59 protein-coding genes (2 of these 59 only partly in view) are annotated in these 54707 nt (G+C 69.6%); 23 read left to right on the top strand and 36 right to left on the bottom strand.

The genetic code is table 11. The features are described 5' to 3' along the window. The 3 genes from O4N75_RS03900 to O4N75_RS03910 all read left to right on the top strand — a co-directional run. Positions 1-974: the 3' portion of a CehA/McbA family metallohydrolase gene (locus tag O4N75_RS03900; RefSeq protein ID WP_269628057.1), read on the top strand. The gene continues 535 nt to the left of window position 1, outside the view; only the last 974 of its 1509 coding nucleotides appear in the window; its start codon lies off the left edge, out of view; the stop codon is at positions 972-974. 87 nt (positions 975-1061) lie between these two features. Continuing rightward, entirely contained in the window at positions 1062-1664 is a 603-nt protein-coding gene (locus O4N75_RS03905; RefSeq protein WP_269628059.1) for a response regulator, read from the top strand. Next, positions 1661-2134 carry a hypothetical protein gene (locus tag O4N75_RS03910; protein ID WP_269628061.1) on the top strand — a complete coding sequence of 158 codons (474 nt, stop codon included), beginning with the start codon at positions 1661-1663 and terminating at the stop codon, positions 2132-2134. The genes O4N75_RS03905 and O4N75_RS03910 overlap by 4 nt, the downstream gene beginning before the upstream one ends. A gap of 107 nt (positions 2135-2241) precedes the next feature. Here the strand turns inward: O4N75_RS03910 and O4N75_RS03915 are convergent, their stop codons facing one another. From O4N75_RS03915 to O4N75_RS03970, 12 genes are read right to left on the bottom strand one after another with little or no spacing between them, the layout of a single operon-like run. Next, on the bottom strand, positions 2242-2691 hold the full coding sequence (locus tag O4N75_RS03915) for a hypothetical protein (protein ID WP_269628062.1): 450 nt from the start codon (positions 2689-2691) through the stop codon (positions 2242-2244). Beyond that, a complete protein-coding gene (locus O4N75_RS03920) occupies positions 2688-3284 on the bottom strand; it encodes a response regulator (RefSeq protein WP_269628063.1) in 597 nt (198 codons plus the stop codon). The genes O4N75_RS03915 and O4N75_RS03920 overlap by 4 nt, the downstream gene beginning before the upstream one ends. A gap of 11 nt (positions 3285-3295) precedes the next feature. Further along, positions 3296-3661, bottom strand: coding sequence for a hypothetical protein (locus O4N75_RS03925; RefSeq protein ID WP_269628064.1), 366 nt, complete (start codon positions 3659-3661; stop codon positions 3296-3298). Continuing rightward, on the bottom strand, positions 3661-4221 hold the full coding sequence (locus O4N75_RS03930; RefSeq protein ID WP_269628065.1) for a chemotaxis protein CheD: 561 nt from the start codon (positions 4219-4221) through the stop codon (positions 3661-3663). The genes O4N75_RS03925 and O4N75_RS03930 overlap by 1 nt, the downstream gene beginning before the upstream one ends. Beyond that, the gene (locus O4N75_RS03935; RefSeq protein WP_267232030.1) at positions 4218-4607 is read right to left on the bottom strand and encodes a response regulator; all 390 of its coding nucleotides are present in this window, start codon (positions 4605-4607) and stop codon (positions 4218-4220) included. The genes O4N75_RS03930 and O4N75_RS03935 overlap by 4 nt, the downstream gene beginning before the upstream one ends. Continuing rightward, positions 4607-5644: a chemotaxis response regulator protein-glutamate methylesterase gene (locus O4N75_RS03940; protein ID WP_267232029.1), complete on the bottom strand. Its 1038-nt coding sequence runs from the start codon at positions 5642-5644 to the stop codon at positions 4607-4609. Before O4N75_RS03940 ends, O4N75_RS03935 begins: the two co-directional genes overlap by 1 nt. After that, positions 5641-6522 (bottom strand): protein-glutamate O-methyltransferase, encoded by an 882-nt coding sequence (locus O4N75_RS03945; RefSeq protein ID WP_269628066.1) that lies wholly within the window; start codon positions 6520-6522, stop codon positions 5641-5643. Before O4N75_RS03945 ends, O4N75_RS03940 begins: the two co-directional genes overlap by 4 nt. Continuing rightward, complete coding sequence (locus tag O4N75_RS03950) at positions 6519-6989, bottom strand: chemotaxis protein CheW (protein WP_267232103.1); 471 nt, start codon at positions 6987-6989, stop codon at positions 6519-6521. The genes O4N75_RS03945 and O4N75_RS03950 overlap by 4 nt, the downstream gene beginning before the upstream one ends. Positions 6990-6991: 2 nt before the next feature. Further along, complete coding sequence (locus O4N75_RS03955) at positions 6992-9331, bottom strand: chemotaxis protein CheA (RefSeq protein WP_269628067.1); 2340 nt, start codon at positions 9329-9331, stop codon at positions 6992-6994. A gap of 27 nt (positions 9332-9358) precedes the next feature. Continuing rightward, positions 9359-9724: a response regulator gene (locus O4N75_RS03960; protein ID WP_056017186.1), complete on the bottom strand. Its 366-nt coding sequence runs from the start codon at positions 9722-9724 to the stop codon at positions 9359-9361. A 10-nt stretch (positions 9725-9734) separates the two neighbouring features. Further along, a complete protein-coding gene (locus tag O4N75_RS03965; protein ID WP_269628068.1) occupies positions 9735-10016 on the bottom strand; it encodes an STAS domain-containing protein in 282 nt (93 codons plus the stop codon). A 36-nt stretch (positions 10017-10052) separates the two neighbouring features. Beyond that, positions 10053-11963 (bottom strand): methyl-accepting chemotaxis protein, encoded by a 1911-nt coding sequence (locus O4N75_RS03970; protein WP_269628069.1) that lies wholly within the window; start codon positions 11961-11963, stop codon positions 10053-10055. A gap of 564 nt (positions 11964-12527) precedes the next feature. Here O4N75_RS03970 and O4N75_RS03975 point away from each other — a divergent pair. The 4 genes from O4N75_RS03975 (at position 12528) to O4N75_RS03990 (ending at position 16754) form a co-directional block, all read left to right on the top strand. Further along, positions 12528-13715 (top strand): acyl-CoA dehydrogenase family protein, encoded by a 1188-nt coding sequence (locus O4N75_RS03975; RefSeq protein ID WP_269628070.1) that lies wholly within the window; start codon positions 12528-12530, stop codon positions 13713-13715. Between the two features lies 1 nt (position 13716). Then, entirely contained in the window at positions 13717-14793 is a 1077-nt protein-coding gene (locus tag O4N75_RS03980) for an acyl-CoA dehydrogenase family protein (RefSeq protein ID WP_269628071.1), read from the top strand. A 74-nt stretch (positions 14794-14867) separates the two neighbouring features. Beyond that, positions 14868-15164, top strand: a complete 297-nt coding sequence (locus O4N75_RS03985) for a UBP-type zinc finger domain-containing protein (RefSeq protein WP_269628073.1) — start codon at positions 14868-14870, stop codon at positions 15162-15164. Positions 15165-15383: 219 nt separating this feature from the next. Next, complete coding sequence (locus O4N75_RS03990; RefSeq protein ID WP_269628074.1) at positions 15384-16754, top strand: hypothetical protein; 1371 nt, start codon at positions 15384-15386, stop codon at positions 16752-16754. Here the strand turns inward: O4N75_RS03990 and O4N75_RS03995 are convergent. Genes O4N75_RS03995 through O4N75_RS04005 form a run of 3 tightly spaced genes read right to left on the bottom strand, consistent with a single transcriptional unit; the run spans position 16747 to position 18236 of the window. Continuing rightward, positions 16747-17040 (bottom strand): GNAT family N-acetyltransferase, encoded by a 294-nt coding sequence (locus tag O4N75_RS03995; protein ID WP_269628075.1) that lies wholly within the window; start codon positions 17038-17040, stop codon positions 16747-16749. The two genes, O4N75_RS03990 and O4N75_RS03995, sit on opposite strands and share 8 nt — an antisense overlap. Continuing rightward, the gene (locus O4N75_RS04000; RefSeq protein WP_267232018.1) at positions 17037-17348 is read right to left on the bottom strand and encodes a GNAT family N-acetyltransferase; all 312 of its coding nucleotides are present in this window, start codon (positions 17346-17348) and stop codon (positions 17037-17039) included. The genes O4N75_RS03995 and O4N75_RS04000 overlap by 4 nt, the downstream gene beginning before the upstream one ends. A gap of 48 nt (positions 17349-17396) precedes the next feature. Continuing rightward, positions 17397-18236, bottom strand: a complete 840-nt coding sequence (locus O4N75_RS04005; protein WP_269628076.1) for a hypothetical protein — start codon at positions 18234-18236, stop codon at positions 17397-17399. A gap of 92 nt (positions 18237-18328) precedes the next feature. Between O4N75_RS04005 and O4N75_RS04010 the strand changes: the two genes are divergently transcribed. After that, a complete protein-coding gene (locus tag O4N75_RS04010) occupies positions 18329-19657 on the top strand; it encodes an SLC13 family permease (protein ID WP_269628078.1) in 1329 nt (442 codons plus the stop codon). Here O4N75_RS04010 and O4N75_RS04015 read toward each other — a convergent pair. From O4N75_RS04015 to O4N75_RS04025, 3 genes are all read right to left on the bottom strand, one after another. Further along, positions 19654-20712, bottom strand: coding sequence for a methyltransferase domain-containing protein (locus tag O4N75_RS04015; protein WP_269628079.1), 1059 nt, complete (start codon positions 20710-20712; stop codon positions 19654-19656). The genes O4N75_RS04010 and O4N75_RS04015 overlap by 4 nt on opposite strands. A gap of 186 nt (positions 20713-20898) precedes the next feature. Continuing rightward, on the bottom strand, positions 20899-21537 hold the full coding sequence (locus O4N75_RS04020; RefSeq protein WP_269628080.1) for a VOC family protein: 639 nt from the start codon (positions 21535-21537) through the stop codon (positions 20899-20901). Next, on the bottom strand, positions 21537-22049 hold the full coding sequence (locus tag O4N75_RS04025) for a hypothetical protein (RefSeq protein WP_269628081.1): 513 nt from the start codon (positions 22047-22049) through the stop codon (positions 21537-21539). The genes O4N75_RS04020 and O4N75_RS04025 overlap by 1 nt, the downstream gene beginning before the upstream one ends. 154 nt (positions 22050-22203) lie before the next feature. On the opposite strand from O4N75_RS04025, the gene O4N75_RS04030 reads away from it, so the two are divergent. Continuing rightward, on the top strand, positions 22204-23139 hold the full coding sequence (locus O4N75_RS04030; RefSeq protein ID WP_348649526.1) for a nitronate monooxygenase: 936 nt from the start codon (positions 22204-22206) through the stop codon (positions 23137-23139). Here O4N75_RS04030 and O4N75_RS04035 read toward each other — a convergent pair. Further along, the gene (locus O4N75_RS04035) at positions 23136-23519 is read right to left on the bottom strand and encodes a hypothetical protein (protein ID WP_269628082.1); all 384 of its coding nucleotides are present in this window, start codon (positions 23517-23519) and stop codon (positions 23136-23138) included. The two genes, O4N75_RS04030 and O4N75_RS04035, sit on opposite strands and share 4 nt — an antisense overlap. An 84-nt stretch (positions 23520-23603) precedes the next feature. Between O4N75_RS04035 and O4N75_RS04040 the strand changes: the two genes are divergently transcribed. The 3 genes from O4N75_RS04040 to O4N75_RS04050 all read left to right on the top strand — a co-directional run bounded on the left by O4N75_RS04040 (position 23604) and on the right by O4N75_RS04050 (position 27006). Beyond that, positions 23604-24593 carry a YafY family protein gene (locus tag O4N75_RS04040; protein ID WP_269628083.1) on the top strand — a complete coding sequence of 330 codons (990 nt, stop codon included), beginning with the start codon at positions 23604-23606 and terminating at the stop codon, positions 24591-24593. A 2-nt stretch (positions 24594-24595) separates the two neighbouring features. After that, a complete protein-coding gene (gloA, locus tag O4N75_RS04045) occupies positions 24596-25093 on the top strand; it encodes a lactoylglutathione lyase (protein WP_269628084.1) in 498 nt (165 codons plus the stop codon). Positions 25094-25254: 161 nt separating this feature from the next. Next, entirely contained in the window at positions 25255-27006 is a 1752-nt protein-coding gene (locus tag O4N75_RS04050) for a hypothetical protein (protein WP_269628085.1), read from the top strand. Positions 27007-27135: 129 nt separating this feature from the next. Here the strand turns inward: O4N75_RS04050 and O4N75_RS04055 are convergent, their stop codons facing one another. The 4 genes from O4N75_RS04055 to O4N75_RS04070 are packed head-to-tail and all read right to left on the bottom strand — an operon-like array spanning position 27136 to position 33170. After that, positions 27136-27960: a PIG-L family deacetylase gene (locus O4N75_RS04055; protein WP_269628086.1), complete on the bottom strand. Its 825-nt coding sequence runs from the start codon at positions 27958-27960 to the stop codon at positions 27136-27138. After that, on the bottom strand, positions 27957-29015 hold the full coding sequence (locus O4N75_RS04060; protein WP_269628087.1) for a serine hydrolase: 1059 nt from the start codon (positions 29013-29015) through the stop codon (positions 27957-27959). The genes O4N75_RS04055 and O4N75_RS04060 overlap by 4 nt, the downstream gene beginning before the upstream one ends. Before the next feature lie 8 nt (positions 29016-29023). Continuing rightward, positions 29024-32110, bottom strand: coding sequence for an efflux RND transporter permease subunit (locus O4N75_RS04065; RefSeq protein ID WP_269628088.1), 3087 nt, complete (start codon positions 32108-32110; stop codon positions 29024-29026). A 4-nt stretch (positions 32111-32114) separates the two neighbouring features. Continuing rightward, positions 32115-33170, bottom strand: coding sequence for an efflux RND transporter periplasmic adaptor subunit (locus O4N75_RS04070; protein ID WP_269628089.1), 1056 nt, complete (start codon positions 33168-33170; stop codon positions 32115-32117). Between the two features lie 124 nt (positions 33171-33294). Between O4N75_RS04070 and O4N75_RS04075 the strand changes: the two genes are divergently transcribed. After that, a complete protein-coding gene (locus tag O4N75_RS04075) occupies positions 33295-33936 on the top strand; it encodes a TetR/AcrR family transcriptional regulator (RefSeq protein WP_269628090.1) in 642 nt (213 codons plus the stop codon). Here O4N75_RS04075 and O4N75_RS04080 read toward each other — a convergent pair. Beyond that, positions 33933-35261: a GAF domain-containing protein gene (locus tag O4N75_RS04080; protein ID WP_269628091.1), complete on the bottom strand. Its 1329-nt coding sequence runs from the start codon at positions 35259-35261 to the stop codon at positions 33933-33935. The two genes, O4N75_RS04075 and O4N75_RS04080, sit on opposite strands and share 4 nt — an antisense overlap. Then, positions 35258-35731, bottom strand: a complete 474-nt coding sequence (locus tag O4N75_RS04085) for a hypothetical protein (RefSeq protein WP_269628092.1) — start codon at positions 35729-35731, stop codon at positions 35258-35260. Before O4N75_RS04085 ends, O4N75_RS04080 begins: the two co-directional genes overlap by 4 nt. A 155-nt stretch (positions 35732-35886) precedes the next feature. On the opposite strand from O4N75_RS04085, the gene O4N75_RS04090 reads away from it, so the two are divergent. Both O4N75_RS04090 and O4N75_RS04095 read left to right on the top strand, forming a co-directional pair. Further along, positions 35887-36582 carry a hypothetical protein gene (locus tag O4N75_RS04090; RefSeq protein ID WP_269628093.1) on the top strand — a complete coding sequence of 232 codons (696 nt, stop codon included), beginning with the start codon at positions 35887-35889 and terminating at the stop codon, positions 36580-36582. A 74-nt stretch (positions 36583-36656) separates the two neighbouring features. Beyond that, a complete protein-coding gene (locus tag O4N75_RS04095) occupies positions 36657-37520 on the top strand; it encodes a dienelactone hydrolase family protein (RefSeq protein ID WP_269628094.1) in 864 nt (287 codons plus the stop codon). 44 nt (positions 37521-37564) lie between these two features. Here O4N75_RS04095 and fghA read toward each other — a convergent pair whose 3' ends face one another. After that, positions 37565-38398: an S-formylglutathione hydrolase gene (gene fghA, locus O4N75_RS04100; RefSeq protein WP_269628095.1), complete on the bottom strand. Its 834-nt coding sequence runs from the start codon at positions 38396-38398 to the stop codon at positions 37565-37567. Positions 38399-38497: 99 nt separating this feature from the next. On the opposite strand from fghA, the gene O4N75_RS04105 reads away from it, so the two are divergent. Continuing rightward, positions 38498-39019, top strand: coding sequence for a GNAT family N-acetyltransferase (locus O4N75_RS04105; protein ID WP_269628096.1), 522 nt, complete (start codon positions 38498-38500; stop codon positions 39017-39019). A gap of 7 nt (positions 39020-39026) precedes the next feature. Here the strand turns inward: O4N75_RS04105 and O4N75_RS04110 are convergent, their stop codons facing one another. Beyond that, on the bottom strand, positions 39027-39614 hold the full coding sequence (locus O4N75_RS04110; protein ID WP_269628097.1) for a GNAT family N-acetyltransferase: 588 nt from the start codon (positions 39612-39614) through the stop codon (positions 39027-39029). Positions 39615-39744: 130 nt separating this feature from the next. Between O4N75_RS04110 and O4N75_RS04115 the strand changes: the two genes are divergently transcribed. Beyond that, positions 39745-40332, top strand: a complete 588-nt coding sequence (locus O4N75_RS04115; RefSeq protein ID WP_269628098.1) for a beta/gamma crystallin-related protein — start codon at positions 39745-39747, stop codon at positions 40330-40332. Next, positions 40332-40757, top strand: coding sequence for an META domain-containing protein (locus O4N75_RS04120; protein WP_269628099.1), 426 nt, complete (start codon positions 40332-40334; stop codon positions 40755-40757). The genes O4N75_RS04115 and O4N75_RS04120 overlap by 1 nt, the downstream gene beginning before the upstream one ends. Here the strand turns inward: O4N75_RS04120 and O4N75_RS04125 are convergent. Together O4N75_RS04125 and O4N75_RS04130 are read right to left on the bottom strand one after the other, a co-directional pair. Continuing rightward, positions 40754-41143: a DUF202 domain-containing protein gene (locus tag O4N75_RS04125; RefSeq protein WP_269628100.1), complete on the bottom strand. Its 390-nt coding sequence runs from the start codon at positions 41141-41143 to the stop codon at positions 40754-40756. The genes O4N75_RS04120 and O4N75_RS04125 overlap by 4 nt on opposite strands. Positions 41144-41219: 76 nt before the next feature. After that, positions 41220-42074, bottom strand: a complete 855-nt coding sequence (locus tag O4N75_RS04130; RefSeq protein ID WP_269628101.1) for a LysR family transcriptional regulator — start codon at positions 42072-42074, stop codon at positions 41220-41222. Positions 42075-42183: 109 nt separating this feature from the next. Here O4N75_RS04130 and O4N75_RS04135 point away from each other — a divergent pair, with 109 nt between their 5' ends. From O4N75_RS04135 to O4N75_RS04150, 4 genes are read left to right on the top strand one after another with little or no spacing between them, the layout of a single operon-like run. Continuing rightward, positions 42184-43341, top strand: coding sequence for an isovaleryl-CoA dehydrogenase (locus O4N75_RS04135; protein WP_269628102.1), 1158 nt, complete (start codon positions 42184-42186; stop codon positions 43339-43341). Then, on the top strand, positions 43338-44930 hold the full coding sequence (locus tag O4N75_RS04140) for a carboxyl transferase domain-containing protein (RefSeq protein WP_269628103.1): 1593 nt from the start codon (positions 43338-43340) through the stop codon (positions 44928-44930). Before O4N75_RS04135 ends, O4N75_RS04140 begins: the two co-directional genes overlap by 4 nt. A gap of 2 nt (positions 44931-44932) precedes the next feature. After that, positions 44933-46813 carry an acetyl/propionyl/methylcrotonyl-CoA carboxylase subunit alpha gene (locus O4N75_RS04145; RefSeq protein WP_269628104.1) on the top strand — a complete coding sequence of 627 codons (1881 nt, stop codon included), beginning with the start codon at positions 44933-44935 and terminating at the stop codon, positions 46811-46813. Between the two features lie 39 nt (positions 46814-46852). Continuing rightward, positions 46853-47653 carry an aminoglycoside 3'-phosphotransferase gene (locus tag O4N75_RS04150; protein WP_269628106.1) on the top strand — a complete coding sequence of 267 codons (801 nt, stop codon included), beginning with the start codon at positions 46853-46855 and terminating at the stop codon, positions 47651-47653. Here O4N75_RS04150 and O4N75_RS04155 read toward each other — a convergent pair. Beyond that, positions 47626-48396, bottom strand: a complete 771-nt coding sequence (locus tag O4N75_RS04155) for a hypothetical protein (protein WP_269628108.1) — start codon at positions 48394-48396, stop codon at positions 47626-47628. The genes O4N75_RS04150 and O4N75_RS04155 overlap by 28 nt on opposite strands. A 144-nt stretch (positions 48397-48540) precedes the next feature. Between O4N75_RS04155 and O4N75_RS04160 the strand changes: the two genes are divergently transcribed. Then, the gene (locus O4N75_RS04160; RefSeq protein ID WP_269628109.1) at positions 48541-49896 is read left to right on the top strand and encodes a hypothetical protein; all 1356 of its coding nucleotides are present in this window, start codon (positions 48541-48543) and stop codon (positions 49894-49896) included. Positions 49897-50018: 122 nt separating this feature from the next. Here O4N75_RS04160 and O4N75_RS04165 read toward each other — a convergent pair whose 3' ends face one another. The 6 genes from O4N75_RS04165 to O4N75_RS04190 all read right to left on the bottom strand — a co-directional run. After that, complete coding sequence (locus O4N75_RS04165; RefSeq protein WP_269628110.1) at positions 50019-50813, bottom strand: PhnD/SsuA/transferrin family substrate-binding protein; 795 nt, start codon at positions 50811-50813, stop codon at positions 50019-50021. Between the two features lie 18 nt (positions 50814-50831). Beyond that, on the bottom strand, positions 50832-51944 hold the full coding sequence (locus tag O4N75_RS04170; protein ID WP_269628111.1) for an S-(hydroxymethyl)glutathione dehydrogenase/class III alcohol dehydrogenase: 1113 nt from the start codon (positions 51942-51944) through the stop codon (positions 50832-50834). A gap of 234 nt (positions 51945-52178) precedes the next feature. Further along, a complete protein-coding gene (locus O4N75_RS04175) occupies positions 52179-53378 on the bottom strand; it encodes a DSD1 family PLP-dependent enzyme (RefSeq protein WP_269628112.1) in 1200 nt (399 codons plus the stop codon). Continuing rightward, complete coding sequence (locus tag O4N75_RS04180) at positions 53375-53890, bottom strand: Rid family hydrolase (protein WP_269628113.1); 516 nt, start codon at positions 53888-53890, stop codon at positions 53375-53377. The genes O4N75_RS04175 and O4N75_RS04180 overlap by 4 nt, the downstream gene beginning before the upstream one ends. Positions 53891-53990: 100 nt before the next feature. Continuing rightward, complete coding sequence (locus O4N75_RS04185; RefSeq protein WP_267234221.1) at positions 53991-54482, bottom strand: RidA family protein; 492 nt, start codon at positions 54480-54482, stop codon at positions 53991-53993. Between the two features lie 56 nt (positions 54483-54538). Beyond that, positions 54539-54707, bottom strand: the 3' portion of a protein-coding gene (locus O4N75_RS04190) for an FAD-dependent oxidoreductase (RefSeq protein ID WP_269628114.1). It continues 1424 nt past the right edge of the window; only the last 169 of its 1593 coding nucleotides appear in the window; the start codon falls outside the window, past its right edge; it ends in the stop codon at positions 54539-54541.

Genomic DNA, 54707 nt, shown 5'->3' on the forward strand with positions numbered 1-54707 from the left:
GCCACAGCGACGGCGCGTGCCTGTCGCGCAAGGGCGCGAAGGTTCCCTGTCCTGTGTTCAAGACCCTGGATGCGGCGGCCGCCCGCGGTCTCAATTTCGTGGCGGTGACCGATCACAACACCACCTCGCACTTCGAGGCGTTGCGCGAACTGGCGCCTTACTACGACGACCTGCTGATCATGCCGGGGCGCGAGATCACGACCTTCTACGGGCACGCCAACCTGTTCGGTCCGACCGCCTTCGTCGATTTCCAGCTGGGCGGCCCGCGCGCGCGCCGCTTCGTCGATATTCAGGCGCAGTCGGACAAGGCCGGCGGCCTCCTGTCGATCAACCACCCCGGCCTCCCGTCGGGGGAGCTCTGCATGGGTTGCGGCTGGACTGCGCCGTATACGGACTATTCGCGCGTGCAGGCGGTCGAAGTGATCAACGGCGGCGCGGCCGAGGGGCCGCTCTCGGGGCTCGCTTTCTGGGAGGCGCGCCTCAACGAAGGCCTACAGATCACCGCCATCGGCGGTTCCGACAACCATGACGCCAGCCTCGATCCCGCCCGGGCGCCGGCCATCGGCGTGCCGACCACGGTGGTGCGCGCGCCCGAACTCAGCCAGGCCGCGATCCTGCGGGCCATCCGCCAGGGCCACGTGTTCCTCGACGTGGCTGGAACCCGCGAGCGGCTGCTCGAAGTCACCGCGCGCGCGGGCGCCGCCGAGGCCCAGATGGGCGACCAGATCGCCGCGCCGGCCGGGGCCAAGGTCTCCCTCGCCGTGCGGGTCGTGGGCGTCCCGGGTGGACGCATCGTCCTGGCGGGCGACGGCGCCCGGCTGGCGGCCCTGGCCGACCCGAACCTCTCGGGCTCTGACCAGACACTGGCCTTCGACCTTACCGCCGACGGCCGGCCGCGCTGGCTGCGCGTCGATGTGCGCGACGCCGGCGGCAGGCTCGTCCTGCTCGGAAATCCGATCTACCTGCGTCCCTGAGGCGTCTCGCCGCAGCAGGGTGGTCGGAAACACTTATTAACCCTGACCGCCATAGGTTGAGGCGATTGCTTCACCGCCGGAAAGTGCATGGGTCTTAGTCCGGAATCCCGCGCCCGCTTCAATCTCGAGCGCGCTTCGGTGCTGGTGCTCGATGAGTCCCCGATGGGGATGAGCATCCTCGTGCAGATTCTTACCGGCTTCGGGGTCAAGACGCTGCATCGCTGCGAAAAGGTCGAAGAAGCCAAGGAGACGATCGCCAAGGTCGAGGTCGACCTGATCGTCTGCGACTCCATGGGCGCGGGCGGCGAGGGCTACGACTTCGTCAGCTGGCTGCGGACCAGCAAGATCGAGCCGAATTGCTATGCGCCGGTGCTGCTGACCTCGGGTCACACGCCGAGCCATGCCGTGCAGAAGGCCAGGGACTGCGGCGCGCATTTCATCATGGCCAAGCCGCTGACCCCGATCGCCGTGCTCGAACGCATCATCTGGATCGCGCGCGAGGGCCGCCGGTTCGTGGAATGCGACACCTATGTCGGCCCCGACCGCCGTTTCAAGAATGACGGCGTTCCCGCCGGGATGACCGGCCGTCGTCGCGACGACCTGCAAGGCGACATCGGCGACGCCCAAAGCCCCAACATGGATCAGGAGGTCATCGACAGCCTGATGAAAACAAGACGGGTGGAACTATGAGCTCGGTTCGGATCCATACCCCGCCGGTCAAGCTGGCGAAGCTGCTGCGCACGCCGGGCGGCCTGCCGGTCGCAGAGGCCGTCCAGAGGGCCGGGGCGGGGCTCGCCAGTCTCAAGAACGACTGTCTCGGCGAACTGACGACCATGCTCGACCAGGCCGAGGCCTGCGCTGGGCGGGCCTCGGCCGACTATGACGCCGCCCTCACCGGCGAGCTCTACGACATCGTCGCCAAACCGATCGGGGTGCCGAGCGTCTGCGGGCTGGCGGCCATCGACACCGCGCTGATCAGCCTGTCGGACCTGCTGGACTACCTGAAGAGCCAGCAGCGCTGGGACGCCAACGCCGTGGCGGTGCATCTGCGCGCCTGCCGCCTGTTGCTGCACACTGAGGGCGCAGCCGACGCGGCCGGCACCCAGGCGATCCTGGCCGGCCTGCGCAAGGTCAGCCAGCGTTACGCGAAGCCGGAATAGAAAAAGGGACGGCGCTCCCAGAGCGTCCTTCGCCGAGGGGCGCCGGTTCGGCGAGGAAAGCGCCCTGAACTCAAAGAGTCTTGAGCGAAGTCCGCACGGACTGCGCTTTAGGGCGCCAGCCGGTCCGTGATCGACCAGAGGCCGTCGACGACCGATTTCAGCGAGGCGGGATCCTGACCGTCCTTGGTCCAGAGCAGCCGCAGCGCGCTGACGTGGACGCTGATCGAGGTCCAGTCCTGACGCCCGTGCGTACGCTGGCGATCGACCAGTTCGCAGAGGCTGTAGCAGGCGTCGCAGAGCACGCGCTTGTCGAACAGCCCAGCGATGTCGAGGATCGCGGAGGCTTCCTCGTAGACAGCGTCGAGCGCTGCGGTCTGCTCGCGGGTCATCGCCTCGAGGCGGCCGATCATGTTGCCGAGCGATTTCATCGCATCGCCCGCATGCGCGGCCAGCTCGCGTTGGGCGCGCTCGTTGGCGATCCCGGCGGTCATGCCGCCCGGGCGGGCGACCTGTTCGGTCAAGCGGTACTTGACCTTGACGAATTCAGCTTCGCTCACAGTTGCGCCTTCATCGGTTTCAGCAGCATGTCGATGTCGGACTGATCCATGTTCGGATCGGTCGCGGCTCCGACGTGCGTGGAGAGATCGTCCTTGCGTCGGCCCTTGACGCCCAGCGGCGGGCCCATGTTCTTGAACCGGCGGTCAGGACCGACATAGCCCTCGGCGACGACCATCTGCCGTTCGTCCTTGGCCACCCAGAACACCCGCTGCAGCAGGATTTCGGGAGTGAACGGCCGCGAGACCACGAAGTTGGCGCCGGAGTCGCGGCTCTTCTCGACCATGCTGCGCGCGGCGTGGCCGGTCAGCATGATCACCGGAGTGAAGCGCGCGTTGTCGGGACCTTCGCGGCGCAGCCACCGCACCAGATCGTAGCCGTCCATGTCCGGCATGTGCGCATCGACGACGATCAGGTCGAGTTCCTGCGTCTTGATGATGTGCATCGCCTCGGCGCCGGTGGCCGCCTTGAACTGCTTGCGTACGCCGAACCCGCGGAACATTGCGGTCAGTGCGTCCATGGCCTGCGAGTTCTGTTCGACCAGCAGGACCACCGATCGGTCGAGATTGATCCGGATCTTGGGATCGAGGGCCATCGGCGCGCCGCCTAGAAGAGGTCGAGGTCCCCGGCGTCGGCCGCCGCCCGCACCGGTCCCTCGCGGGTCACCCGCGCCAGCCGGTTGGCGAGGTCGCCGAGGGTGACGCCGGCCACGGCGTCGGTGAGGTCATAGACGTCGCTGTCGGCTTGGGCCGACAGCTTGCGGGTGAAGTTGGCCAGCGCGGCCAGATGCTGGGTCAGCACGTCGAGGGTCTGGGCCTCGTGCAGGGCGATGGCCAGCGGCTCGCCGCGGCTGGCGCGCACCAATTGGGTGACCAGGGTCTCCAGGCGGTCGCACAGCTCTCCGGCGTGCTCCAGCTCCTGGGCGATCGAGGCCAGCACCTCGGGGGTGCGGACGAGGGCGGATTGGCTCATCAGAACAGCTCCACGGACCCTTCGTCCTCGACCGGCGCAGGGGCACGGGCCACAGGTTCGCGCAGACGGGTTAGTTCCGCGTTATCAGTGACGGTTCGTTGTTGCGCCCGGCCGGTGGTCGGCCAGTACTGCACACGCCGGGCGGCCAGGCCGCCCAGGCTGGACCCGACGACGGGAATGCCCTCGTCGCGCAGGAATTTCTCGGCGAAGGCGGCGTTCGAGGCGCCCACGTCCGACAACCCGCCGAACATCCGGGCCCCGCCGAACAGCTTGGCCTCCAGCCGGTCGCGACGGGCGCCCGAACGCAGCAGCTCGTTGATCAGCAGTTCCATGGCGTAGGCCCCGTAACGGCGGCCCTCGTCCAGTCCCTCGGCCTTGCCGCTCGGCAGCAGGAAGTGGTTCATGCCCCCGACGCCAGTCTTCGGATCGCGCATGCACACCGCCACGCACGATCCGAGGATCGTGGTCAGCATGACATCGGGGTCGCTGGAGATGTGGTGCTCTCCCTGCACCACATGGATCCGTTTTCCCGGCCGTCCAGAGACGTTCTCGACGATCATGTCAGGGGACCGAACACCGCTTCGATTTTTTCTTTGAGCGTCTGGGTGGTGAAGGGCTTCACCAGGTAGTTGTTCACGCCGAACTGCACCGCGCGCTGCACGAGTTCGCGGTCGGCGCGGCCGGTGAGCATGATCACCGCGGTCTTCGAGGTCGGGCCGTGGGCGCGGATCGCGCGCAGCAGGCCCAGCCCGTCGAGCTTGGGCATGTTGAAGTCGGTGATCACCAGGTTGGCCGGAGCGGCGATCAGCTGGCGCAGCGCTTCTTCGCCGTCGGGCGCCTCGCGCGTCTGGGTGATGCCCAGGGCGTGCAGGCTGGTGCGGATGAGCGAGCGCATCGTCTGCTGGTCGTCGACGATCAGGGTCTTGATGCTGACGGCGGTAGGCATCAGGCGCTCCTATGGATGTCTGCAGCGGAGCAGAGGTTCAAGATGGACGGACCCATCCGCGAGAGGCCCACTTGCTTCTCGACGGCGCCGATTTCGAAGGCGACCCGCGGCATGCCGTAGACGACGCAGGAGGACTCGTCCTGGCCGAGCGTCCGGGCTCCCGCCTTGCGCATGGCCAGCAGACCGGCGGCCCCGTCGCGGCCCATGCCGGTCAGGATCACGCCGACCGCGTGGCGGTTGAGCTTGGCGACCGAGTCGAACAGAACGTCGACCGAGGGCCGGTGGCCGTTGACCGGTTCGCCCGCGCGCAGGCGGATCACCGGATGCGAGGCCGACAGCACTTCCATGTGCTGATCGCCGCCGGGGGCGATGTAGACGTGGCCCGGCTGCAGGCGGTCGCCGTCGCGGGCCTCGGTCACATGCGCGCCCGAGATGCGGTCCAGGCGCGCGGCGAAACTCTTGGTGAAGGTCGCCGGCATGTGCTGGGTGATCACCGTCGGCGGGCAGGTCTCCGGGAAGGTCGCCAGGATGGTCATCAGCGCCTCGACCCCGCCCGTGGACGATCCGATCGCCAGGATCGCGTCCGAGGCGCGATAGTCGCCGTCGCGCTCCACCGGCGTGGTCGGGCCGTTGTAGGGCTTCACCCGCGCCCGGGCCGCGGCCTTCACCTTGGCGGTGAGATCGTTGAAGGCTTCCTGCGCGGTGACCCCGCCGACCGGCTTGCCGACGCAATCGACGGCGCCGAGTTCCAGGGCCTCCAGGGTCACGTCCGCGCCGGCCTGGGTCAGGGTCGAGACCATCACCACCGGCGTCGGCCGCAGGCGCATGATCTTTTCCAGGAACTCCAGGCCGTTCATTTTCGGCATCTCGATGTCGAGGGTGACGACGTCGGGATTGAGCTTCTTGATCTGTTCGCGGGCTTCCAGCGGGTCGTTGGCGAAGCCAAGGACCTCGATTTCGGGGTCGCGCTTGAGGGCGGCGGCGATCAGTCCGCGCATGGTGGCGCTGTCGTCGACGACGAGGACTCCGACGCTCATCGGGCGCCTCGCAGGGCGTAGGTGGTCAAGCCGGTGGTCTCGAACTGGCTGGCCGCGGGGCCGGACACGCGTTCCGAATGGCCGATGTACAGCGTGCCGCCGGGAACGAGCGCGGGCGCGAAGCGGCTCCAGATCCGCTCCTGGGTCGGCTCGTCGAAATAGATCACGACGTTGCGGCAGAAGATCACGTCGAACTTGCCCTTCATCGGCCAGTCGCCGATCAGGTTCAGCTCGCGGAAGGCCACCAGCTCGCGCAGCTCGTCGGCGACTTCCCAGCCCGCGCCGGACTTCTTGAACCACTTGCGGCGCAGGTCGAGCGGCACCGGGGCGACGGCGTCCTCGCGGTACACGCCGGCCTTGCCCTCGGCGATCATGTTCGGGTCGATGTCGGTGGCCAGGATCTTGACGTCCAGGCTCGCCGCTTCGGGCAGCGCGGTGAGCACGGTGATGGCCATGGAGTAGGGCTCCTGGCCGTTGGAGCAGGCCGCCGACCACAGCCGCACCCGGCCGCCGCGGCGCGCAGTCTCGGCCAGCTTCGGCATCACCACCTCGCGGAGGTGGTCGAAGTGGTGCGGCTCGCGGAAGTAGCGGGTCACGTTGGTGGTCAGCGCCGCCATCATCGCCTGGCGCTCGTCGACGCCCTGCTGGCCTTCGACCAGGCTGCAGTATTCGCGGAACGAGCGCAGGCCCAGCGTGCGCAGCCGCTTGGCCAGGCGCGAATAGACCAGCGCGGCCTTGCCCTCGGCCAGGGCGATCCCGGCGTGGCTGTGCAGGATGTTGGCGATTTTCTTGAAATCGTCCTCGGTGAACAGGAACTCGCCTTCGACCAGTCCGGCCGCGGCGCCGCCCCTGGCGCGCGTATCGACCGGGCTCGTCATGCCGCTTCCGCCTCGGTCTCCGGCAGGACGCGGTCCAGCGAGATCAGGCTGACCATGCGCCCGTCGATGGCGAACAGGCCCTTCACGAAGGTCTTCACCTGGTCGCAGGCCACGTCCGGCGTCGGCTGCACCATGTCGTCGCTGACATTGATGATGTCGCTGACCGCCTCGACCAGCAGGCCGAGCGTGCGTCCGCCGACATTGACCACCATGATCACGTGGCGGGCGCTGGGCTCGCTGGTGGTGAGGCCCAGGCGCGCGCCCAGGTCCACGATCGGCAGCACCGCGCCGCGCAGGTTGATGACGCCCTTCATGTAGGATGGGGTGCGGGGCAGGGGCGTGGCCGGGGTCCAACCGCGGATTTCCCGGACCTGCATGATGTCGACGCAGAATTCCTGCTCGGCGATGCGGAAGGCGATCAGTTCGCGCCGCGCGCCGGCGGCGGAATGGGTCATCGGGTCGGTCATGCTCATCCGGCCATTCGCTTTTCGCTACGCGGCGCCGGTTTGCGCCGGTGCTGGGTGGTCACAAGGGCGTCGACGTCGAGGATCAGGGCGACGCGGCCGTCGCCCAGGATGGTGGCGGCGGCGATGCCGTCGATCTGCTGGTAGTTGGCCTCGAGGCTTTTGATCACGACCTGGCGCTGGCCCTGGATGGCGTCGACCAGCAGGGCGGCTTTGCCGCCGCCTTCGCTCTCGACCAGGATGGCCACGCCTTGGCCGGCTTCCATCGGGCCGTCGCGGAAGCCCAGCGACACGCCGACGTCGATCAGCGGGACGAAGGTGTCGCGGATGCGGATCACCGCGTCCTTGCCGCCGACATAGTGCACGTCCTCGGGGCGCGGGGTCAGGCTCTCGACGATGGCCGACAGCGGCGCGACCAGGGTCTGCTCGGCGGCGGTCACCACCATGCCGTCCAGCACCGCCAGGGTCAGCGGCAGCGACATCGTGAACTTCGAGCCCTTGCCGGGTTCGGACGAGATCGAGATGCGGCCGCCCAGGCCCTGGATCGAGCGGCGGACCACGTCCATGCCGACGCCGCGGCCGGAAATGTCCGAGATGGTCTCGGCGGTCGAGAAGCCGGGCAGGAAGATCAGGTTGTCGGTCTCTTCGTCCGACAGCACCGCGTCCTCGGCGATCAGGCCCTTGTCGATGGCGATGCCGCGCACGCGCTGGCGGTTGATGCCGCGGCCGTCGTCCTGGATCTCGATGACGATGCGGCCGCCACGGTGCAGGGCGCGCATGTGCACGACGCCTTCGGCCGGCTTGCCGGCTTCGGCGCGGCCCTCGGGCGTCTCCAGCCCGTGGTCGATGGCGTTGCGCAGCATGTGGGTGATCGGGTCGGTCAGGCGCTCGATGACGGTCTTGTCGACCTCGGTGCCTTCGCCTTCCATGACCAGGCGCACGCGCTTGCCGACCATGTCGGCGACCTCGCGGACCAGGCGCGGCATACGCTGGAAGACGCTCTTCACCGGCTGGGCGCGGATGGCCATGACGCTGTCCTGGATTTCCCGGGTCAGCAGTTCCAGGTCTTCAAGACCGAGCACGACGTTCGACGAGCGGGCCAGGCCGCTTTCCAGAACGCGCTGGGACAGCATGGCTTGCTGGATGACCAGTTCGCCGACGGCGTTGATCAGCCGGTCGACGCGATCCAGGTCGACCCGGATCGTGGCCTGGGCCGGAGCGGCCGGAGCGTTGGCGTTGGCCGGCGCGGCGGCTTTCGCGGCGGCGGGCGCCTGGGCCGGCGCGGCCGCGGGGACCGGGGGCGGCGTCGTGGCCGGGGCGGTGGTTTCGGCCCGGGCGCGGGCGATCAGCGCGGCCACGTCCATGTCGGCGGCCGGTTCGGGCTCTGGCGCAGGTTCAGGTTCGGCCGCGGCGACAAGGGCGTCGCCGGACACGCGGGCGAGCAGGGCGGCGAGGTCCAGCGGCGCCTCGGCGCTGGCCTTGGCCAGGTCGTCGTCGCTCGTCGGCAGGTCGGCCTTGGGGGCCGGCTCGTCGCCGCCTTCGCGGACGATCGACAGGGTGCAGTCGTCCTCGACGAACTCGAACACCTCGCGGATCGCGGCTTCGTCGGCCTCGGTCGTCAGGCGGATAGACCAGCGCAGATAAGCGCTCTCGGCGGAAATCTGGTCCAGCGGCGGCAGGTCGCTGTCGTCCAGCGTCACCTGCGTTTCGCCCAGGCGGGCCAGTTCGCGCAGCAGCAGCCCGGCCTCGTTGGCCTTGGCGTACATCTCGGTCTTGGGCGCGAAATCGATGATCCAGACGCCGCCCGCGGCGACCGCAGGTTCGGGCTCCAGCGCCACTGGCGGCGGCAGGTCGAAGTCCAGGGGCGGCGCGGCGGCTCCGGCGTCGTCGTCGATCGAGACCGCCATCGGGACGAAGCCGAAGTCCTCGTCGTCCCCCAGGTCGCCGTCGTCCAGTCCCTCGTCGCCGATCAGCGACTTCAGTTCGGCGAGGATGCCCGCCGAGCGGGCTTCATCCACCGTCGTGCCGTCGCGCGCGGCGGCCACGTGGTCGGCCAGCACGTCGAAGGCGCGCAGCAGGGTTTTGGCGACCTCGTCGGTCAGCTCCATCTTCTCGGAGCGCAGCTCGTCCATCACCGTCTCGAAGACGTGGGCGAAGCGGATCAGATCTTCCAGACCGAAGGCCCCGGCGCCGCCCTTGACGGAGTGCACAGCCCGGAACACCGCGTTGATGGTCTCGCTGTCGGCGTCGCCGGCCTCCATGGCCAGCAGACCCTGCTCGGCGTCGGTCAGGAGCTCGTCGCACTCCTGGAAGAAGGTCTGCTTGATGCTCTCGAACGGATCCAACGGAGCGCTCCGGTTGGGGGGAAAGATTTAGGCGGCGACCCGACGGACGGCTTCGACCAGCTTCACGGGATTGAACGGCTTCACGATCCAGCCGGTGGCGCCGGCCGCGCGGGCCCGCTCCTTCTTGGCCGCGTCGCTTTCGGTGGTCAGCACCAGGATCGGCGTGGCGCGGTGATCGGGATTGGCGCGCACGCCCTCGATCACGCCGAAGCCGTCGAGGCGGGGCATGTTGATGTCGGTGATGACGACGTCGGCGCCGTTGGCCTGCAGGACTTCCAGGCCCTCCACGCCGTCCACGGCCTGGATCACGGTGTATCCGGCCTGAACCAGGGCGTGGTTCAGCATTTCCCGCATGGTGCGGCTATCGTCGATCGTCAGGACGGTCTTGCTCACGAGAATCCCCCTAGGACTCGAATTGCAGCTCGGGCGCGCCGAAGGCAGCCAATTGCTCTGAGAAGCCCGAAGACGGTTGATCCACAGTTAAGCTATGGCCGTCCTCGGACCAGATTTTGCGCGCCGACATCAAAACCTGCAGGCAGAGCCCGCCCAGGCGCGTCACCTGCGAGGCGTCGAGGCTCAGGGGACGGCCGCGCAGGGCCATCAGTTCAGCCCGCAGGGGCTCGGCCGCCTGCAGGTCCAGGATCGGCTGTAGGCTGACCACGGCGGGCGCCGTCGACTGCGTCATCTTCACTCCCCCCGAGGGGCCGCGTTGTGCGGCGCCCTAGAATTCTTCCCAACCGTCGGCCTCGGGCTCCGGCTTGCGGAGCGCCGAGCCGTCACGGCTCGACCGTCGCATCTGCGGGCTGGCGGCGGCCGGACGACGTCCGGCCGGAGCGGCCTGCACCTGGCCGATGTTGAACCGCGCGACGGACCCGGAGAGGGTTTCGGCCTCGCCCGCCAGGGCGTGGCTCGCCGCCGTCGATTCTTCGACCATGGCCGCATTCTGCTGCGTGACCTGATCCATTTGGTTAACGGCGGTGTTGACTTGTTGCAGGCCGACGGCCTGCTCCTGGGCGCTGGCCGCGATCTCCGAGACCAGGCTGTCGATCTCGGCGACGCGGCTGACGATCCGCTGCAGAGCCTCGCCGGTCTCGCCGACCAGATGCACGCCCTGGCCGACCTGCTGGCTGGAGGCGCTGATCAAGGTCTTGATTTCCTTGGCCGCTTCGGCCGAGCGCTGGGCCAGGGCCCGCACTTCCGAGGCGACGACTGCGAAGCCGCGGCCCGCTTCGCCCGCTCGCGCGGCCTCGACCCCAGCGTTCAGCGCCAGCAGGTTGGTCTGGAAGGCGATCTCGTCGATCACCCCGATGATCTGGCTGATTTGTTGCGCCGATTGTTCGATTTCGCTCATCGCCGCGACGGCTTGCCTCACGACTTCGCCGCTCTTCTGGGCGTCACCGCGCGCCCCCAGCACCACGTCGCTGCAAGTCCGGGCGCCGCTGGCGGTCTTGTTGACCGTGGCGGTGATCTCGTCGAGCGCCGCGGCGGTCTCTTCCAGGCTGGCGGCCTGCTGCTCGGTGCGGCGCGACAGGTCGTCGGCGGCGATGCTGATCTCGCCGGCGCCGCTCTTGATGGCATGCACGTTGGAGATGACGACGCTCATGGCGTCCTGGAGCTGCACCATGGCGGCGTTGAAGTCGGTCTTCAGTTGCGCGGCGTCCGGGGCGAAGGGCGCGGTGATGCGGTGGGTCAGGTCGCCGTGGGCCAGCTTGCCCATGGCCTCAGCCAAGGCGCCGATGGCGACCGCGTCTTCCTCGGCCTTGCGGGCCTTTTCCTCTTCACGGGCGCGGCGCTCGGCTTCGGCGGCGGCGCGTTGCTCGGCCGTCTGACCTTCCAGGCGCAGCTTCTCGATGCCGGCTTCCTTGAACACCGCGACGGCCTGAGCCATCTCGCCGACCTCGTCCTTGCGGTCCATGGCCGGGACGATGGCGGTGAAGTCGCCCTGGGCCAGGCGGCGCATGGCGGCCGTCATTGCGGTCACCGGCGCGCCGATCATCCGGCTCAGCAGCCAGCCGAGGCCGACGGCGATCAGCACCGCCAGCGTCAGGCCGATCGCCAGGCTGGCGGTCGCGGTGCGCGAGGCGTTGATCTGCTCGGTCTGCAGGCGCGCCATTTCCTCGTTCATCGCCGTCTGGACCGCTTCCATGGCGTCTTCCGCCGGCGAGATCACCGAGTCGGCGGCGCCGTCGGGCCCGACCATGGCGATGGCCTGCGGCAGGGTGGCCGGGTCGGAGGCGAGTTGCACGCCAGCCTCGAAGACTTCAGCGTACCAGCGGTCGGCGGACGCTGCGGCGGTGTCGATCTTGGCGGCCAGTTCGGGGGTGTCGGTCAGACCGGCGCGGGCGGTCTCGAGGCGCTTCTTGAAGTTCGCGCGGTGCTTGTTCACACGCTCGACGTAATAGTCGTTCTTCGACAGCAGGTAGCCACGGTAGCTGTTCTCCTGGCGAGTCATGAAGAACTTGGCCTCGTCGAGCGCCGAGAGGACCTCGCGGCTTTCCTTGATCTGCACGCGCGCGACATCGAGCGTGTGCAGGTTGATCATCATGGCGCCGCCCATGCCGGCCATGGTCAACACCACCGCAGCAAAGCCCAGGGCCAGCTTGCGGGAGATCTTAAGGTTGTCGAGAAACACGAGGTCGTCCCCAGGGTTCAGACCGCAGCGCGGCTAGCGCGGTGCGAGGCGAGCGCGCCCAAGGCGTTTCTTCCGTACCTGAACCAAGAATATGCGGAAGCGACCTTGTTGCCTCTGCACTGGGAGAACGATGTTCTCAACTATACGGAAGCGGGTCGCCTACGGACGTGCACTATTCTCCTACGAATACTATGGCTCCGTCGGAGGTCATGGATTTAGCCCCCTTCGTCGCCCATCCCATCGCTAGGTCCTCCTGGCTGAAGAAATGGTTACTGCAACCGCGGCGACGGACGTCTTTTTCCAGTGTTTGCCGTGGTTTGCATGTTGGGGTGCGACAAGCCGCCACAGGGCTTTCGCGACTCTGCGGGGGCGTCAAACCTCTGGGTGCGGTGGCGTCGGCATTACATTCTAGGGTAATATAACGACGTCATTTCATATTGGACTGAAGTTCAATTTCAGGTTTGACTCAGGGCGCAAGCCGCGGCCGGGGTTCCGTCGGGTCATACTTGCAGCGTGCGGACGGGGGTGCTCGCCTAGGGGCGACGACGCCCTGGGAGGACGCCGATGGACCTCAGATTCACGCCCGAAATGGAAGGTTTCCGCGAGGAGGTTCGCAGTTTCCTGACGAAACATCGCGACCGCTATGTCGGCGACGCCGCGCGCCCGCGCGAGGCGGCGCTGGAGTGGCAGCGTTTGCTGATCGAGCACGGCTATGCGGCCCGCACCATTCCCACGGCCTATGGCGGCTACGGCGCGGCGCCTGACGTGCTGAAGTCGCGGATCATCGCCGAGGAGTTCACCCGCGCAGGAGCGCCGCGCGGCTTCGCCAACCAGGGCATCTCGATGCTGGTCCCGACCCTGCTGGAGGTGGGCTCGGAGGAGCAGAAGATCCGCTGGATCGGCCCGACCCTGCGCGGCGAGGTCGTCTGGTGCCAGGGCTATTCGGAGCCGGGCGCGGGGTCGGACCTGGCCTCGCTGCAGACCAAGGCGGTCGAGGACGGCGACGACTTCGTGATCTCGGGCTCGAAGATCTGGACCAGCACCGCGGCCCAGGCCGACATGATCTTCTGCCTGGTGCGCACCGAACCTGACGCGCCCAAGCACGACGGCATCTCCTACCTGCTGTTTCCGATGACCACGCCGGGCATCGAGGTGCGGCCGCTGAAGACCATGACCGGCTCGGCCGAGTTCAACGAAGTGTTCTTCACCGACGTGCGCGTGCCCAAGAGCGCGGTGGTCGGCGGGCGCGGCCGAGGCTGGTTCGTCGCCAACGCCACGCTCAAGCACGAGCGCGGCATGCTGGGCGATCCCAACGCCACCGAGGCGCGGCTGCACGCCCTGATCGAGCTGATGAAGACCGAGAGCGTCGACGGTCGCCGGCTGATCGACGACCCGGTGTTCTGCGACCGGGTCATGCAGCTGCAGGCCCGGGTGCTGACCATGAAGTTCAACGGCCTGCGCAACGTCACCGCCTCGATGAGCGGCGAGGCCAGCGGCATGGCGGGGCTGGTGGTCAAGCTGCAGGGCTGCGAACTGAACCACCAGATCGCCGCCCTGGCCATCGACGCCCTGGGCGAACTGGGCGTGCTCTACGAAGACGGACCGCACCTGCGGGCCAGGGGCTCCTGGCAGTGGAACTACATGTTCGACCTGGGCCTGATCATCGGCGGCGGCACCGCCCAGATCCAGAAGAACATCATCGCCGAACGCGGCCTCGGCATGCCGCGCGAACCCAAGCTCGCGAGCGCCTGACATGGATTTTTCGATCACCGCCGACCAGAGGCTGATGCAGGAGAGCCTGGCCCGCACGCTAGAGACCGCTGCGCCGCTGGACCGGGTGCGCGCGTTCGCCGCCGACCGCGAGCCGATCGCCCGCGACCTGTGGGCCGCCCTGGCCGATTTCGGCCTGCCCGGCGTCGTTGTCCCGGTGGAGTACGGCGGGCTGGGGCTCGGCCTGCTGGACGCGGCCCTGGCGGCCGAGGTCCTGGGCCGGGCCGTCGCGCCGTCGCCGTTCCTCGGTTCGGTCGCCGCGTCGGTGGCGCTGGTCCGCGGCGGCAGCGGTGAACAGCAGGCGCGCTGGCTGCCGAAGATCGCCTCGGGCGAGGTCGTCGTCGGGCTGGCGATCTCCGAAGCGGTCGCCGGCGCTCGCGACGGCATGGGCGTAACCGCATCCGGCGGCAAGCTGAGCGGCGGGGCGCTGTTCGTCACCGACGCCCTGGCCGCCGATCTGTTCCTGGTCGCCGACACCGCCGGCGGCCTGCACCTGGTCGCGGGCGATGCGGCCGGGCTCTCCCGCTCGGACGTGACCAGCATCGACCTGACCCGGCGCCTGGGCGAACTCGCCTTCGACGGCGTCGCCGCTGAGCCGCTGGCCGCCCATGCGCTCGACGCGGTGCGCGACGCGGCCTGGACGCTGCTGGCCGCCGACACCCTGGGCGCGGCCGAGGTGATGATCGAAAAGGCCGTCGCCTACGCCAAGGAACGCCGCCAGTTCGGCCGGGTGATCGGCTCGTTCCAGGCGGTCAAGCACCTGTGCGCCGAGATGGCGGCCGAGCTGGAGCCGAGCCGCTCGTTGGTCTGGTACGCCGCGTACGCCTTCGACGACGCCCCAGCCGAGGCCGGGCTGACCGCCGCCCACGCCAAGGCGCACACCTCCGAAATCGGCCGCTTCATCGCCCGCACCGCCACCGAGGTGCATGGCGGCATGGGGATTACCGACCTGCTGGGGCTGCACTATTGGTTCAAGCGCATCGGCCTGAACCGTCAGTTGCTCGGAGGGCCGGAGCGGGTGCGCAGAATCGCGGCGCGGATGCAGGGTCTGGCGGCCTGAGGCGCAGACCCGATTGCGCCGCCCGCTCCGGGGCTTAGCGTCGTGCTTCCGGAACCTGCGGAGCGGCGGAGCCCATGACCTGTACGCACGGCGCGCACCTGAAAGTCGTCACGCCGTCCGCCGACGGCTGCGAAGAGTGTTTGCAGATCGGCGCAGGCTGGGTGCACCTGCGGCTGTGCCGCGAGTGCGGTCATGTCGGCTGCTGCGACGACAGTCCCAACACCCACGCGACCAAGCATTTCAAGGCCACCGGCCACCCGATCATGGAGACCTATGACCCGCCGGACGGCTGGGGCTGGTGCTATGTCGACGAGGTGATGCTGGACCTGGAGGGCATGACCACGCCGCATCCCAAGGGGTGGCGCTACTAGCTCCTCGACACACGCCCCGCGCGCGATACAAGCATTCCTGCAACCAGAGTGCCCGGGGGGAGCATGGGGAACAGGAACGTCGCGCGCTGGACCGTGGCCGTCGCCGCCGCCGTCGGCGCGTTCTGGCCGGCGGCGGCCAGCGCCGAATGGCTGCGCGCCGAGACCGACCGGTTCATCGTCTATGGGCAAGGCAAGGACGTGCGCGTCCGCAACCTCGCCATGCGCCTGAGCGTCTTCGACGCGGTCCTGCGGCTCACCCATCCCACGGCGCCCAAGGTCCAGCCGCGCAAGCTGGAGGTCTACATGATCGACAGCCAGCGGGACTTGCGTCGCGTGGCGCCGTCGAAGGATGCGAACACCGTCGGTTTCTACTCAGCCGGCGCCAACGCGACCTTCGCCGTCGCCTATGACGGAGCCATCGGTATCGACGGAGATGAGGTGCTCTTTCACGAGTACGCTCACGCCTTCATGCTTGAGAACTTCCCCGCGGCGTATCCGGGCTGGTTCATCGAGGGCTGGGCCGAATACTTCATGACAACCAAGGTCACGGCCAGCGCCGCCGAAGTGGGGCGGCCAAATCCAGGGCGCGCCTACGAGGTTTCGCAATCCGGGCGGCTGCCGTGGGAGGTCGTCCTGTCCCAGGCCCCCGGCGATCTGTCTGAAGACGTACGAAGCGCGTACTACTCCCAGGCGTGGCTGCTGATGCACTACATGCGCAGCGACCCGGAGCGCTCGGCGCAACTCGCCAAGATCACCATCGCCATCGCCGACGGTCAGGATCCGGTGAAGGCGATGGAGGTCGGGACGGGCCTGAGCATCGTCGAGCTTGGCACGCGACTGCGTAACTATCGGAGGCTGATCTCTTTCACGGTCAAGGACCCGCTGCCCAACGCGCCGGAGATCAAGGTCAGTCGCCTTGGCCCTTCAGCCGATGCGTTCCTTCTGGATTCCCTTCGGCTCTCCAATGAACGCGGCGTGGGCGCCGAAGCCGACTCGGCGTTGCTCGCGGACCTCAGAACGCGGGCTCCCCAATGGCCAGGCGACAGGCTCGCGGAGCTAACCCTGGCGCGCGCCGAGTTCGCTTTCGGCGACGTGGCGGCCGGCGAGGCGATCGTCAAACGTCGTCTGGAGGCCGATCCGAAGGACACCGAGACCTTGCTCGTCGCCGGCCAGGGGCAGCTGACGGCGGGCGAACGCGACCCCGATCACTATGAGGCGCGGTTCAAGGCCGCCCGACCATATCTCGTGAAAGCCTATGGCCAGGACCAGGACGACTACCGGATCCTTCTCGCCTATCTCCGCTCGCGGACCGTCGACCCGGCCTATCCGAACGACAACGACCTGAACGCCCTGCTCACCGTCAGGTCCCTGGCCCCGACCGTCGATGCGGCGGCCATCATGCTGGGCGATGCCCTGTTGCGCCGTGATCGAGAGGCCGAGGCGATCGCGGTGCTGTCGATCGTTGCGAACAATCCACACGGCGGCGGAGCGGCTGCGATCGCCCGCAGTCTGATTTCCGGTCAGCCCGCCAGTCCGCTCGACGCCGCGTCAGCCGCCCTCGACCAGCAGCCGAAGCCGGAAGCTAGGTGAGCGCCGCCCGCTCGTCTGGATGCACCAGGTCGTGCAGGTCCGGGCGCTTCTTGATGTAGGCGGCGAAGAACGCGCAGTGCGGCCGCACCTTCAGGCCCTGCTCGCGGGCATAGGCGAGGGCGGCCTTCGCCAGTTGCGAAGCCAGGCCCTGGCCCTCGAAGGCGCGGGGGGTGACCGTGTGCGGAAAGACGATGCTGTCGCCCTCGATCCGATAGTCGGCGAAGGCGACCTCGCCGCCGCCCAGGGCGATCTCGAACCGGCTCGGGGTGCGGACGACCTCGCTCACGCGGTCATGCCCGGGCGCTCGTCCGGGTGGACCATGGCGTGCAGTTCGGGGCGCTTCTTCATATAGGCGTTGAAGAAGGGGCAGTGCGGCCGCACCCACAGCTTTTCGTCGCGGGCGAACTGCAGCCCGGCCTCGACTAGGCGCTTGCCGACGCCCTGGCCGGCGAAGGCCTCCGGGACCACGGTGTGCGGAAAGATCACGCTGTCGCCGCGCACCCGATACTCGGCGAAGGCGACGTCCTCTCCGACGCGGATCTCGAAGCGTTTGTCGGTGCGCACCACTTCGGGCAGGTCGGTCGCTTCGGTCATGGTCGGTCCTCGTCGCCTCTGATCGATGGCGCGAAATCTAGGCGGCTCTCAGTCCTTGCGCCACTCGCTGATCACCGCGCCGGTGTCGCCGTCCTCGAACGCCACGCGATCGAGCTGCGCGGCGGCGACGCAGAGCGGGCGTTGGTCCGAGCTCTCGGCGCGGCAACGAATGCTGCGTCCGTCCGGAAAGGCCGTGAAGCGGCCCTCGAGCACCAGTCGGTAGCCCTTGGCCGGCGGCTCGGGCGGCGTCTTGTCCTCGCCGCGAAGCGTGAAGGCGTAGGCGCGGCCGTTGCGACGGCCGAAGCGCGAACCCTCGGGCTCGAACACGGCGGCCAGGCCGAGGGTCTGCGGGCTCGGCGCAGGGATCTCCTCGTCGTCGCCGGCCGGCGCGGCGCCCGGAGGGCAGGCCTCCGACGACAGCCAGGGGCGGTCGATCCAGTAGCCTTCGACGGCGTCCCAGACCTTGGCCTCGACGGCGGCGGCGACCAGCGGCGATTGGGTCCAGTCCGCCGGTGTCAGGCTCAGTTCGGCCGCGTGGCCCTTGGCGCGCAGCGTGCGCCCGGCCAGTCCCGGAGAGGGTTTGGCGCGATCCGGCGCGCAGCCGAACGGCGTGCGGATGGTGAAGCTGCGCCCGGCGAGGGGATCTGCGCCTTCGGCCGCAGCGCCGGCCGCATAGGCCGAGGCGGCCGCCGCTGCTGCGGCCAGCAGGTCGGCGCGGCCGAGCGACGGGGGCGGGGCGATGATCTTCGGCGGCTCGGGCGGCGGCGGCTCGATCTTGGGCGGCGGCGCAGGCGGCGGTGCGGTCTCCTGAGGGCCGCAGGCCAGCAGCAGGAAAGGCGTCAGGACGACGGCGCCGAGGCGCGCCCTTCTCCGGCGCGCTGAGTTCACATCTGCGGGAGGCATGGGCGCAAGGCTAGCATGTGGCCGCCCCGGCGTTCCAAGAACCTTGGCGTGAACGTCACGAAAGCCTCCCCGCGCAGATGAGTTTCGATCAGATCGCCGCGCTCGTGGTCCTTGTCGCCGTCGTCGGCGTCCTGATCCATGGACGGATCCGGTCCGACGTCGCGGCGCTGGCGGCGGCCGCGGCGTTGCTGCTGCTCGGCGTCATCCGGCCCGTGGAGGTGCAGGGCGCCTTCGCCAGTCCGGCGGTCATCGCGCTCGCCTCGCTGTTCGTGATCGCCTACGCCATCGAGCTGTCGGGCCTGCTGGGGCTGATGATCCGTCAGGCGACCAAGCTGTGCGCGCGGCTGGGCGAGAAGGGCCTGTGGCTGGTCATCGGCCTGTGCGGCACGGTCGGCGGCTTCCTCAACAACACCCCGATCGTGGTGCTGGCCGCGCCGGTGATCCGCGACGTCGCGACGTCCATCGGCCTGTCGCCCAAGCGTTTCCTGATGCCACTCAGCTACGTGACGGTGATGGGCGGCCTGCTGACGCTGATCGGCACCTCGACCAACCTCCTGGTCAACGACATGGCCCGCAACGCCGGTCAGCCGACCTTCGGCCTGTTCGAGATCACCCCCGTTGGCATCTGCGTCGCCGGCGCCGGGGCGCTCTACCTGTATGTCTTCGGCGTGCGCCTGTTGCCGAAGGGCGATGCGGTGATCCCCAGCACGTCGGCGCCGATCCCGCTGGGCGAGGCGCGGGGCCACGAGGGCGGGGCGGGCGATGCGGTGCTCGGCGACGTGGCGCTGTTCAGCGCCGCTGACCGGCCGCTGCAGTTGGGCAAGGCGCTGACCGCGCTGGCGGTGTTCGTCGCCGTGGTCGCCGCCGCCGCCTTCGGGGCCGCGCCGATCTCGGCGGCGGCCTTCGCCGGGGCTGTGTCGCTGATCCTGCTGCGGGTGATCAGTCCGGAGGAGGCCTATGCCGGCCTGCGGCCCGACGTCCTGCTGCTGATCGCCGGCATGGTGGTGGTCGGCCTCTCCATCGAGGTCACCGGCCTGGCCGCCGCCGGCAGCGAGCTGCTGATCGGCTTCATCGGTCCGTTCGGGCCGCTGGCGGCGCTGATCATTCTCTACGGCGTCACCCTGGTGGCGACCGAGTTCCTGTCCAACGCCGCGGTCGCGGTGCTGGTGACGCCGATCGCGGTGGCCCTGGCCGAGAACCTCGGAGTCGATCCGCGGCCGTTCCTGGTGGCCGTGATGATGGCCGCCAGCGCCGCCTTCGCCACGCCGTTCGGCTACCAGACCAACGTCCTGGTCTTCCAGATGGGCGGCTACAGCTACATGGACTTCGTCCGCGTCGGGGTGCCGCTGAACATCGTCACCTGGATCGCCGCGATGATCGCGATCCCGGTGTTCTTCCCCTTCTAGGGCCGCACGTCGAACACCAGGTTGAACGGCGTCTCGGTGGCGCGCTTGAAGTGGGTGAAGCCGGCGTCCTCGGCGACCTGTCGCAGCCGCTTCTCACCAGCCTGGGCGCCCAGGCCCATGCCGACCTCCTGGCTCAGCGACGCGGGCGTGCAGATCATAGTCGAGGCCGAATAGAAGATCCGCCCGAATGGGTTGAGGTTGTCGGCCAGGTCGTCGTTGGCGAACGGCTCGACCAGCAGCCAGCTGCCGTCCGGGGCCAGGCTCTCGCGGATGTGCTTGGCCGCGCCGACCGGGTCGCCCATGTCGTGCAGGGCGTCGAAGATGGCGATCATGTCATAGGCGCCGCCATTGAAGTCCTTGGCGCTGGCGACCTCGAACGTCACCCGGTCCTCGACCCCAGCCTCCTTGGCCGCCTCCCGCGCCCGCTCGATCGAGGGGCCGTGATAGTCGAAGCCGTAGAACTTCGAGTTGGGATAGGTCTTGGCCATCAGCACGGTCGAGGCGCCGTGCCCGCAGCCGACGTCTGCCACCCGCGCGCCGGACTTCAGCTTGCCTTCCATGCCGTCGAGCGCCGGGATCCACTCGGTGGTCAGGTGGGCGTTGTAGCCGGGCCGGAAGAACCGCTCGGTGCCGCGGAACAGGCAGACGTCGTGCTCGTGCCAGCCCAGGCCCTTGCCGCTCTTGAACACCGCCGCGACCTTGGGCTCGTCGCGGAACATCGCCGCCAGCACCTCGAACCCGCCGGCCATGAACGCTGGCCCGCCCTCGTCGGCGAACACCATCGCCTGCTCGGGGGTAAGCGAGAACTCAGCCTTCACCGGGTCGTACTCGACGTAGCCGGAGGCCGCCTGCGCGGCCAGCCATTCGCGGACGTAGCGCTCGGTGGTGCCGGTCGCCGCGGCGAGCTTGAGCGAGGTGGTCGGCCCGCCGTCGGCCATGGCCTTGTAGAGCCCGAGCTGGTCGCCGAGGATCACCAGCGCCGCGGAGACCGCCGCGCCCATGTCGCCGAGCATCTTGCCCTGAAACGCTTCGAGTTTGGATTGATCGACTTGCACCTGGCCCTCCTTTGAGCTGCGGGGCGTGCATTTCGGATGCCGATGTTCTGTCACCGCGGGGGCGGCGTTTGAAGACATCAGGCCGTGCGTCCGTCGCCTTCTGATTGCGGGCGGCCAGTACGACATGTGCCGGCTGCCCGACGGCAAGATCTGCGAGAAATGGACGCTCTATCGCGACAAGGTCTGTCAGCCGGGAACGTGATCGCGCGACGACAGGCGCACCCTGCCGCGCGGGGTGTCGAGTTCGGCGCTGATCTCGGCCGGGCCGGCCTCGACCTTCACCTCGACCTCCAGCCGTTCCAGTAGCGGACCGAGGCTCCAGGCTTCCGGGTGGCGCAGGGTGAGACCCGCCAGGCGGCAGCCCTGGTCGACGGCGTCCGACGGATGTGGGCTGTCGCCCCAGTCGATGAAGAACGGCGCCAGGGGGCCATAGGCGTGGCCGGCCGGGATCAGCAGCCGCCAGCGGACCAGCCGTCCGGTCGGCAGTCGGCGGGACATCGGAATGATGCCGGCGTGCGGCAGGCCGGCCTTCTCCAGCTTCACCGCCACGCGGTCGAGCCGGTCGGTGGCGACGGCGAAGGTGTGCAAGGTCGGGGCCGCCAGCTTCGCCAGCTGTGCGGCCGGCCCGGGCTGAGGCGCCTGGGCAGGGTCAGGGGACAGGATCTCCAGATAGCTTCCCGGGCCGAGGCCGAGCACGGCGTTGCGGGCGCCGGCGCCTGGATGCGCGCCGCCCGGCGCAGCCCTGGCGCCCGTGCGTGTCTGCAGCTCGTCGATGGCGCGCTCGAGGTTCGGCGCGGCCCAGACCAGGTGGTCGATGCGCGCCATCAGGACGCGCGCCGGCGGAAGGCGAGCACGTTGTCGGTTCCGTCATCCGCCGCCTCAGGCGGGCGGGCGGCCTCTATGGTCGGCAGCCGCAGCACGTAGCCGCTCATCGACAGCGCCTGGGCCACCAGACAGGCGGCGGCCGGGAACGGCGCGCGCGGCGCGTCGGCCAGCAGCCAGGCCAGGTGGGCGTCGAGCCGGGCATAATCTTCGGCCTGGGCGGCGGCGAACAGGGCCAGCACCGACTGCTCGTCTCGGGTCAGGCGATAGGAGCCCGGCGCGGCCAGGGTGATCTTGCGCCGCCCGTTGAGCCCCAGCTCGCGCACGAACACCGACAGCGCGGTCAGCGCCTCCAGCCCCAGCGAGCCGCAGCTCTCCTCGAACTGGCGGCGGACCAGATGGCAGTCGCCGGCTCCGAAGGCCGCGGCGCGGAACGCCCAGAGCAGCATATGCTCGCCCTGGGACAGGTCGCAGAGGCGGGCGTGGTCGTCAGGCCGGTGAGCGTGCTGAGGCATAGGGGGGCTCCTTGGACTGTCTCGACCGTATTGTTCATGAGAATGACTCGCAATATTGATTTTGCGGTCCCGCCGATTTCGTCGCCTGCCCACGCTTGACGGCGCGGGCCGCGCGCCGCCCAATGGTTCAAACAAGCGTTTGGGAGGCGCCGCCGTGATCAAGACCCGCATCACCGAGATGCTCGGGATCGAGTTCCCCATCGTCCAGGCGCCGATGGGTTGGATCGCCCGCAGCCAGCTGGCCTCGGCGGTCTCCAACGCCGGCGGGCTCGGAATCATCGAGACCTCGTCCGGCGAGCTCGACGCCGTCCGCGAGGAGATCCGCAAGATGCGCGGTCTGACCGACAAGCCGTTCGGGGTGAATATCGCCCAGGCCTTCGTGCGCGACCCAGACATCGTCTCGTTCGTGGTCGACCAGGGCGTGAAGTTCGTCACGACCTCGGCCGGCGATCCCAACAAGTACTGCTCGGCGCTGAAAAAGGCGGGCCTGACCGTCTTTCACGTGGTGCCCTCGCTGGGCGCGGCGCTGAAGGCGATCGAGGCGGGGGTCGACGGGCTGGTGGTCGAGGGCGGCGAGGGCGGCGGCTTCAAGAACTCGCGCGACGTCTCGACCATGGTGCTGCTGCCGCTGGTCTGCTCGAAGGTCGGCGTGCCGGTGATCGCCGCCGGCGGGATCACCGACGGCCGCTCGATGGCCGCGGCCTTCGCGCTGGGGGCCGAGGGCGTGCAGATGGGCACCCGTATGGTCTCGGCCGCCGAGAGCCCCGTGCACCAGAACTGGAAGGACGCCATCGTCGGCGCCAAGGAGACCGACACCGTCTTCCTCAACCGCTTCGGCCCGGGCCCGGCCCTGCGCGCGCTGCGCACCGAGAAGACCGGGACCTACGAACGCGAGGGCGGCGAGGGGGTGATGGGCGAGTTCGCCCGCGCCAAGGAGATGTACTTCGGCGGCGACCTCGAAAGCTCGATCCCGCTGACCGGCCAGGTCGCCGGCCGCATCGACGCGGTCAAGCCGGTCGCCCAGGTCATCGCCGAGACGGTCGCCGAGTTCGAGGAGACCGTGAAGACGATGGGGCGGCGCTGGGGCTAGGCCGCCGCGCTCACCGGGCGAAAGCTCTCTTCATCGAACAGCGCGTCCCAGTCGGCCCAGCGGTCGGCGGCGTCGCGCAGGCGGGCGTCGTCGCGGACGGTGTGGACCTGGCCCTCGGTCTCGTCCCAGATCACCGTCAGGTCGGCCAGCCGGTGGGCGCCTTCGCCCAGCTTGCCCTCGAACTGCAGCTGCTCGATCATCCCGGCCGTGATGCGCAGCTTCAGGCGTCCGCCCGACTGGCGCACCGCCACGTCGGCGTGGGTGATCACCTGGTCGATCATCTCCGCGCTGGCCGGGACCAGGGGGCGACGGGCCTCGAACAGGAACAGCGGGTCGGCGTAGGAACGGCGGAACGGGGTCACTCGGGCGGCGGCGGGCATCGGAAGGTCCTTTCCTCTCGGCAGGTTCTTGTTAAAGTGCCGATGCGTCAGAATCGGACGTATCGTTGTTCCGGAAAAGTTCTCATGCGTCACGAGAAGGCCGCGCGCCTGCTGGATCTGGCCCGGATGCTGGCCTCGTCCGCTGAGGGGCTGACCCTCGACGAGATGGCCGAGCGCCTCGGCGTCGGCCGCCGCACCGCCGAGCGCATGCGCGACGCGGTCCGCGAGGCCTTCCCGCAGATGGAGGAGGTCGAGGACCCGCCCACCCGCCGGTTCCGCATTCCCTCCGGTCTGGACGGCATCTTCCAGGCCCCGACCGCAGACGAATTCGCCGCCCTGCGCGCCGCGGCCGAGCAGTTCAAGGCCGCCGGCGCCAAGGCCCGCGCCGGCGCGCTGCTGTCGCTGGAACAGAAGGTGCTGTCGGCGATCCGCGCCGGCGCCCGGCGCAAGCTGGCCCCCGACCTGGAGGCGCTGCTGGAGGCCGAGACCATGGCCGTCCACGCCGGCCCGCGCCCGTTCGAGGACGAGGAGGTGTTGGGCGCGGTGCGCGAGGCGATCAAGTCGCTGCGCCGTCTGCGGCTGCGCTACGAGGGCGGTTCCTCGCCGGGCCGGGTGCGCGAGATCACGCCCTTCGGCCTGCTGTTCGGCCGCTCCAACTACCTGGTCGGCGGCGAGGGCGATTCCCCCGAACCGCGCACCTGGCGGCTGGACCGCATCCGCGACATCTCGGTCTCCGAGACCGTCGGCGCGCGGCCGGAAGGGTTCTCGCTGCAGGCGTTCATGAACCGCAGCTTCGGCATCTATCAGGACGAGGTCGAGGAGGTGGTGCTGCGCATCCTGCCGCACGGCGCCGACGAGGCGATGGGCTGGCGCTTTCACCCGACCCAGTCGATCGAGCCCCAGGACGGCGGCTCGGTGATCGTGCGCTTCACGGCCGGCGGCATGCGCGAGTTGGCCTGGCACCTGTTCACCTGGGGCGACAAGGTGGAAATCATCGCCCCGCAGCGGCTAAGGAGCGTCATGCGCGAGGAGCTGGCCGCGGCGGCCCGGGCTCACGGCATGAAGGACACCTGACGATGAGCGCCACCGACGGCTTCGTGCTGAACCAGACCATGCTGCGGATCAAGGACCCGGCCAAGACCGTGCCGTTCTACCGCGATGTCCTCGGCATGACCCTGCTGGACCGCTACGACTTCGAGGCCGGCAAGTTCTCGCTCTACTTCATGGGCTATCCGGGCGGCGAGATCCCCAGCGACCCGGCGGAGCGCGTGAAGTGGGTGTTCGAACAGCCGGCGCTGCTGGAGTTCACCCACAACTGGGGCACCGAGGACGACGCCGACTTCGCCTATCACAACGGCAACAGCGAGCCGCGCGGCTTCGGCCATATCGGCATCTCGGCGCCCGACGTCGACGCCGCCTGCGCCCGCTTCGAGGAGCTCGGCGCCGAGTTCGTCAAGCGCCCGAACGACGGCGCCATGAAGGGCATCGCCTTCATCAAGGACCCCGACGGCTATTGGATCGAGATCTTCTCTGGCGCCGACCTCAAGCGCCTGATCACTGCGGTCCGGGGGTAGGCGGAGTAAGACGGAGGGGGCCTGCTGACTCAGCAATCCCCCTCAGCCAGCCTTCGGCTGACAGCTCCCCCAGCGGAGGAGCAATTGATCGCGCCAACCCAAGCTCGCCCTTCCGCGTTCCTTCTATCGGCCTACACCACGGCCAACCGCGGGAGCCGTTCATGCCCATGCCCGTCCTCACCCCACGCGCCGACGGCCTGGTCGAGAGCACGACGCCGGTCCTGCTGCCGGTCATGGCCCCGCGCCTGCAGGGCGAGCTGTCGGCGGCGGGGTTCGGCGACCTGGCGCTGTGGGGCGAGGGGGATCTCGGCCGCATCCGCTTCACGCCGCTCGCCGGCCCCTATGTCCATGGACCCAACCTGCTGACCGCGCCGGGCGGCGGGATCTTCGTGGCTCAGGAAGCGCCGGTGATGGTGATCTGCGGCGTCGCCTATCGCGGCTTCACCCCGGCGCGGCGCTGCGCCTCCTGGGACCGCATCCACCATCCGAAGGCCGGAGTGCGCCGCGAGAAGACCCGCCGCCGCGTCGACCTGCCCTGGGCCAACGTGCTGATCGAACAGCGCGGCGCGGACCTGGTGATCGCCGCGGGGACTGACATCGCCGAGGCCGAGCGCGCGCTGCACTTCTCGGTCGACACCATCCTGGCCGAGGCCCGCGCCTACGCCGCCCACTGCGACCGATTGCCAGAGGCAGACCCGATGCTGCGCAGCATGGTGATGCAGGGGACTCATGCGGCGCTCTCCAGCGTGCGCCGCGACGAGCGCGGCCGCTTCGACGGTCTGGCCGCCGGCCTGCACTATTCCGCCCCGGCCCGCACGTATTACCGCGACGGCTACTGGACGCTGCAGCTGCTGCTGGAAGCAGCGCCGGCCATGGTCCACGAGGAGATCGAGATGCTGGCCTCCGGCGTGCAGCCGGACGGCGAGGCGCCCAGCGGCGTCATCGTCTCGGGGCCGGAACAGGCCAAGGCCTGGGAGGAGCTGCGCACCACGGTGTTCGGGCTCGACTGGATCCACACCCGCTCGAACGACTGGTGGAGCGACCACTTCGACTCGCCGCTGTTCTTCGTGCTGGCGATCGGCGACTACGAGCGAAGCACCGGCGACGACGAGCCGGCCGAGCGCCACTGGCCGCTGATCAAGGCGATCTTCGAGCGCTATCGCGGCTTCTCCGAACAGGGGCTGCCGGTGAAGCCGCGGCACGACCGCGACTGGGCCGACAACGTCTATCGGGGCGGCTTCGTCGCCTATGACCTCGGCCTCTGGGTCGGGACGCTGGACGTGATCGCGCGGCTGGGCCACCGGATCGATCCGCAGCTATCAGGTCAGGCGCGCGGGCTGGCCGAACAGACCCGCCAGGCCGTCGACGCGGCGCTGTGGGGCCCCGCCGGCTGGTACGCCGACTATCACGCCCCGCCCGGCCTGGAGGACGTCGAGCCGACCCTGGAGCATCACCTCACGCTCGACAGCCTGACCCTGCTGCGCCACGACGCGGTCCCGCCGGACCGGGCCCTGCAGGTGCTGGAGGCGGTGCGCGCCAAGCTCGAGAGCCGCCACAACGACGTGCAGCCCTACGGCGACTGGGGCGTGATGTGCTGCTTCCCGCCGTACCGGCACAAGGCCGACACCCGCTCGAAGTCGGCCTTCGCCTACCGCTATCACAACGGCTCGGATTGGCCCTGGCTGTCGGGCCTCTACGCCGAGGAGCGCCTGCGCCGCGGCCTGCCGGGCTGGCGCTATCCGATGCTGCGCTGGTGGGAGAGTTGCCTGGACCAGGGCTGGATGGGAGCGGTCGAGTACTTCGCCCCGCCCTGGGGCCGCGGCTCGCTGCTGCAAGGCTGGTCGGCCATGCCGGCGGCCGCCGCGCTCAAATACAAGGACATCGTGCTGAAGGGCGACGGGGACACCGTCTAGTTGCTCCCCCTATCGGGGAGCTGTGGGCCGAATGGCCGACTGAGGGGGACTTTGACTTGCGAGCAGGCCCCCTCCGTCTCGATGCTAAGCATCGATCCACCTCCCCCAGGAGGGGAGGAATTGAAAGCCCTACCGGTCCACCGCCAGCGCGAAGTACTCGCGGTCGAACAGCCGATAGTACAGCCAGTGCGGCGCACGGTCGGCATAGGGCTGGACGTCGGCGATCACCTTGGCCTGCGAGGCGTGGACGTCCAGCAGCAGCCGCTTGCGCTTCGACTGGGCGACGATGTTGACCGCAACGGTCGGGACCGGCAGTCCGTCCTCGCGCGCCGCCGGGTAGTTGTCGCGGAACGCGCTCACCAGCTTCAGCGCCAGGGCGATCATCGGCTGCGGCAGGGTCGCCTGGTAGAGCTGGCGCACGGACGGGGCGCCGGCCTCGACCACCTCGCGCACCCAGCGCCCGGCCTGGACATGGTCGGGGTGGCCGTAGAACCCGACCTTCTCGTCGAAGGCGACGACCACGCTCGGCTCGAACCGCGCGATCAGCCCGGCGATGGCGGCGCGGGCGGCGACATGGTCGCTGGCGGCCAGGCCGCCGTCCGGGAAATCCAGCACCTCGACATGCGCCGCGCCCAGATGCTCGCCGGCCGCCTGCGCCTCGGCCCGCCGCACCCGGGCCAGCGCCTCGCGGGTATGGCCGGTGTCCTTGGCCGCCTCGCCGGCGGTCAGGTAGACCAGGGTCAGCTCCGCGCCGGCCTGCGCCATGGCGGCCAAGGCGCCGGCGCTGGTGATCTCGTCGTCGGGGTGGGCCCAGATCGCCATCACGCGCCGGGGCGCGCCGGCCGGGAACAGGTCGCGGGCGATCGGCACCGCGTCGTCGTTGAACTGCTTGCGGGCCAGCCAGAAGCTCAACCCGCCCTTCGCCGCCGCCAGAGCCGGCAGCAGCCAGATCACCGGAAGCAGTCCACCGCCTGCCCGACCCACGCCTTCAGCGCGTCCTTCTTGTCCAGCGGCGTCGCCCCGTGCCGCACCAGGATCAGGTCGAGATCGGGGACCAGCACCGTGTACTGGCCGTCATAGCCGTTGGCCGAGAACGAGCCGGGGCCGGCGATGTCCAGCCACCAGTGGGCGCCATAGCGGCCCTCGGTCACCCCTTCCTGCTGGAAGGTCGGGGTACGGGCGTAGTCGACCCAGCCCTCGGGCAGCAGGCGTTCGCCATCCCACATCCCGCCGCGCAGATAGAGCAGGCCGAAGCGGGCGAAGTCGCGGGCGCTGGCGTAGCAGTAGGACGAGCCGATGAAGGTGCCGGCCTTGTCGAACTTCGGGATCGGGCTGGTCATGCCCAGCGGCCCGAACAGCCGCGCCCACATATAGGGCTTCAGGTCGCCGCCGGCTGCCTGGCCCGCGATCCGCGCGACGATGTTGCTGGTCCCGCTGGCATAGGACCAGAAGCTGTCAGGCGCGTGCTCCAGCGGCTGGCTGGCCGCGTAGTGGGCGACATCCTCCTTGCCCGACTGGAACAGCATCTCGATCACGTCCGAGACGTGTCCGGGCACGTAGTCCTCGACGAACTTCAGGCCGCTCGACATGCGCAGCAGCTGGTCCAGCGTGATGGCTGCGCGCGGATCCTCGCCCTGCCATTCGGGGACTCCAGCCCGGGCGTGGATGTCCAGCTTGCCGTCCAACACCAGCATGCCGACCAGGGCCTGGGTGATGCTCTTGGCCTTCGACCAGGACGGATAGGTCGCGTCCGGCCCGAAGCCCTCGCCGTAGCGCTCGAAGATCAGCCGGCCGCCCTGGACGATGGCCAGGGCGTGGGTCGCCCCGACGCCGTCGCCCTCGAACGCCTGCGCCAGCAGGGCGTCGAACCGCTCGCGCTGCAGGTTGGCGGGCAAGGCGCCTTCGGGCCAGGCCTCCGTCGGCCAGGGAACGTCGGCGGGCTGGGCGGGCAGGGGCGCGAGGGTCATGGCGCGAGACTGGCCGGAACCGGCGGCCTTGTCATCCGTCATGCGCGGTCTCAGGCCGCCTGCGCTTCGACCTCGCGCGGCAGTTCGCCGGCCTTCTCGTCGCTGCGCGAGAGCAGCAGGTAGGTCACCGGCGTGGCCACCCGGCTGAGGAAGGTCGAGGTGATCAGTCCGCCGATGATGGCGATGGCCAGCGGCGAATAGAGTCCCGATCCCTCGAGCGCCAGCGGCAGCAGGCCGCCGATCGCCGTCACCGAGGTCAACAGCACCGGCAGGAAGCGGACCTCGCCGGCCTTCTCGATCGCCTCGCGCAGCCCCATCCCGCCCTTGCGCAGCTGCTCGGTGAAGTCGACCAGCAGGATCGAGTTCTTGATCTCGATCCCGATCAGCGCGATCAGTCCGATGGTGGCCGTGAAGGACAGCGAGTTGCCGGTCAGCCACAGCGCCGCCACCGCGCCGAACAGGCCGAGCGGAATGACCCCCGCCACCACCAGCGCCGTGCGGAACTTGCCGAACTCGAGCACCAGGATCGCCAGGATCCCGAACACCGCCACCAGGATCGCCGCGCCCAGGCCTGCGAAGCTTTCGGACTGGGCCTCGGCCTGGCCGCCGAGCGACAAGCTGTAGCCGGCCGGCATCGGCAGCTCCTTGGCCAGCCGCGCCTGGACGTCGGCAGTCACCTTCGAGGTCAGGGCCCCCGTGCGGACCTGCGAGGTCACGGTCACCGTGCGCTCGCGGTCATAGCGGGTGATCAGCGCCGGGCTGGAGCGGAAGGCGGGCTGGGCCACCGCCGCCAGCGGCGCCGACTGGCCCGCGGCGGTCGGCACGTGGATCTGCGACAGGGCCGACAGCTCGTTGCGCTCGCCCATCGGCAGCCGCACGCGGATCGGATAGTCGTCGCCGTCCGGATCGCGGTAGCGGGCGGTCTCCTCGCCCGACAGCGCCAGCCGGGCCGTGCGCCGCGCCGCGCCGGCCGGCATGCCGAGCGCCGCGGCCTTGGCTTCGTCGAGGCCGAGGTCGATGTCGGTGCGGTCGAGCCGCAGCGGGTTCTCGACGTCGCGGGTTCCGGGCGTCGCCTTCACGATCTGCTCGGCGCGCGCGGCCAGGGCCTTCAATACCTCGAGGTTCTCGCCGGTGATGCGGATGGCGAGCGGCGCCTCGATCGGCGGGCCGTTTTCGAAGGTGACGATGCTGATCCGCGCGCCCGGATAGCGGGCGAAGTCGGCGCGCAGGGCGTCGAGCACCTGCTCGCTCTTGCCGGGCTCCCAGGCCTTCAGGCTGGCGAACACCTCGCCGTAGCTGGCCTGGGTCTGGCGTTGCTGCTGGTTGTAGAAGATCTGCGGGTTGCCGCGGCCGAGGTTGGCGGCGGTCCAGACCACCTGCGGCGTCGCCTTCAGTCGCGCTTCGACGTGGCGCAGCGCCTCGTCGGTCTTGGCCATCGACGAGCCGTCGGCGGTCTCCACCCTGACCAGGAACTGCGGGGTTTCGGCAGGCGGGAACAGGCTGGAGCCGATGGCGCCCAGCAGCGGCACGGTGGTGGCGCAGATCGCGCCGATGATCGCCACGGCCACCCACGGGCGGGCCAGGGCGCGGTGCAGCACCGGGGTGTAGAAGCGGTGGATCGCCCCGTTCACCGCCCGCAGGATGGCGTTGCCCTCGGGCTCCTCGTGGCGCGACAGCATGCGGCTGGCCAGGAACGGGATGATGGTCAGCGCCACCAGCAGCGAAGCGCCGACCGTCGCCAGCACCGTCACCGGCAGCGAGCGGATGTAGGCGCCCGACCCGCCGGGCAGGGCCAGAAGCGGCAGGAAGGCGAACATCAGCGTCGCCGTGCAGCCGATCACCGCCAGGGTGATCTGGCGCGTGCCGTTGATCGCCGCGTTCAGCCGGGTCTCGCCCTCGCGCAGGTGGCGGGCGATGTTCTCGGTGACCACGATGCTGTCGTCGACCAGCAGCCCCAGCGACAGCACGAAGCCGGCGATGGCCAGCTGGTTGACCGTGAAGCCCAGCGCCTGCAGCACCGACAGGCCGATCAGCAGCGATAGCGGGATCGACAGCATCACCACCCCGCCGGCCCGCAGGCCCAGCGGCAGCAGCGTCACCATCACCAGGGCCAGGGCCAGGCCGAAATCGCGGAACAGCCGTGAGAGCCGATGCTCGACGTTTTTGGCCTGCACGAAGCCTTCTTCCAGCTTCACGCCGGCGGGCAGGGTCTTGCGGAACTCGGCCAGGGTCTGCTCGACACCCTTGGTCACCTTGGCGACGTCGGCTCCGTCCTTCTGGGCGACAGTTACGAACACCGCCCGTTGGCCGTTGAAGCGCGTCAGGTGGTCGGCTTCCTGCTGGGCCCAGCTCACCTGGGCGACGTCCCGGACCCGCACGACCTGGCCGTCCACCGCCCGGACCGGCGTGTCGGCGACCGTCTGCAGGTCGCGGAAGGCGCCCCCGGCCTTGACGTTGAAACGCCGCTCGCCGGCGTGGGCGGCCCCGACCGGGGTCTCGGCGCCGGCCGCACGCAGGGCGTCGGCGACCGCCGTCGGCGGCAGCTGCATCGCCGCCAGCTTCGGCATGTCGATCGCCACCCGCACCTCGGACGGCGGCGCGCCCCAGTAGCGCGCCTCGCGTACGCCGGGGGTGCGGTCCAGCCGCTCGCGCAGGGTGTCGGCCAGCTTCTCCAGCCGCCGCATCGGCAGGTGGTCGCTGACCAGCGCGACCTGGACGATGGCGACCTCGGTGGTGCGCGCGCGGCGCACTTCCAGTTGGGCCAGCCCGGCCGGCAGGTTGGGGCGCAGGGCGTTCACCTCGCGCACGACCTCGTCGTACTTGCGCTCGGTGTTGACGCTCCAGTCGAACTCGACGCCGACCACGGCCGCGCCGTCCAGGCTGGTCGAGGAGATCTTGCTGACGTCGTCCAGGCCGTCGAGGGCGTCTTCGATCGGGTCGGCGACCAGCTGCTCCATCTCGGCCGGCTCGGCCCCGGGCAGCACCGCGCGCACGATCACTACCGGGATCGGAAAGTGCGGATCCTCGGACCGCGGCGTGGTCATCAGGGCGTTCAGGCCCAGCATGGCCAGCAGGGCGAAGGCGACCAGCGTGAACTGCCAGTTGCGGACGGCGAAGGCGGCGACGTCGAACCTCATCGGCTCACTTCCCCGCCGAAGCCAGGTTGAGCTGCTTGGGATCGACCACCTGGACCTTCTCGCCGTCGGCGATGAAGCCGGCGCCCGCGGTGATCACCCGCGCGCCGGGCGGCAGGCCGGAGACCAGGGCGTCGTCGCCGTCGAAGCCGCCGAAGCTCACCGGCCGGCGGCGCGCGATGTCCTTGTCGACCATGAAGACGAAGGCCTTCTGGCCGTCGGCCTCCAGGATCGCCTCGGCCGGGACCCGCGCCATCGGCGTGGTGGGCGCGGCGCCGACCGAAATGTCGGCGGTGGCGATCTGGCCCGAGCGCAGCGGATGGGCGCCGAGCAGCTCGATCTCGACGTCGACGGCCCCGGTCTGGGGCCCGGCCCGCTCACCCACCCGGCTGACACGACCGGGCACGACGGCGGGGAGGCCGTCGATGCGGACGCTAGCGCTCTGGCCGACGCGAACGCGGATCACGTCGCGGTCGGCCAGGGGCGCGCGCAGGGTGAGCGGACTGGATTCGTCGGCGATGCGCAGCACCGCCTGTCCGGGCTGAACGACCTCGCCGGCCTGGGCGCTGCGCTGCAGGACCACGCCGCCGGCCGGCGAGACCAGCTGGGCCCATCGCCGGTCGAAGGCGGCCGATCCGGCGCGGGCCTGGGCCGCGCGCAGGGCGCTCTTGCGGTCGTCCAACCGCTGAACCGAGATGAAGCCCTTGTCGAACAGCGCCTGGTCGCGGGCCAAGTCGCGGCGGGCGCGTTCGACCTCGACGTCGGCCTGGGTCTGGGCGGCGGCCACCCCGGCCGGATCGAGGCTGGCCAGCACCTGGCCGGCCCGCACAACGTCGCCGTCGTCGACGTTCAGGGCGGTGATCACCCCGCCGATCCGGAACGACAGGGTCATTTCGCGCCGCCGCTCCAGCGGGCCGGTGGTGGTCAGGATCGCGCCGTCCGAGGGGCTGCGCACGGCCACCGCCTCCACCGCCGCGGGCGGCGGGGCCTCGGCGGTCTTCGGGGCCTTCGAACAGGCGGTGGCGGCGGCCAGGCTGGCGGCCGCCGCCACTCCGGCGCGCACGAGGCGTGGTCTCACAAAACGCCTGATACGCACCGGTGTCTCCAATTATCAATCAATGATAGGTGATCAGTGATCGATAATGTGCGATTGTCAAGCGAGGATGGCTTATGACAGGCATGCAGGAATGAATGCGCCGAGCTCACGTTCGCCCCGCAAGGCGAAGGGCCAGGGGGCCGAACGCCGCGAGGAAATCCTCGCCGCGGCGCTCAGCCTGTTCACTGAATTCGGGATCTACGCGGTTTCGACGCGCCAGATCGCCCAGGCGGTGGGTATCTCGCAGCCGACCCTCTACGCCTACTTCCCGACCAAGGACGATATCGGCCACGAGCTGCAGGATCGGGCCTTCGCGCTGCTGGCCAGGAAGCTGGCCGGCGACCGCGGCCCGATCGTCGACCTCGACGGCGTCGTTCGCATGCTGCGCATCTATGTCGACTTCGGGCTCGAGAACCCGGACATGTACCGCATCGCCTTCATGTCCGAGGGCCAGCACGTGCGCAAACTGCGGCACGAGCCGAAGGACATGGCCGCCTTGCCGGCGGTGCAGGAGACCTACGGCGTGCTGCGCGGCGAACTAGCCAAACTGCAGGGCCGCGGACTGACCATCGACCTCGACATCGAGACCCTGACCCAGTGCGCCTGGTCGGCGATGCATGGGTTGGTCTCGCTGCTGATCGCCAAGCCGGGTTTCCCGTGGGCCGAGCGCGAGCACCTGATCACCAGCCAGCTCGGGGTCATCGCCCGCGGCGTTTGGCGCGGGGGCCCCTAGCTCGCGACGACTTCTAGCCGCGGCGCGCCGTTGATCTCCAGACGGATCTGACCGCGGGCCGGGCGGGCCAGGCGGATCGGCGCGTTCTTTTCCTCCAGGCGGCGCCGCAGCAGGATCAGCCGGGTCTCCAGATTGTCCTTCAGGCCGGGCAGTTTCAGCGCCGGCTCCAGCCGGATCTCGCGGTTGGTGAAGTCGCGCCGACCGGTCTGTGCGAACACGGTCAGGAAGTGGAACAGCAGCCGCCCGGGCACACCCTTGATCAGGTAGGCGTCGTCGAGGAACAGGCTGTCGTCATGGGCGAAGTACTTCACCCGGATGTCGCCCCCGGCGCGGGCCGGCTCGCTCCTCGCCGCCGCGGTCTCGGCGTCGCGGGCCTCGAGTTCGGCCAGGCGCAGGCTGGCCGCCAGCTGGCCGCCGATCAGGACCAGCGCCTCCTCGTCCTCCGGCCCGAACCAGAAGCGCTCGGACGACTCGACGAACAGCACCCCCTGGACCTTGCCGCGGCTGACCATCGGCGCGGCCAGCTGGCTCTGCGGTTCGTCCAGGCCGGGCAGGGCGATCAGGCGCTCGGCGTCGAGCGTCGAGGTCGCCCGGACCGCCGCGGCCATGCGCCTGCCGCGGCTCATGTCGCTCAGCCGGACCGCCTGGCCGCTGGCTGCGGCGATGCCGATGGCGCCGTCGCCCAGCAACACCTCGGACCCGGCGCCGCGGTGGGCGTAGCCGCAGCTGGCCAGGGTGGTCAGCCGGCCGCCGTCGTCGTCGAGCATCAGCAGCATGGCGTTGGCGAATCCGAAGGCGCTTTCCAGCCCGTGGATCGCCGCGTCGATCATCAACTCGGCGTCCGACTGCGCGGCGATCGCCGCGGCGACCTTGGCGGCCAGGGCCAGCCGGTCCTGCACGGGCGGCGCAGGCATGTCGGCCGGCGGCGGGCCGGGGATCGCCCGGCACTCATTGACCCGGTAGAGCTCGGCGCTGCGCAGCACCATCGCCTCGCCGACGCCGTGCTGCGAGCTGATGGCGGTCAACTGCGCGGACATCTTGGCGAACACCGCGCCCTCGGTCAGCGAGGCCCGATGCTCGACATCGAGCGCGAACTGCTCGCCCGTCCGCCCGCTGACCAGCAGCACGTGCGCCCGGCCGGTCGCTGCGACATTGGCGGCGGTCTTGGAAAAGAACTGGTTCGACAGCGCCACGTGCTCGTCGTCCACCAGATAGACCTGGGACAGGTAGGAGACATTCGGCAGGCCGTCGGCGTCGAGGGTGGCGATGATCGACGGGATCACCCCCTCGAAACAGTCGCGGATGCTGGCCAGGGGCGTCTTCATGCGCCGCGGTCCGGCAGGCGCTCGCCCGCGTGCGGGCCGGGGGTCTGGCGGAAGGCCATGGTCGGCGCGAGGCGCAGGGTCATGAGGTCGCGGCCCCCGAGCCAGTGGGCCATCTGCTGGGGTTGAACGCCCAGCGCTGTCAGCGACTGCGAGACCTGCGCCACGTAGCGGTCGACGGCGGCGATGTCGCGAGCGTCAGCCGGCGCGATGGAGATCAACTCGCCCTTCAGCTGGAACGTTCGGTAGGTGTCGGGCTGGACGAAGGTGAAGGCCAGCGGCGCGCCCGGCGCCAGGCCGCCGAGCGCCTCGCCCCATTGGGCGGCGGGGGTGAAGATGTCCAAGGTCTCGCCGTCGGCGGCCGGGCGCGCGCCCAGCGCCCGCCCCAGGGCCGGCAGGCCAGCGGCGCTTCTGGCCGCGAACACCATCATTACCGGCTCGTGCAACAGAGCCGTCAGTTCCGCATCGATCACACCGGTTCCCCTGGCCGGGAAGCTAGCTCGATAGCGTTGTTTTAGGAACGGCGTTCGGCGTTTAGGAACCATTTAGGATGAGGCGCCCGCAGGCCGGGGGTAGGAGCGCGCCAACAGCCATCCGCCCCTCCAGGGGCCTTGCCGCGAGACGCTCCATGACCAGCACCGACCTCCTCGCCCTTTCGGCCGCGCGCCGCTGGGACATCTACGGCCCCATCCATAAGGGACTGCGCCGCGCCCACGGCGCGATGGCCGCGCGGCTGGGCTCGGCGGATTACGCCGCCGACCTGCGTCCGCTGCTCGCCGACCTGCGCGCCCACCTGGAAATCGCCGGCCAGCACCTGGCCCACGAAGAAGACTACATCCATGCGGCGCTGGCCGCCCGTGCGCCGGACGCGGTCGCGACCCTGGAGGACCAGCACGAGCATCACCGCGCCCGCTTTGCGGCGCTGGAGGCCGCGATCGCGCGCCTTGAACACGGGGCCGCCAGCGATCGCCCGGGACTTGGCCGCGTCCTCTATCTGGAGTTCAGCGCCTTCGTCGCCGAGGACCTCCTGCACATGCTGCATGAGGAGACAGTGACCTGGCCGTTGCTCTGCGCCCTGTTCAGCGACGAGGAACTGATGGAGACCGAGCAGGCGATCATCGCCTCGCTGTCGCCGGACGAAACCATCGCCACGATGCGGATGATGCTGCCGGCGATGAACCCGGAGGAGCGTACGGGCCTGCTGACGGGCATGAAGGCCGGCGCCCCGCCTGAAGCCTACGCGGCGGTGATCGAGCACGCCGCGCGGCCGACCCTGCCGCGGGCCGAGTTCGCCGATCTGGAGCGCCTGGGCCTGGCGGCCTGAGGCCGAGCTTCCCTCTCCGACACATCCGCGCAACAAATGCTGCGCTCCATGGGCTGGAAGAGGGAGGTGACGCCATGTGCGACGACGATATCCACCAGGGCCTGATTGAGGACCCGACCGTTTCGCGCCGGACGTTCGGCCTGATGACCGTAGCGGCGGCCGGCCTGACCGCCGCCAGCGCGCACGCCGCCGCGCCGGTCGTCGAGAAGGACGTCGAGATCAAGACCCCGGACGGGCTCGCCGATGCGGCGCTCTACTATCCGGAGGGCAAGGGCGCATGGCCCGCCGTCCTGCTGTGGCCCGACGTGCTCAGCCTGCGGCCGGTGTTCCGCGAGATGGGCAAGCGCCTGGCGGCCTCGGGCTATGTGGTGCTGGTCCCGAACCTCTACTATCGGGTCAAGAAGGCGCCGGTGATCGAGGGCGCGTTCAACTTCGCCAGCCCGGACGACCGGGCCAAACTGGCCCCGCTGCGCGCCAGCGTGACGCCGGACGGGACCGACCGAGACGCGGTCGCCTATCTCGCCTTCCTCGACGCCCAGCCGCAGACCGACCGGAAGAAGAAGGTCGGGACTCAGGGCTACTGCATGGGCGGTCCGCTCGCCTTCCGCACCGCCGGCGCGGTCCCGAACCGCGTCGGCGCGGTGGCCAGCTTCCATGGCGGCGGGCTCTTCACCGACGACCCGACCAGTCCGCACCTGCTGCTGCCGAAGACCCATGCGGAGTACATGGTCCTGGTCGCCGACAATGACGACAAGCAGGATCCCGCCGCGAAGGAAAAGCTCAAGGCCGCGCTCGACGCGGCCAAGCTCAAGAGCCGGGTCGAGGTCTATGCCGGCGCCGCGCACGGCTGGACGGTGAAGGGCAGCCCGGTCTACGCCGAGGCGGCCGCCGAAAAGGCCTGGGCCGAACTGCTCGACCTCTACAAGCGCGCGCTCTAGCGCCATGCGGCCGGCGGCGCGTCCGCCGGCCGCTTCCGCCGGCCTCAGAGCCGGGCGGCGTGCCAAGCGACGTGGTCGCCGATGAAGCTGGTGATGAAGAAGTAGGAGTGGTCGTAGCCTTCCTGCATGCGCAGGGTCAGGGCCGCGCCGCCCTCGGCCGCGGCCGCCTGCAGCAATTCGGGCTTGAGCTGTTCGGCCAGGAAGCTGTCGGCGCCGCCCTGGTCGACCAGGATCTCGCGGCCGCGCGCTTGGCCCGCGGCGATCAACAGGGCGCTGTCGTGCGCGGCCCAGGCCGCTTCGTCCTCGCCCAGATAGGCGCCCAGCGCCTTGCGGCCCCACGGGCAGCGGGTCGGCGAGGCGATCGGCGCGAAGGTCGACACCGTCCTGAAGAGCTGCGGATGACGCAGCGCCAGGGTGAGCGCCCCGTGGCCGCCCATCGAGTGGCCGAAAATCCCGCGCCGTCCGCCGTCCAGCGCGAAGGTCCCTTCCGCCGCAGCGATCAGGTCGGCGGCCACGTAGCTCTCCATACGAAAGTGCGGCGCCCACGGCGCCTGCACGGCGTCGACATAGAAGCCCGCGCCCTGGCCGAGGTCATAGGCCGGGTCGTCGGCGACCCCTTCGCCGCGCGGGCTGGTGTCGGGCGCGACGATGGCGACGCCGGCCTTGGCCGCGTACGCATAGGCGCCGGCCTTGGTGGTGAAGTTGTCCTCCGTGCAGGTCAGCCCCGACAGCCAGACCAGATAGGGGACCGGCGCCTGGGCCCCGCCCGGCATGAACACTGAAAACCGCATCGGCGTGCCGGTGGCCGCGCTCTGGTGGCGGACATAGCTCAGCGTCCCGCCATGGACCTTGTGCTGTTGAAGGATCTCTACGCTCATCTCGACCTCGCCGTGACGCCTGGCCGTTCCATAGCCGCCAAGGCCGGTCGAGGACAGACGTCGTGCCGCCGCCACAGTCCCGGTGTATGAGGTCGCGCCATGACCTCGACCCCTACGCTCCGCCCGCTGACGGACGCCGACATGCCCGCCGTCGCCGCCCTGCAGCTCGTCGCCTTTGCGCCGCTGTTCCATGAGCCGCAGGAGATCCTGGCCAGCCGCCTGACTGTGGCGCCGAACCTGTGCTGGGGCGCCTTCGACGACGACGACCTGCTCGCCTACATCCTCAGCCATCCGTGGCCGGCGGCCAGCCCGCCGCCGATCGGCGTGACGTTGAGCGCGCCGCCGCCCAGCGACAACTGGTTCGTCCATGACCTGGCGATCGGGCCCGCCGCGCGGGGCCTCGGCCTCGGCCGCGCTTTGGTCGGAGCGGCGTCCGGCGCGGCCCGGGGCGAGGGCCTGACCCGCGGCGACCTGGTCGCGGTCCAGGGCGCCTGGCGGTTCTGGGAGAAGCTCGGCTATGCGGTGCAGGACGATCTGCCGCCGCCGCTGCGCGACAAGGTCGCGGGCTATGGCGAGGACGCGCGCTACATGACCGCCGACCTCGCCGCGCTGAACGTCTAGCGGTCGGCTAGATCAGCGGCACGTGGCCCGCGGAGTCCCGCGGCGCCAGGCCCAGCAGCCGCGGATCGTCGGCGATCTCCACCTGACGGCGGAACGGGGTGAAGCCCGAGCGGACATAGAAGGCCAGCGCGCCCGGGTGGTCGAGGCTGCAGGTGTGCACCCAGAACCGCTTGATCGGCGCGGCCCAGGCCCGTTGCACGGCGCGGTTCATCATCCAGCGCCCCGCGCCGCCGCCGATCAGCCCCGGCGACACGCCGAAAAAGGTCAGCTCGCACTCGCCCTGGGTCCGGAAATCGAGCTCCAGGATGCCGACGCCCTCCGCGGCCTCCAGTCGATAGACCTCGACGCCGTCGGCGCCGATCGTGGCGGCCAGTTCGGCGTCGGGCATGAGCAGCCGCGAGAACCACAGCCAGTCGCGGCCAACGGCGGAATAGAGGTCGCGGTACTCGGCGACGCCGGGCTGCTCCAGGCGCCGCAGCGCCCAGCCGGCGCCGTCGGCCTCGGCCCGCGACGGCGGCGGCGCATGCATTTCCAGCGAGGTGACAATGGTGGCGATCTTGCCCGGCGCCACGTCGTGATACCCGTCCGCCAGCATCGATCGCTCCTTCTTCATCGAACCGGCCGGACCAAGGCCAGTGCTCCGCCTGGATGTCAACGCACGCTGCGCGGGAACTACAGCCGCGCTTTTCCATTAGAGTCGACGACCGGCGATTTGGGAGGACTGAATGCTGTCACGGATCATTCTGGCGTCTGCCGCCTTGCTGGCCTTGGCGGCGCCCGCCCAGGCCCAGGACCGCATGGCCCCCAACGCCCAGCTGTTCTCGGCGCCGAACTATCAGGGGCGGAGCCTGACCGTGATGCGCGACATGTCGACGATCCCGGCCACCTGGTCGGCGCGCAGCATCCGCATGGGCGGCGGCAGCTCCTGGGAGGTCTGCGAGCTGCCCAATTTCCGCGGCCGTTGCACCGTCGTCAGCGGCTCCAGCGCCAACCTTCAGGCTCAGATCGGGGTCAGCGGCGTGCGCTCGATCCGCGCCGCCTCGGGAGGGCCGACCCCGCTGCCGCAACCGGTTCCCGGCGGTGGTGGCGGTCGCTCGCTGAAGGGCATGGCCGCTGAGTTCTTCCCGGCGCCGGAGTATCGCGGCCGCCGCGTCGACGCCTGCGACCGCGAGGGCGGCAGCGCCGCCTGCATCGCCCGCGAATCCGACAACTTCTGCAAGTCGATCGGGTATGTCCGGTCCAAGAACGGCGCGGCCCAGACGGTCGGCGGCCGGATCTATCTCGCCGACGTCCTCTGCACGCGGTGGAACTGATGCGCCTGGTTTCGTCACTGCTCGGTCTCAGTCTTGCAGGCGTGGTCATGTCCGCCTGCGCGACCGCGTCGCCGCCGCCTTCCTCCGGAGGCGGCGGCGCGCTGGTCGGCCCGGAATGGCGGCTGGAGGACCTGGCCGGCGGCGGGATCATCGACCGCTCGCACGTCACCCTCACCCTGGCCAAGGACGGTTCGGCCGCCGGCGCCGGCGGTTGCAACCGCTACTTCGGAACCTGGACCCGCAAGGGCGACGGACTGACGTTCGGCAAGATGGGCTCGACCATGATGGCCTGCGCGCCCTCGCTGATGCAGCAGGAGGAGAAGTACCTGAAGGCGCTGGAGACCGCCTCGGGCTACAGCTTCACCGCGGACGGGGCCTTGGTGATCGCCACCGCCGCCGGCCCGCTGAAGTTCCGCACGGACTAGACCACCCGGCCGGCGATGCCGACGAACAGCGCGACGCCGGCCAGCAGCATCACGAGCGAAATGAATAGGGTCGGGCGACCGAGCCGGAACTCCTCGGTGCGGCGCAGGTCCTTCAGCGTCGTCCAGTAGCTGACCACGCCCAGCATCATCGACAGCGTGCCGACGCCGGCCAGGAACAGTCCGACCTGTTGGGGGCTGTCGGCGCGCGCGAGCTGGTCGCTCTGCACGGCGCTCTCGAGGAACTTGTAGATCGTGAAGCCGAAGCTGAGCATCGACAGCGAGGTGCGGACCCACGCCATCAGCGTGCGGTCGGCGGCCATGATCGTCCGCATGGCGCCCAGGTCGCTGGGCAGGCCCAAATTGCCCTTCGCACGCGAGGCGGTCATGGCGGGTCTCCGGTGGACGGTCGGAGAAGGGAACCATGCGGCTGCGCTCGCGGGCATCGGGCGTTACCCTGACCCGTCAGCCCATCTCGCCGAACACCTCGCGCGCCGCCTGGACGAAGGCGCTGGGGCGCGCAGCCTCGCCCGCGTAGCACAGGCCGATCACCCGCCGGGGGGTGAAGCCTTCGAGTCCGACCCGCGCTACCCCTGGGTCGCGGTAGCTGTCGGGCATGACGGTGATCCCCAGGCCGGCGCGGACCAGGGTCAGCACCTTCTCGTCACCGGCCCCGCGATAGCTGAAGAACGGCCGCACGCCGCGGTCGGTGAAGTAGCGGCTGGTCTGGGCCAGCACCTCGCAATGACGGCGGACCATCATCACTTCGTCCGCCAGGGCCTCGCCCTCGACGCTCCCCGCGCCGGCCAGCCGGTGCCCGGCCGGCAGGGCCAGGCCATAGCCCTCCTCGTGCAGCCGCTCGCCGGCGAAACGATCCGTAGACGGATTGATGGCGGTCAGCGCCGCCGCGACCCGGCCGCGGTCCAGCAGGCTGAGCACCTCCCGCTCGGTCCCTTCCAGCAGTTCGATGCGCTCGGCGCCGGGCGGGCGGCGGGTCAGGATCTCCTCGATCAGCGCGGCGGGAATGGTCGACAGCACCGCCACCCGCAGCAGCTGCGCCGGCGCCGCGCCGGCGACCGCCGCCTGGGCCAGGTTGAACTCGTGCTCGATGCGGCGCGCGTGGACCAGCAGGCGGCTGCCAGCCTCGGTCAGGTGGACGCGGCGATTGGTGCGGTCGAACAAGCGCGCCTGCAGCTGGGCCTCCAGCTTGGCGATGCCGGCCGACAGGGTGGGCTGGGCGACGTTCTCGCGCGCCGCGGCGCGGCTGAAGTTCCCGGTCTCGACGATGGCCAGGAAGTAGCGCAGCAGATAGCGGTCCATGATAGATCGCATCTATCATGTGCATCATGATCGTTCAATTTTGTGGATTGTTCTTCGGTAGCTAGTTTTGCGAGGCTAGTTCCAGACCGCCCCGCAGAAGGCAGCCCGAATGACCGGTCCCAGCTTCCATTTCGGCCTCGGCGAGACCGCCGACGCGATCCGCGAAACCACCGCGCGCTTCGCCGCCGACAAGATCGCCCCGATCGCCGCCCAGGTCGACGCCACCAACACCTTCCCGCGCGAGCTCTGGCCGCAGATGGGCGAGCTCGGCCTCCACGGCGTCACGGTCGAGGAGGAGTTCGGCGGCCTCGGCCTCGGCTATCTCGAGCACGTGGTGGCGATGGAAGAAGTCTCCCGCGCCTCGGCCTCGGTGGGCTTGTCCTACGGCGCCCACTCCAACCTCTGCGTCAACCAGATCCGCCGCTGGGGCAGCCCCGAGCAGAAGCGCAAGTATCTGCCCAAGCTGATCAGCGGCGAGCACGTCGGCTCGCTGGCGATGAGCGAGGTCGGTTCCGGCTCCGACGTCATCTCGATGCGCGCCCACGCCGAGCATCGCGGCGACCGCTACGTGCTGAACGGCACGAAGTTCTGGATCACCAACGCGCCGCACGCCGACACCCTGGTGGTCTACGCCAAGACCTCGCCCGACGAGGGCAGCCGCGGCGTCACCGCCTTCCTGGTCGAGAAGGGCATGAAGGGCTTCAGCGTCTCGCCCAAGCTGGACAAGATGGGCATGCGCGGCTCCGACACCGCCGAGCTGGTGTTCGAGGATTGTGAGATCCCCGAGGAGAATGTCATGGGCCCGCTGAACGGCGGCGCTGCGGTGCTGATGAGCGGCCTCGACTATGAGCGCGCCGTGCTCGCCGCCGGCCCGCTCGGCATCATGCAGGCCTGCCTCGATGTGGTCCTGCCCTATGTCCGCGAGCGTAAGCAGTTCGGCAAGCCGATCGGCTCGTTCCAGCTGATGCAGGGCAAGATCGCCGACATGTACGTCGCCCTGAACTCGGCCCGCACCTACGTCTATGCCGTGGCCAAGGCCTGCGACGCCGGCCTCACCACCCGCTTCGACGCGGCCGGCGCGATCCTGCTGGCCTCCGAAAACGCGGTGAAGGTCAGCCTGGAGGCGGTCCAGGCGCTGGGCGGCGCCGGCTACACCAAGGAATTTCCGGTCGAGCGGCTGGTACGCGACGCCAAGCTCTACGACATCGGCGCCGGCACCAACGAGATCCGCCGCTTCCTGATCGGCCGGGAGCTGCTGGGCGCATGAGCAAGCTCGCCACCGCGATCGATAAGGCCTCGGCGACGTTCCAGGCCAACGACACCCACAACCGCGCGCTCGCCGCCGAGCTGGCGCAGCACGCCGCCCATGCGGCGCTCGGCGGTCCCGAGCCGTCGCGCCAGCGCCACGCCGCGCGCGGCAAGCTGCTGCCGCGCCAGCGGGTCGAGCGGCTGCTCGATCCCGGCTCGCCGTTCCTGGAGGTCGCCGCCCTCGCCGCCCACGGCGTCTATCGCGACGAGGCTCCGGGCGCCGGCATCATCACCGGCATCGGCCGGGTCTGCGGCCGCGAGGTGATGATCGTCGCCAACGACGCAACGGTGAAGGGCGGGGCCTATTTCCCGACCACGGTGAAGAAGCATCTGCGGGCGCAGGAAATCGCCATGCAGAACCGCCTGCCGTGCGTCTACCTGGTCGACTCCGGCGGCGCGAACCTGCCGCACCAGGCCGAGGTCTTCCCCGACCGCGAGCACTTCGGCCGCATCTTCTTCAACCAGGCCCGGATGAGCGGCGAGGGCATCCCCCAGATCGCCTGCGTCATGGGCTCGTGCACCGCCGGCGGCGCCTATGTCCCGGCGATGTCCGACGAGACGGTGATCGTCCGCGGCCAGGGCACCATCTTCCTCGGCGGCCCGCCGCTGGTGAAGGCCGCCACCGGCGAGGTGATCACCGCCGAGGAGCTCGGCGGCGCCGACACCCACGGCCGCCGCTCCGGCGTCGTCGACTATGTGGCCGAGGACGACGAGCACGCCCTGACCATCGTCCGCTCGATCGTCGCCAACCTGAATACGACCAAGCAGGTGGACCAGGACCTGCGCGATCCGCGCCCGCCGGCCTACGATCCGGCCGAGCTCTACGGCATCGTGCCCACCGACGTGCGTGCGCCCTACGACGTGCGCGAGGTCATCGCCCGCATCGTCGACGGCTCGGACTTCGACGAGTTCAAGGCCCTCTACGGCACGACCCTGGTCTGCGGCTTCGCCCGCATCTGGGGCCAGCCGGTGGCGATCCTGGCCAACAACGGGGTGCTGTTCTCGGAAAGCGCGCTGAAGGGCGCGCACTTCATCGAACTGGCCTGCAAGCGCAAGATCCCGCTGGTCTTCCTGCAGAACATCTCCGGCTTCATGGTCGGCGGGAAGTACGAGGCCGGCGGCATCGCCAAGGACGGGGCCAAGCTGGTCACTGCGGTCGCCAGCGCCGAGGTCCCGAAGTTCACCGTCCTGATCGGCGGCTCGTTCGGGGCCGGCAACTACGGCATGTGCGGCCGCGCCTACTCGCCGCGCTTCCTGTGGACCTGGCCCAACAGCCGCATCAGCGTGATGGGCGGCGAGCAGGCCGCCAGCGTGCTGGCCACCGTGCACCGCGACGCCGACAAGTGGACGAGCGCCGAGGAGGAGGCCTTCAAGGCCCCGATCCGCGAGCGCTACGAGCACGAGGGCTCGCCCTATTTCGCCACCGCCCAGCTCTGGGACGACGGCATCATCGACCCGGTCCAGACGAGAGACGTCCTCGGCCTCTCCATCTCCGCCGCCCTCAACGCGCCGATCCCGGAAACCCGGTTCGGCGTCTTCCGGATGTGACCATGATCAGCAGCATTCTGGTCGCCAATCGTGGCGAGATCGCCTGCCGCGTGTTCCGCACCGCCCAGGCCATGGGCCTGTCCACCGTCGCCGTCTATTCCGAGGCTGACGAGGGCGCCCCGCACGTGCGCATGGCCGACCAGGCCGTGCTGATCGGCCCGGCCGCCGCGCGCGAGAGTTACCTGGTGGGCGAGAAGATCATCGACGCGGCGCTGGCCACCGGCGCCGACGCCATCCATCCCGGCTACGGCTTTCTCTCCGAGAACGCCGAGTTCGCCGAGGCGGTGGTCGCCGCCGGCCTGACCTGGATCGGCCCGCCGCCCGCCGCGATCCGCGCCATGGGCCTGAAGGACGCGGCCAAGTCGCTGATGGCCAATGCCGGCGTGCCGGTCACCCCCGGCTATCTCGGCGAGGACCAGAGCCCCGCGCGGCTGCAGGCCGAGGCCGACAAGATCGGCTATCCGGTGCTGATCAAGGCCGTCGCCGGCGGCGGCGGCAAGGGCATGCGCAAGGTCGATTCCGCCGAGGCCTTCGCTGCGGCCCTGACCTCGTGCCAGCGCGAGGCCGCCGCGTCGTTCGGCGACAACCGGGTGCTGCTGGAGACCTACGTCACCCGCCCGCGCCATATCGAGGTGCAGGTGTTCGGCGACAGCCAGGGCCAGGTCGTTCACCTCTATGAGCGCGACTGCTCGCTGCAGCGCCGCCACCAGAAGGTCATCGAGGAGGCGCCCGCGCCGGGCATGAGCGCGCAGGCCCGCGCCGCGGTGACGCAGGCCGCCGTGCGCGCCGCCCAGGCCGTCGGCTATGTCGGCGCCGGCACCGTCGAATTCATCGCCGACGCCAGCGAGGGCCTGCAGCCGGACCGCATCTGGTTCATGGAGATGAACACCCGCCTGCAGGTCGAGCATCCGGTCACCGAGGCGGTCACCGGCGTCGACCTCGTCGAATGGCAGATCCGCGTCGCCGCGGGCGAACCGCTGCCGCTGGCCCAGGAGGACATCGAGCTTTCCGGCCACGCCATGGAAGCGCGGCTCTACGCCGAAAACCCGTCCGCCGGCTTCCTGCCTTCGATCGGCCCGCTGGAGCACTTCAAGCTGCCCGAGGACCTGGTCCGCGTGGACACCGGCGTGGAGGAGGGCGGCGAGGTCTCGCCCTTCTACGACCCGATGATCGCCAAGCTGATCGCCCACGCCGCGACCCGCGAGGGCGCCTCCGACCTACTGGCGCAGGCCTGCAGCGAGGTCGAGGTCTGGCCGGTGAAGACCAACGCCGGCTTCCTGGCCCGCTGCCTCGATCATCCGGACTTCATCGCCGGCGACGTCGACACCGGCTTCATCGAGGCGCGGATCGAGGCCCTGGCCGCCCAGCCGGCCCCGTCCGAGCACGCGCTCGCCTCGGCCGCCATGGCCGTCACCCTCGACGAGGAAGACGCCCCCGCTGATCCGTGGGACGGGCTGACCGGCTTCCGGCTCAACGCCGCGCCGGCCGCCTCCATGCGGCTCTACCTCGGCGACCAGGGGTTCGATGCGCCGCTCTATTGCGACGACGTTCCGGGCGACGTGCTGCTGACCGACGACGGCGAGGTGGTGGTCTTCGACGCCGGCGAGACCTTCGTCCTCACCCTGCGTCCGCCGCTCAAGGACGCCGCCCACGGCGGCGGCGGCGACGGGGCGATCGCCTCGCCGATGCCGGGCAAGGTGGTCGCCGTCTCGGTCAGCGTCGGCGACAAGGTCGTGCGCGGCCAGGCCCTGCTCACCCTCGAAGCCATGAAGATGGAGCACGCCCTCAGCGCGCCCTTCGACGGCGAGGTCGAGTCGTTGTCGGTTTCTGTGGGCGACCAGGTCAGCGAGGGGGTGACATTGGCCCGGCTCGTCACCACCTAGCTCCATCGAACCTGGACTTTGGCGTGTGAGGAGGCGGCCATGTACGAGGTCGCTTCCATCGAGGATTATGTCCGCTGCATGCTGGAGGAGGCGGGGCTGCCGCACGGCTGCGCGCCCGTCGACGTCGTCGGCCACGGCCAGTCCGGCGACCTGATCGCCACCGTCGGCCCCTGCGTCGTCAAGTTCGCCCCCGGCGACCATCCGGGCAGCGCCGAGACCCTGGCGCGCGAGGCGCAGGTCGTGCGCTGGCTGGGCGGCCGGGTGCGCGTCGCCGCCAACCTCTGGAGCGGCGCCTTCGAGGGCGGCTTCTGCCTGATCAGCGAGCGGCTGCACGGCCAGGCCGTCTCCCACGTCAGCCCGCACGACGCCGCCGACGCCCTGGCCGCCACGGCCGATCTGCTGGCCCGCCTGCACGGCCTCGACGTCGCGGACTGCCCCTACGACATGAGCCTGGCCGCCAAGTTCGCCCTCGCCGAGCGCCACGTCGCCGCTGGCCTGGTCGACGAGGACGACTTCGACGACGAGCGCGCTGGCTGGACCGCGCGCCAGGCCCTCGACCACGCCATCGCCACCCGCCCGGCCACCGAGCGGCTGGTCCTCACCCACGGCGACGCCAGCCTGCCGAACTTCATCTGGAGCCCCGGCCGCCCGGTCGGCATGGTCGACCTCGGCCGCTTCGGCCTGGCCGACCCCTGGCAGGACCTGGCCCTCTTCCTGCGCTCAGCGAAGTTCAACCACCCCCACCTCGACGCCGCCGCCATCCTGCGCGACCGCTACCCGCTGACCGCCGTCGACGAAGCCGCCTGCGCCTTCTACCGGCTGATGGACGAGTTCTTCTGAGGGGCGCATAGCGCCGCCGTCAAGTCGAACGCCACAGGTTCGACGTCGTCGATGAACCTATATCGATAGCTGACCGAGCCGCCGCTTTGGAGGATGCCGCGGACCCCGGCATTTGCGCAAGCTTCTGCAGGGAGTTTGCTCTCGAGGAAGGCGAGCATCACGTCCCGCGATTGCGCTGGCTTGGTGATTTCATGGTTGAGAACCAGCTTCTGCTGTTCGCGACGGGCGCTGGTGAGAATGGTGATCTCATCCACCTTTAGGGGCAGCAGCGATGCGGAGGCTGCTATCTCGTCATCGATCATCGCCTCCACCGACATTGCAGCGGGAGCGTCCGCGCTAGGGGCCGACATCGAGGCGAAGTTCAAATAGAGGAGGCCCCCGGTCACCAGGGCGAGCGCCGTCAGTTCAACCGCCTTGCGTCCCTTCGATGCGCGCGCGATCGCGCCGTGATTGGACGGCTTGCCTTCGACATACAGGCGACGGACGATGTAGGCGACGCCGCTATAGAACACGACCAGGAAGATGATCCCGTAGAGCCCGAACAAGGGGCCGTCGTCCGTCGCTTGGCGGATTGCGCGGCTGATCAGACCGTCACGTTCCGGCTCGACCAGGCTTCCATTGCTGGCGAATAGGTACGTCGCAGCGGCCTGCCACAGCCACATCGCGCCAACCCACCGCCAGTACGAGAAGTAGCGGTATCGCAGGATGCCGAGCACCGCGGGAACGAAAACCAAGAGCCACATGAGAGTCGTCTCCGAGACACGCTTTGGCTGCGCAATGCAATATGTTCTTATTTTGTTCTTGTCAAGCTTGCGTCCTTGAGTTACATATATCTTCGTTATGCGGGCGAGGGGTCCGCGCAATTTCCCATAGCGAATGAGGCGTGGATGGCTGGGTTGTTGGACCCCGCGGCGGCGTTGAATGCCGCCAGCAAGTTCGTGGACAAGAAGCGTCGCGAAGCGGCAGGAACGATTGCGACGGTCAAGGGCGACCTTGCCCAAATGGAGCGTCAGCTTAAAGGTCAGGTCGCCGCCGCGGTCCTGAAGGTCGCCCATGATCCGAAGACGCCGCCGGGCGTGGCGAGGCAGGCGCTGCGCCTCGTCCCCGAGCTTGTTCCCAAGAAGGCGCCGTCTGCGAAGGCCACGCGGCCTGTCAGCGCGCCCACGTCGAAGCCGAAGGCCGCGGCTGCGCCAACTCTCCGAGAGCGGATCGACGAAAATCTCGGACGCGCTGGAGCCTTTGTGAACGGCGCCGGAGATGCTGCGACGCTCGGCTTGGCGAACCACCTGATGGTCATTCAGCAGATGAGGCAGGGCGCGGGGATCGGGCTGAATCCCATCGAGAACTACAAGCATCTTCTTGGGTTGCAGGAAGCTCAGGATCTTCTTGAAAAGGAGAAGTACCCGCTGTCGCGCGGCGCCGGCTCCGTGGTTGGCACTGTGGCGCCGCTCATCCTCTCCGGAGGCGCTAGCGCAGCTCCCCAGGGCTTTACAAGGATCGCGCCCCATGCGGTCAAGGGCATCGGTTGGGGTGGGCGTGCCTTGGTGAAGCGCTTTGTCCCCCAGGCTGGGGCCTCCCTCGCGAGCGGTGGCGTAAGCGCGGCGACGCAGGTTTTGGTCGACGCTGCTGACCCGCGTCGCGAAGTGAATCCCGCTGATACGGTCGGAGCTTTGGTGGGCGGCATGGCTGGTGGACTCACGACGCTTTATGGCGGGGTTCGGTCAGGCGCGATCAGTGACGCCGTAGCGACAGAGTTGACGCGTGCTGCGCTTCGCGGTGAGCGGCCTTCGATTGAGGCGATGGGCCAAAGTGCGGTCGCCGGCGTCTACTTGGGCAAGGTCGGCGGCGATGCGGCCAATCGCTGGTCGCGAAATCTACCAGCGAGCAAGTACTACAAGCGAGGGCGTCGGATCTCCAAGGAAGAGATCGGTGAGAAGCTATCTGAAACCAAGTCGCGCCTCCATGGTGAGCGTATTGTCGGACGTCAGGGGCGAATGGCCGTCTCCGGCGGCCATACAAAGCCCGATCACATCAGCGCCGGGGCCTTCTCCCGCGCTCGCGGCGAGACGTGGCCTCGCGAAAGTAAATTCGGCTTCTTCGCTGATCTTAAGCCTCGCCAGAAAGAGGCGGAGCGGGAATTGGCAGGCTATCGAGTTGATCACTTCACGCCTGATGACTTCGGCCGGATTGTGGGGGGCGCTCTCGCGTCAAGCGGCGGCCAGATCGTGACAGTCGATCGTTAGCGCAGGCCTGTCGCGGGCTAGGCGCGTGGTTAGAAGCGTGTCTCGACGATATGGTCGTTTTGAGCCGGTGCATTCGGGACGGCTCCTGCACCGACCCAGGCAGCGACATCGTCAAGACGAAGCTACGGGATCGGGGCCGAAAACCGCACCGCCCCCTCGGTCTCCGACCAGCCCTTCGCCAGCTCGGCCGCCGCCGGACCCGCGTCCCCCAACAACACGGCCCCTATCTTATCGCACGGCGTCGTCGCGGCGCGGACGCAGACCACTGGGCCGGCGGGCAGCGGGTCTGAGCGCCAGAGTTCCACCAGGCCGGCGGCGGCCTGGGGGTTGTCGGCTTTCAGCTTGCGCCAGGGCTCCTCGGCGAAGGCGGCGAGGTCGGCGTCGCCAGTCTGAAGGGCGGCCAGCGCCGCCTCGTGGGTTCCGGCCTGACGGACCTCTTTGAAGCGGCCCGGCGCCACGCCGACCTGCCGCAGGGCTGCGGCCTGGACCAGGGCACCGGAGGTCGAGCCGGGCAGCACCTCGGCATAGCGCAGGCGCGCGGCCTTCTCCGGCAGCTCGGCCATCGCCGTGACCCTTGCGTCCCGCCGCGCGACCAGCACGCCGCGATAGCGCCCGGCGGTCGCGGGCGGCACGTCCAGCACCGCCACGGCCTGCACCTTCGGGTCGGCCTGCACCGCCAGATAGGCGGCGAGGTTGGTCATGGCGACGTCGACCTCGCCGGCGGCGATCGCCTGGGCCAAGGCGTCCGGAGCCTCCAGCAGGACCACCTGGGTTTCGCGGCCCAGCGCCGCGCCCAACTGGTCGGCCATCGGCTTCAGCGCCGCGGCGCGGTCGTACTTCGGATAGGCGTAGGTCGCCACCTTCAGCGGCAGGGGCGGCGCGGCGGCCAGTTGCGCGGCGAGCAGGAGTGCGATCATGCCCGCCGCCCCTTGTCGCTAGAACACCACGACCGAGCGGATGCTCTCGCCCGCATGCATCAGGTCGAAGGCCTTGTTGATGTCTTCCAGCGGCATGACGTGGGTGATCATCGGATCGATCTGGATCTTCCCGTCCATGTACCAGTCGACGATCTTCGGCACGTCGGTGCGCCCGCGCGCGCCGCCGAAGGCCGAGCCCTTCCAGACGCGGCCGGTGACCAGCTGGAACGGGCGGGTGGCGATCTCCTTGCCGGCCTCCGCCACGCCGATGATCACGCTCTCGCCCCAGCCGCGATGGCAGGCTTCCAGCGCCTGGCGCATGACGTTGGTGTTGCCGGTGCAGTCGAAGGTGTAGTCCGCGCCGCCGTCGGTCAGGGCGACCAGGTGCGCGACGATGTCGGCGCCGCCGATGTCATTGGGATTGACGAAGTGGGTCATGCCGAACTTGCGGCCCCACTCCTCGCGGTCGGGGTTGATGTCGACGCCGACGATCATGTCGGCGCCCACCATCTTCAGGCCCTGGATGACGTTGAGGCCGATGCCGCCCAGGCCGAAGACGATGCAGTTCGAGCCCGGCTCGACGCCGGCGGTGTTGACCACCGCGCCGACCCCGGTGGTGACGCCGCAGCCGATGTAGCAGGCCTTGTCGAACGGCGCGTCCGGCCGGATCTTGGCCACTGCAATCTCGGGCAGCACGGTGTAGTTCGAGAAGGTCGAGCAGCCCATGTAGTGGGCGATGGCCTGGCCCTTGTAGCTGAACCGGCTGGTGCCGTCCGGCATTTGCCCCTTGCCCTGCGTGCCGCGGATCGCGGTGCAGAGGTTGGTCTTGCGCGACAGGCAGCTTTTGCACTGGCGGCATTCGGGCGTGTAGAGCGGGATCACGTGGTCGCCGGGCTTGACGCTGGTGACGCCGGGGCCGACCTCGACCACCACGCCCGCGCCCTCGTGACCGAGGATCGAGGGGAAGATGCCCTCAGAGTCCAGGCCGTCCAGCGTGTAGGCGTCGGTGTGGCAGATGCCCGTGGCCTTGATCTCGACCAGCACCTCGAACGCCTTGGGACCTTCCAGGTCGACCTCGACGATTTCCAGCGGCTTCTTGGCTTCGAAGGCGACGGCGGCGCGGGTCTTCATGGCGTCCTCATGGGCAGGTTTCGATTCGGCGCACCAGACGGCAGCGGGCGCGCGGAGGCAAGGCCCGTCTTCCGCTCTCTCAAAGGTGTCATCCCGGTTTCGGCGTAGCCGAAGACCGGGACCCATTCGCGCCGTCGTCGCGGGAATGGGCGCGACTGAGCCGCATCCTGCGCCATCAGGTGTTCATGGGGCCCGGCCTTGCTTCGCAAACCGGGATGACACCTGGGCGAGGCGTCAGCGCGAGCTGCGCCGCGCGTCCACCGGCCAGGTCTCGGAGGACCCGTCCTCGTCCACCACGATCAGCGCGTCATAGAGGTTGATGGTCGGGTCGATGTGGCCGGGCTGCAGCCAGACCACGTCGCCGACCTTCGGCGCGTCGGCCGGCCAGGCGATGGCGGCGTCCTCGTCGGCGGCGGTGATGCCGCCGGCGAAGTCGGCGCCGGCGGCCTTGATCACGCCCATCATCGCCGGGTGGAACAGGGCCGCGTGCTCGTCGCCCATCGGCCGCCAGCGCGCGCCCTGCGGGGCGCCGGCCACCACCCGCGCCGGCGGGCCGTCGACCGAGTGCGCCTTCAGCCCCGAGTCGCAGACCACGTGGGTCTTGTGGCGGGCCGAGACCACGCTAGTGGCGATGAACAGCGCCTGGGCGAACGGCCAGGCCTGGCCGTCGATGGCGCCGCAGTCCTCGTACTCGACGTCCATGAACACGTAGGAGCCGGCCTGGATCTCGTTGAACACGCCGCTGGCCAGGTCCTCGACATAGGTGCCGGTGCCGCCGCCGGTGACCAGTTCCGGCTTCAGGCCGGCCTCGGCCAGCTCGCCGACCAGCGCGCCCAGCCGCTGGCGGGTCACCTGGCAGGCGCCGCGCCGCGCCTCAAGGTCGGCCAGGTGCTGCAGGTGGCCGAGATAGGCCTGGATTCCGCGATAGCGCAGGCCCGGCGTCTGGCTGGCCAGCCGCGCCAGGTCCTCGACCTTTTCGGGCGGCACGCCGGTGCGATGGGTGCCGAGGTCGATGTCGACCACCAGGCCGATCGTGGTTCCCGCAGCTTGCGCCGCCGCGCCCAGCCGCGCGATCTGCCCGGCGTCGTCGGCGACCACCGCGATGTTCACGCCCGACTTGGCGATGGCGGCGATCTTTTCTGCGCCCCACGGCGCCGGCGGCGAGGTGATCAGCAGGTCGCGCACGCCGGCCTCGGCGTAGGCCATCGCCTCGCCCACCGTCTGGCAGCACAGCCCGACCGCGCCCAGTTCGACCTGTCGGCGGCCCAGCGTCGTGCACTTGTGCATCTTGCCGTGGGCCCGCAGGCCGACCCCGGCGGCGCTGCACGCAGCCTGCATGGTCGCCAGGTTCGCCTCCAGCGCCGCGCGCCGCACGACCAGGGCCGGCGTCACGGGAGGCTGGAACGAGAGCAGGGGGCCTAGGGTGTCGGTCACGGTTTCCTCGCCGGCGAATGGACGATGAGCTGGACTTCTACGATTCCGGTCTCACCGAGGACCCCGGTCGTACCAACCGCGGTCCAGGCTGGATAGGGCGGCTTGAAGTATTCGCCGACCATCTCCTCGAAGGCGGAGAACTGCTGGTCCTTGGTACCGGCGAAATTGGGCCCCTCCCAGACATGGAACGAGTTGATCATCGCCACGTCGGCGAAGGTCGCGCCCGATGCGGTCAGGGTCTTCTTCAGCTGTTCGAAACTGCGCCGGGTCTGGGCCTTGAAGGCCTCTGTGTCGTTGGCTTCGCCGGGCGCGCGGAACACCACCACGCCCGAGACGTAGAGCGTGTCGCCGGCCCGCCGCGCGGCGGCGTAACGCCACTCGTCGTGCGCCTTCTTGGCGCCGGCGTTCGGCAGGATCACCTCGCCGCCGGGGGTGGGAAGCCGGATCGGATATTCCTGGGCGCCGGCCGAACCGGCGGCCAGCAGAAGGACGGCGAGGATCAGGGCGCGCATGGGGGTTCTCGTCTGAAAGGCGGAGCTTCCGACAAGTTCCCCGCGCGCGCCAGCGGCAAGCGTCGGTCGACCGGGCCCGCCGCCCGGCCGACCAAGGCGCCTACTTCTTCGGCTTGGCGGCCTGGACCTCGATCTCGACCATCATGCCCGGCGCCACCAGGGCGGCGACCTGGCTGGTGATGCGGGCGGTCTTGTTGGGCTGGGTCTCGGTTCCGTAGAACTGCTTGTAGCCCTCCATCATGCCGGCGAAGTCCATCGCCCCGCCCTTGGCCGGGTCGCCGACCAGCAGCACCCGCATCATGAACACGTCGCCGTGGGTCAGGCCCTCGGCCTTCAGGATGTCCTCGATGCGCTTGAGGACGCCGATGGTCTGGGTCTTGGTGTCGCCGAACTGCGGCGGCGTTCCGGCCGGCGCCCCGGCGTTCAGCGCCGGCGGGGTGATGCCGCTGACGTACATGATGTCCGTGCCCGCCGGCACCACGGCCGCCTGCAGGATCGGCGAGGTCGCCGCTCCTATCCGCTTGACCTGGGCGGCGGCGGGCGTGGCGGCGACCAGCGCCAGCAGGGCGGCCGGCAGGATGAACTTTCGCATGAAATTCGGTTTCCTATGACTGAGCTTGGCTATTGGGCAGGCGATTGCGATGACGATCAAGCCGCCGCGCGGGGTTCCACCAATGCCCGCTGCTTCACCTGTTCGTTGAGCGCCGCGATCGTGCGTTGCGCCGAATAGACGGCGCCTTCCTGCCAGCCGGGCGTCTGGCTGAGGTGTGCGCCCGAAAAATGCACACGCCCGTGCGGCTGGTTCAGCAGCCGGTAC

It is taken from the genome of Phenylobacterium sp. NIBR 498073 (assembly GCF_027286305.1).
Classification (GTDB): domain Bacteria; phylum Pseudomonadota; class Alphaproteobacteria; order Caulobacterales; family Caulobacteraceae; genus Phenylobacterium.

Coding starts and splice junctions, on each gene's coding strand:
- O4N75_RS04180 (WP_269628113.1), bottom strand. CDS start 53,890: ATGCGCGCCCTGATCCTCGCCGTCCTTCTGCTGGCCGCCGGTTCGGCC.
- O4N75_RS03910 (WP_269628061.1), top strand. CDS start 1,661: ATGAGCTCGGTTCGGATCCATACCCCGCCGGTCAAGCTGGCGAAGCTG.
- O4N75_RS03975 (WP_269628070.1), top strand. CDS start 12,528: ATGGACCTCAGATTCACGCCCGAAATGGAAGGTTTCCGCGAGGAGGTT.
- O4N75_RS03945 (WP_269628066.1), bottom strand. CDS start 6,522: ATGACGAGCCCGGTCGATACGCGCGCCAGGGGCGGCGCCGCGGCCGGA.
- O4N75_RS04035 (WP_269628082.1), bottom strand. CDS start 23,519: ATGCCCGCCGCCGCCCGAGTGACCCCGTTCCGCCGTTCCTACGCCGAC.
- O4N75_RS04140 (WP_269628103.1), top strand. CDS start 43,338: ATGAGCAAGCTCGCCACCGCGATCGATAAGGCCTCGGCGACGTTCCAG.
- O4N75_RS03950 (WP_267232103.1), bottom strand. CDS start 6,989: ATGACCGACCCGATGACCCATTCCGCCGCCGGCGCGCGGCGCGAACTG.
- fghA (WP_269628095.1), bottom strand. CDS start 38,398: ATGAGCGTAGAGATCCTTCAACAGCACAAGGTCCATGGCGGGACGCTG.
- O4N75_RS04165 (WP_269628110.1), bottom strand. CDS start 50,813: ATGATCGCACTCCTGCTCGCCGCGCAACTGGCCGCCGCGCCGCCCCTG.
- O4N75_RS03905 (WP_269628059.1), top strand. CDS start 1,062: ATGGGTCTTAGTCCGGAATCCCGCGCCCGCTTCAATCTCGAGCGCGCT.
- O4N75_RS03925 (WP_269628064.1), bottom strand. CDS start 3,661: ATGAGCCAATCCGCCCTCGTCCGCACCCCCGAGGTGCTGGCCTCGATC.
- O4N75_RS04105 (WP_269628096.1), top strand. CDS start 38,498: ATGACCTCGACCCCTACGCTCCGCCCGCTGACGGACGCCGACATGCCC.
- gloA (WP_269628084.1), top strand. CDS start 24,596: ATGAGCGCCACCGACGGCTTCGTGCTGAACCAGACCATGCTGCGGATC.
- O4N75_RS04110 (WP_269628097.1), bottom strand. CDS start 39,614: ATGCTGGCGGACGGGTATCACGACGTGGCGCCGGGCAAGATCGCCACC.
- O4N75_RS03920 (WP_269628063.1), bottom strand. CDS start 3,284: ATGGCCCTCGATCCCAAGATCCGGATCAATCTCGACCGATCGGTGGTC.
- O4N75_RS04130 (WP_269628101.1), bottom strand. CDS start 42,074: ATGGACCGCTATCTGCTGCGCTACTTCCTGGCCATCGTCGAGACCGGG.
- O4N75_RS04170 (WP_269628111.1), bottom strand. CDS start 51,944: ATGAAGACCCGCGCCGCCGTCGCCTTCGAAGCCAAGAAGCCGCTGGAA.
- O4N75_RS03990 (WP_269628074.1), top strand. CDS start 15,384: ATGCGCCTGAGCGTCTTCGACGCGGTCCTGCGGCTCACCCATCCCACG.
- O4N75_RS04075 (WP_269628090.1), top strand. CDS start 33,295: ATGAATGCGCCGAGCTCACGTTCGCCCCGCAAGGCGAAGGGCCAGGGG.
- O4N75_RS04135 (WP_269628102.1), top strand. CDS start 42,184: ATGACCGGTCCCAGCTTCCATTTCGGCCTCGGCGAGACCGCCGACGCG.
- O4N75_RS04050 (WP_269628085.1), top strand. CDS start 25,255: ATGCCCATGCCCGTCCTCACCCCACGCGCCGACGGCCTGGTCGAGAGC.
- O4N75_RS04025 (WP_269628081.1), bottom strand. CDS start 22,049: ATGCCTCAGCACGCTCACCGGCCTGACGACCACGCCCGCCTCTGCGAC.
- O4N75_RS04150 (WP_269628106.1), top strand. CDS start 46,853: ATGTACGAGGTCGCTTCCATCGAGGATTATGTCCGCTGCATGCTGGAG.
- O4N75_RS03940 (WP_267232029.1), bottom strand. CDS start 5,644: ATGAGCGTCGGAGTCCTCGTCGTCGACGACAGCGCCACCATGCGCGGA.
- O4N75_RS04065 (WP_269628088.1), bottom strand. CDS start 32,110: ATGAGGTTCGACGTCGCCGCCTTCGCCGTCCGCAACTGGCAGTTCACG.
- O4N75_RS04145 (WP_269628104.1), top strand. CDS start 44,933: ATGATCAGCAGCATTCTGGTCGCCAATCGTGGCGAGATCGCCTGCCGC.
- O4N75_RS04080 (WP_269628091.1), bottom strand. CDS start 35,261: ATGAAGACGCCCCTGGCCAGCATCCGCGACTGTTTCGAGGGGGTGATC.
- O4N75_RS04040 (WP_269628083.1), top strand. CDS start 23,604: ATGCGTCACGAGAAGGCCGCGCGCCTGCTGGATCTGGCCCGGATGCTG.
- O4N75_RS04090 (WP_269628093.1), top strand. CDS start 35,887: ATGACCAGCACCGACCTCCTCGCCCTTTCGGCCGCGCGCCGCTGGGAC.
- O4N75_RS03930 (WP_269628065.1), bottom strand. CDS start 4,221: ATGATCGTCGAGAACGTCTCTGGACGGCCGGGAAAACGGATCCATGTG.
- O4N75_RS03985 (WP_269628073.1), top strand. CDS start 14,868: ATGACCTGTACGCACGGCGCGCACCTGAAAGTCGTCACGCCGTCCGCC.
- O4N75_RS03965 (WP_269628068.1), bottom strand. CDS start 10,016: ATGACGCAGTCGACGGCGCCCGCCGTGGTCAGCCTACAGCCGATCCTG.
- O4N75_RS04115 (WP_269628098.1), top strand. CDS start 39,745: ATGCTGTCACGGATCATTCTGGCGTCTGCCGCCTTGCTGGCCTTGGCG.
- O4N75_RS03980 (WP_269628071.1), top strand. CDS start 13,717: ATGGATTTTTCGATCACCGCCGACCAGAGGCTGATGCAGGAGAGCCTG.
- O4N75_RS04120 (WP_269628099.1), top strand. CDS start 40,332: ATGCGCCTGGTTTCGTCACTGCTCGGTCTCAGTCTTGCAGGCGTGGTC.
- O4N75_RS04185 (WP_267234221.1), bottom strand. CDS start 54,482: ATGCGAAAGTTCATCCTGCCGGCCGCCCTGCTGGCGCTGGTCGCCGCC.
- O4N75_RS04160 (WP_269628109.1), top strand. CDS start 48,541: ATGGCTGGGTTGTTGGACCCCGCGGCGGCGTTGAATGCCGCCAGCAAG.
- O4N75_RS04095 (WP_269628094.1), top strand. CDS start 36,657: ATGTGCGACGACGATATCCACCAGGGCCTGATTGAGGACCCGACCGTT.
- O4N75_RS04000 (WP_267232018.1), bottom strand. CDS start 17,348: ATGACCGAAGCGACCGACCTGCCCGAAGTGGTGCGCACCGACAAACGC.
- O4N75_RS04020 (WP_269628080.1), bottom strand. CDS start 21,537: ATGGCGCGCATCGACCACCTGGTCTGGGCCGCGCCGAACCTCGAGCGC.
- O4N75_RS04155 (WP_269628108.1), bottom strand. CDS start 48,396: ATGTGGCTCTTGGTTTTCGTTCCCGCGGTGCTCGGCATCCTGCGATAC.
- O4N75_RS04060 (WP_269628087.1), bottom strand. CDS start 29,015: ATGACGGATGACAAGGCCGCCGGTTCCGGCCAGTCTCGCGCCATGACC.
- O4N75_RS04125 (WP_269628100.1), bottom strand. CDS start 41,143: ATGACCGCCTCGCGTGCGAAGGGCAATTTGGGCCTGCCCAGCGACCTG.
- O4N75_RS03935 (WP_267232030.1), bottom strand. CDS start 4,607: ATGCCTACCGCCGTCAGCATCAAGACCCTGATCGTCGACGACCAGCAG.
- O4N75_RS04010 (WP_269628078.1), top strand. CDS start 18,329: ATGAGTTTCGATCAGATCGCCGCGCTCGTGGTCCTTGTCGCCGTCGTC.